The organism is Moorena sp. SIO1G6 (assembly GCF_010672795.1).
GTDB lineage: Bacteria > Cyanobacteriota > Cyanobacteriia > Cyanobacteriales > Coleofasciculaceae > Moorena > Moorena producens.
Genome location: NZ_JAAHFZ010000014.1, coordinates 100,527 through 158,197, shown reverse-complemented (window position 1 = coordinate 158,197; position 57,671 = coordinate 100,527). Strand labels below are relative to the sequence as shown.

Genomic DNA, 57,671 nt, shown 5'->3' with positions numbered 1-57,671 from the left:
TGGGAGATCCACTGTGAAAATTGTCAAAACAATCGGGAGTCGCATTAAGCAAAAACTAGGTAACCGTAGCACTTTTACTCGCAATCTTGGTTGGATGGGAGTGGCACAGGCATTTATTCGGGTTTCCCGTTTAGCTGCAACGTTTATTTTGCCACGCTTCTTAACTCCCCATGACTTTGGATTAGCTGCACTGGTTCTGACGACCTATGAATATTCACAAACAATAACGCGGATCGGTGTTCATGCTAGAATTATACAGGCGGAAGCCGATGAGCTGGAAGACATTTGTAATAGTGCTTATTGGTTAAATTGGGTACTTTTTGCAAGTCTATTCGTTATGCAGTGCCTTGCTGCTTTTCCAGTTGCGTGGTTTTATAAGGATAACCAACTTATTTTACCCATTTGTCTATTAGCATTTAACTTTTTGATTGCTCCCTTAGGAGCAGTACAGTCAGCACTAATTCAAAGGGATAATCGAATTCAGGTAACGGCTACTGCTCGCGCTCTCAGATATGCCACCGCCAATATTTTAACCGCTGTCTTTGCTGTTCTTCATCTGGGAATGTGGGCGATAATACTTCCCATACTAATAGCTAGCCCTATAGAATTCATTACCTATCTGTTCAAACATCCCTGGCGGAGAACTGGCTCTTTCACAACCAAATACTGGGGTAAGATTTTTCGCTTTGGAATCAATTTCCTGGGGATTGAACTTTTAAAGACTCTCAGGGAAACTCTCGACTATCTTATCATTGGTCGCTTTATAGGAATTGACCTATTAGGTGTTTACTACTTTGCTTACAATGCTGGATTGGGAATTAGCTTGACTATCGTCCAATCCATTACTACTGCTTTATACCCTGCCCTATGTGAAGTCCGGACAAACTTATCGAAATTTAAGCAAACATACTTTAGCAGTCTGAAGACGATTGGGAAAGTGATTGTTGGTTTTGTTGCTTTACAAGCAAGTCTAGTTCCGTTTTATATTCCCATTATGGTTGGGGAAAAAATTCATACGGAAGGCTGGAGTATGGTTGTTCCCATCGTCATTTTAGTTTGCTTATCAGCAATTCCTAGACCCTTTGATATTGCTGGATTTCAGCTTTTAGCAGCCATTGATAAACCGCAAATTGGCTTGCTCTGGAATGTCTTATTTACTATCATCTTTTCCTGTAGTCTACTGATAGCAGTGAAATGGGGAATCATCACGGTCGCTGTATCGGTTTTACTGGTTCATGCCCTTTTAATTCCGTTATTTGTGGTTTGGTCTGCTAGGTATGTCTTTGCTAAACCTCAAACGTCTCCTGTAACCTTAGAGCATACTGTACTCCAATCTCATACTGTACTCCAATCTCAAGATGAGACTGATACTGATCAGTTTTATGTCAGCCAATGGACTTTATCATTAGCCAGTAGTGGGACATTCCCTAACACTCAGGGTTCTGAATTTGGTGATTGTGACTTTAATAACAGTAATAATAGTAATAGCAGTGCTGGGTTAAGCGATCGCTTCGATGATCCCAGAAAACAGCTGAAGTTGATAGCTGAAAGTGTGACGGTTTTAGAAGAAGCGGCAAAGCAGCTAAATATATCTCTAGATAGCTTAGATAAGCCTTCGATTCAACTAATCGATAACTCTACAATGATGGTTTTTGAAATTTCAGGAGTCACCCCTGAGGAAGCGCAACGGAGAGCCTTCGCCATTAATCAGGCGTTTAACAAAAGACTGGAACAACTCAGAAAGCAAGAAATTGCTCAACAAGAAAAGACTATCCCAGTGTATATAAAATCAGCCGAAAACGATCTAGAAAAAGCACAGCAACGCCTAGCTGAAAAAACGGCGAACATAGGATTGCCCTTAAACCAGCTCTTAGAGACAATAGAAACACTACGGCGGAAAAAGATTGAATTACGGCGCAAAAAGATTGAATTGCTGGCTGAGCTAGTACCGACTCAGTCTGATCATAGTCATTCTACCAATCCTCAGATTATGAATCCTGTTCACCATCAGCCTCAAGCTAGCTTATTCCAAGATGATCTACCCTTAGAAATGGATGATATTAAACCACAACTACAAGGTAGTGATGACAAGGCCAGGGATCTAGAGTTTCAGATTTCTCAGCTTGAAGTAAAACTTAGCAAAATGTCCCAAGATGCCTTGACTCTGGAAATTCTAGAGCGAGATTTACGGATTGCACAAACCGTCTATTCCTCTGTTTTAAGCCAATGGGAAATAGTTAAGTCAGACTCATCTATTATGTATTATCCCCAACTGCAATTGGTAGCGGGGCCTACCTTAGCTACCAGATCACAAATGCAAAATAGTCTAGTACACTTGGGCAGAAATTTGTGATCAGTTCCTGGGAAGATGATAGTGCTCAGGAGGTAATTTTTAGTCGTCAGTTGTCAGTTTCAAGTATTTATCTATTTTTTTGGAGAAATTTTATTTAAAAAAATAAAATTAAAACTAGTTCTCTTTAAAACCACTGGTCAAACAATGAAACATGTTTCTGTCATTATTCCCGTCTACGGAGTTGAAAACTATATTGCAGCAGCGGTGCAGTCTGTTCTCGACCAGACCTATACCAACTTTGAACTGCTCATTATTGACGATGAATCCCCAGACAGTAGTATAAAAATTTGTCAAGAATTCTCGGATCATCGAATTAAGATTATTCATCAAACTAATCGGGGACTTGCTGGAGCGCGCAATACAGGAATTCGCCATGCCGAAGGAGATTATTTAGCGTTTTTAGATGGGGATGACTTATGGTTGCCTCACAAACTGGAAAGACATATTGAACACCTAGAAAAATTGCCAGAGGTAGGGGTTAGTTTTAGCCGTTCTGCATTGATTGATGAATCTGGAAATTTATTGAACACTTATCTAATGCCTAAGTTAAAGGACATTACCCGATCAGATTTATTCCGGTCTAGTCCTATTGGTAATGGTTCAGCTCCCGTAATTCGACGGGAAGTCTTTGAAGCCCTTAAGTATCAAGATAACCTTTACGGCACTACAGAAGATTTTTACTTTGATGAAAACTTTCGCCGCGCTGAAGATATTGAATGTTGGCTACGTATTGCGATTCAGACAGACTGGAAAATTGAGGGAATCCCTGAAGCACTAACCCTATATCGAGTCAATTCAGCCAGTCTTTCAGCGAACTTAGTCAAACAGTTAGATTCCTGGAAACAAGTACTAGAAAAAACTCGCTCCTACGCTCCTGAATTGATTGAGAAGTGGGGAAATTTAGCCCTGGCCTATCGATTGCGAAACTTTGCTCGTAGTGCAGTACGTCTTAAAGATGGACCAATGTCTGTCAAACTAATTAACGCTGCTTTGGCAACTTACTGGCGTCTTCTCTTGGAAGAACCAAGCCGTACCCTTCGGACTTTGGCTGCTGCCTATTTACTTTGGCTGTTGCCTAAGCCCCTATATTCCCACCTCGAAGTTCTGGCTGTTAAAGTAGTGGGAATGATCCAAAGACGTCAGATTTTGCAAGACCAACTTGGACAATAATTGTCTTAGTCATTCACTATAATATCGGTGATAAAATGAAAAAAGTTTCTGTCATTACTCCAGTCTACAACGTTGAGAAGTATATTGCTGCTACAGTACAGTCAGTTTTGGATCAAACTTACCAAAATTTTGAATATTTGCTCATTGATGATGGTTCTCCTGACCACAGTGTAGAGATTTGCCAGGAGTTCCTAGACCCGAGGATCAAAATTATTCGTCAGGAAAATCAGGGAGCTAATGCAGCAAGGAATGAAGGCATCCGCCAAGCCCAGGGAGAGTATATAGCATTTTTAGATGGCGATGACCTATGGTTGCCTCAAAAGCTAGAAAAACATATTGAACATTTGGAAAACAATCCAAATTTGGGGATTAGCTTTAGCTGTTCTGGGTTTATCGATGAAGCAGGAAATCCCCTAGGAATCTATCAACTTCCCAAGCTGAAGGACATCACCATCGGTGACATAATTTGCCGTAATCCTATTAGTAATGGCTCCTGTGCTGTGTTCCGCAAGCAGGTATTTGAAGCCATTAAGTACCAAGAGACTATCAACGGAAAGACCAAAGACTTTTATTGGGATGAAGGATTGCAAGGGTCACAGGATTTGGATTGTTGGTTTCGCATTGCTATCCAAACCAATTGGCACCTGGAAGGCATTGCTGACTCTTTGACTCTATACCGAGTAAATTCCGGTGGTATATCAGCTAACTTGTTCAAAAAACAAAAGTCTTGGGAACAGGTAATTGAGAAGACTCGTTCCTATGCTCCTGAGGTGGTGGTTGAGTGGGAAAACCGTGCCCGTGCTTACCATTTGAGGTATCTAGCTCGTAGGGCAGTTACCTTGAGAGATGGTGCCATGGCTGTCGAATTCTTCAACCAAGCTCTGGGTACCTACTGGCAGATGCTCTGGGAAGAACCACGTCGTACTGTGTTAACTGGGGCTGCAGCCTATTTGCTCTGGGTTATACCTCAGAATCTTTACAAGCATATAGAAGCTGTAGCTTTAAAAACCACAGGGTCTTCACAAAAGCGCCGGATTTCTCAAGCAATCAGAGGTACATGAAATGTCATCTATTAGCAAATAGCTAAAACCCTGCTACCAATGCATGCTGGTTTTGGGGTAATGGGTAATAGGTCTGCCAATGATCCATTCCCCATTACCCATTCCCCATTACCCATTACCTATTACCTATTACCTATTACCTATTACCTATTACCTATCTCCAAAGTAAAAAACCTACCCTTGTCAGCCACTCCCCACTCCCGATTCCCGACTCCCCACTCCCCACCCAAATGTAAAAAACCTACCCCTGTGAGCACAGCCCCTCTCCATTCGCGACGGCATCAAGACAGTGAAATTGGATATTTTGTGAGTTGTAGCTAATTGTAAAATTTATGTCTACTAATTGTGAAATTTATGTCTAGTTTTGATAAATTATATCTATCGCTAGACATTTTTTTTTGCTATATTTTTTGATTATGATATACTTCTATAAAGTCTGGTTTTATCGCTTTTATATAAGCTTACAGGGATGGCAGATTGAAATCATGATATTGCTTAATTGCCTACTTTTGACGTTCACTGTCTTATCTAGTTGTCGTATATACTACCAATGCTACCGGAAAATATATTATACAATTAAACAAAAATTATTATACAAAACTTGATAACTATAAAACTATAAAACAAAAACTAATAAAATTTATCTGGGGGGCGACCAGCGCCCCAAAGTACTTGCCAGCTTGAGGTTTAAGCTTACAGTGACTTATCAACTATACATAGACAAAACTATACATAGACAAAAGAAGCATAGTTTGAATTATTGAGAACTCAATCCCTGATTAGTTCGTCCAAGTTTAATAAAAATCGGGTTGATAATTTTGGTAAATTAAGTACCTAAAGCTAGACCAGATAATACTTATAGCTAACCGATCACAACCTCATAAATTTTAGCCTATGAAAACTGTTTCGATAATTATCCCAGTATACGGAGTTGAAAAGTATATTGCTAGCGCAGTACAGTCGGTTATCAACCAGAATTATCAAAACTTTGAACTGCTCATTATTGACGATGAATCCCCAGACAGTAGTATAAAAATTTGTCAAGAATTCTCGGATCATCGACTTAAGATTATTCACCAAACTAATCGGGGACTTGCTGGAGCGCGAAATACAGGAATTCGCCATGCCAAAGGAGATTATTTAGCCTTTTTAGATGGAGACGACTTGTGGTTGCCTCAGAAACTGGAAAGACATATTGAACACTTAGAAAAATTTCCAGAGGTAGGGGTTAGTTTTTGCCGTTCTGCTTTGATTGATGAAGCTGGAAATTTTATGGGTGCCTATCTAATGCCTAAGCTCACTAATATTACTATATCTGATTTGTTTCGAGAGAGTCCGATCGGGAACGGTTCGGCTGCTGTAGTTCGTCGCGAAGTCTTTGACAAAATTAAGTATCAGGATAATCTTTACGGCCCTACAGAAGATTATTACTTTGATGAAAACTTCCGTCGTGCTGAAGATATTGAATGTTGGCTTCGCATCGCTATTCAAACTGACTGGAAAATTGAGGGAATACCTGAAGCACTAACCCTGTATCGAATTAATACACAAGGGTTGTCAGCCAATCTCTTCAAACAGTTCGAGTCCTTGGAACAAATGATTGAAAAGACCCGTTCCTATGCTCCCAAAGTGACCAGCCGATGGGAAAACATTTCTAGGGCTTACCAATTGCGGTACTTGGCTAGGAGTGCGGTTCGTCTTAAAGTAGGTTCAGATGCTGTGACATTTATACATCGCTCATTATCCAATCACTGGCTTATCCTACTAGAACAGCCACAGCGAACAATCTTAACCTTAATAGCCGCTTATATGCTTTGGTTATTACCGAAGTCTTTATATGCTCAAATTGAATTGCTTGTCTCTAAGCTGCTCAAAAATGTTAAAAAACAGCCTCTTGTCCAAAACTAGTACCGCTGGGCGGAATTCAAAATTCAAAATTAAAAATTAAAAAACCTTATAGAGTAATATTATTCTATAAGGGTTTACCTAGTTTGGAATCGTATCTTTATTTACTTTGTGCTTTTCTAGCATGATTAACTAATTTCAAGGTTTGAGTCTACTATGAAAAAAGTATCGGTAATTATTCCAGTCTATAAGGTTGAAAAATATATAGCAGCCACAGTAGAATCTGTGCTCGCCCAAACCTATAAAAATTTTGAGTTGCTACTCATTGATGATGGCTCTCCTGACAACAGTATCCAAATATGTCAACAAATTAACGATCCGAGAATTAAAATTATTCGTCAGGATAATCAAGGAGTCTCAGCCGCTAGAAATACTGGTATTCGCCATGCTCAAGGAGAGTATATCGCTTTCTTAGATGGAGATGATCTATGGGTTCCAGAAAAGCTAGAAAAGCATGTTTTACATCTAGAAACATCACCCCATGTAGGAGTCAGTTTTAGCTATTCTGCGTTCATTGATGAAACAGGAAGTCCGTTAGGAATCTATCAAATAGCCAAAACTAAAGATATAACTACAGATTATATCATGTGTCGTAATCCGATTGGGAATGGTTCAACACCAGTGATTCGGCGAGAAGTGTTTGAAGCAATTCGATACCGAAACGATCAAGCTACGGAGGAGGCTTATTTTGATACTGAATTACACAATATCGAAGACGTGGAATGTTGGCTGCGCATGGCTATTAAAACTGATTGGCAGATGGAAGGTTTGCCAGAGGCGCTAACTTTATATCGTATTCATTCACAAGGGCATTCAGCTAGTATACTCAAGCATATAAACTCTCTAGAAAAGGTGATTGATAAAACACGTGCCTATGCTCCAGAGGTAATTGCTGAATGTGAAAACCCAGCCCGCGCCTATTATTTACGGTTTGGTGCTCGACGTGCCCTCAGCATCAACGAAGGCTTGATGGCAACAGAATTGTTTAATAAGGCTTTAGCGACTTACTGGCGTATTTTGCTAGAGGAACCGCTTCGTACTCTGTTGACGGGGGCTGCTGCTTATTTGCTCCGACTTTTACCTAAAACTATTTACCAGCAAATGGAAGCTGTGGCTTTAAAAACGACAGGAGCTTCACAAAAGCGCCGAATTTATCAGGAGCAAGCTTAGTATTTGATACTAAGTCCGGTTGTGAAAGTAGCTTTTCTTACTGATGGGGAGATGGGGTGATAGGGACATGGGGAGAGGGTTTGAGGTTTTGCACGCCTAAGCCACTGTGTGAACAGGATTTAGTATGATATGGTGCTTTACAAACACTTTGTAAAGCTTTTATAAAAATTTGTATATAAAACTCCTCAACCCTCATTATTTTCTGCGATAAAATAAAAGCTGAGGTTTATACGCAGCTAAAAAATGAATCTACCTTTAACCATAAAAACTAATCTGAAAGAGTTATTGATTGGCACACCGTTTGAGCCTGTGGCAAGAAGTATTGTTGATTTGATCAAGCCTCCTAGCCAAAAGATCCTGACCAGCAGGCAAGATGACACCTATGTCTATCAGATTATGAAGCGGATTTTAGACAAATCCTCAAACTGTATCGATGTGGGTAGCAACATGGGGAGTGTGTTGACAAAAATATGCCAACTGGCTCCCCTCGGTCATCACTATGCTTTCGAGCCGCTCCCCCGGCTGGCTACTAGGCTGCAAAAACGGTTCCCAAAGGTTGATGTTAGGCAAATTGCCTTGAGTGATTTAGAGGGAGAAACCACGTTCTGGCATGTTGTTGATGCCCCAGCACTCAGTGGTCTAAAACAAAGAGACTACAGCTATTGGGGTTATAACAATGCTCAAACAGAATCTATTGCTATCAAAACTCAAAAACTTGATGACATCCTTCAACCTGACTTCAAGGTTAATTTCATTAAGGTAGATGTAGAAGGAGCAGAGTTTCAGGTTTTCAAAGGTGCTATCCGAACCTTAAAAACCCACAAGCCTTACCTAGTCTTTGAATTTGGTCATAGTGGCATGGTTGATTATAAAATAACGCCAGGTATGATGTATGATTTGCTAGTCAACCAGTGTGGTTTGAATATTTTTAAACTTAACAGTTGGCTAAAGGGGTTAGCTCCCCTCAGTGAGCCTGAATTTACGATAATCTGTGAAGAAGACTCTGCTTGGAATTTCTTGGCTACGCCTTAGCGGTAGCTAGAAGACACAGCAGCATTCTGTAAGACTTAGAAAAAACTGGGCAACAAACCCTATAAATCGATATAAATAGTAGGGTGAGTTATTAACGTACTCTATTAGTAGAGTTACTGGGTAAGTCTTGTCCAAGTTGCTGATCTATTTTTTTGATGATTGACTTGCTTGCGATCGCACTCAGGGTGCTTTTAGGCTTATTTATTTTTGCGATTGGGCTAACCCTTGCTAAGTGGATTCCCAATCACCGGATTCGAGCTATTACCCAACCAAACCCTTGGTTTAGGCAAAGGGTTACTCTAGGACTGATGATCCTGACTAGTTTGATGATGCTGGGGTCAATTGTATTAGTCACTGATATCGTTAAGGTAAATTCAGGACAGGCTGAGGTAGTTAGCTCTCGGAAATACCAGAACAACATCCGCCTCGGCACAACTAATGTAGCGATCGGAGGTGGTGGTTATGTCACTGGTGTTTACCTCCATCCACTGGAGAAAGACTTAGTTTATATTCGGACTGATGTGGGTGGCTTCTATCGTTGGGATGAGGCGAAACAACGTTGGATTCCCCTGACAGAACACTTTCCCTTCTCTCAGAGAAACTACTATGGAGGAGAAGCACTGGCTGTTGATCCCAATGATCCCACTATTGTCTATATTGCAGCTGGAAAATATCCCTGGGCTGAACCAGGAGCACTATTTAAATCTACCGATAAAGGACAAACTTGGACAAAGTTGAACCTAGAGCTCAAGATGGGGGCTAACCACAAGAAAAAATGGCTAGGAGAGAGACTAGCTGTTGATCCGTTCAATTCCAATATTATCCTGTTCGGCTCTAGAGAAGATGGACTTTGGAAATCATCGGATGCTGGTGCAACCTGGGAAAACGTGACTTCTTTTGCAGGTAAACCAGATAACAAAATTGGTATTACAGCGATTGTCTTTGATACACAGGTACCGGGCTTAGTGTATGCTTCGCCCTATGGAGATGGCATCTACAAATCTACTGACTCTGGGGTCAGCTGGACTCAGGTAGCTGGTAGCCCAAAAACAGTCAATCGCATGGCTGTGGGAAACAATAAAATCCTCTACGTTACCAGTACCAGTAATCCTGGAGTCCACAAGTATGCCAATGGTGTCTGGAAAACCATGAAACCAGGGGGATCTAATCGGATTTTTGGTCCGGTCAGTGTGAATCCTGCTAATCGTGAGGATATCATAGTTGCCCTAAACCGCACACAAAAAACTAAATTCTACCGTTCGTTGGATGGCGGCGCTACCTGGAAACAGCAGCAGTCTTCTGCTAACAACACTATTCCCTGGTGGCCGAAGAAATTTTTTGCCAATCATATGGCAGGGATGGAATTTGACCCGAAAGTACCGGGAAGAGTGTGGTTTACGGATTGGTATGGTGTATGGCGGACAGATGATCTTAATGCTAATCCCGTTGTTTGGACTAACTATGCCGCCGGACACGAGGAAGTTGTTCCGTTCACTCTGGTTTCACCACCCCGTGGTCCCATACTGGTAAGTGGGGTGGCGGATGTGGATGGTTTCTACCATAACCAAGGATTAGATACTTACCCCTCTCAACGACTTGGTCTGGGGGAACCTGGTAAGTCATTCCAGGATACCTATAGTATTGCTTACTGTGAAACTAAACCCTTACAGATGGTTCGGGTTGGTGGTTACCGCTGGAATTCAACCTATACTGGCGCGACTTCCACTGATGGTGGTCTGACATGGCAAGAGTTTGCCTCATTCCCAGACAATACTATGCCGATGCGGGTGGCTATGTCTGCTACTAACCCCAATTTATTTGTTGTGACAGTTAGTCAAGGTCAGCCGTTGCGCACTAAGGATGGAGGGGTGACCTGGCAAAAGGTGTCAGGATTACCCAATGGTCCCGGTGGTCCATGGAATTGGTCTCAATCTTTAGCGGCAGACCCTGTAGATGGCAACAGGTTTTATTACTATGCCAAAGGCAAAGTCTATCGTTCCAATGATGGTGGCTCATCCTTTCAAGTTGTGAATGATTCACTGCGGAATGAAGGTTGGCATTCCCTGAAAACGGTGCCAGGGGTTAAGGGCGAAATTTGGCTGAGTCTAGACCGCAAGGGTTTCTATCGCTCTACCGATGGCGGTAAGTCATTCCTTAAGCTGCCTTCAGTCACCAGAGCTCACCTATTTGCTTTTGGTAAAGCACCCCAGGGGAGTGACACTCCAGCACTGTATATTTATGGAAATATTGATGGAAATGTTCCCAATCTTGAGAATGGGGTTAGGAATCAAGAAGCTACAGGGACTTCAGGAAGCTCAGCCAAAAGCCGTGCCGAAGAACCAGGAATATTCCAGTCTCTTGACATGGGACGCACATGGACACGGATGGGCGATCGCTCCCGACCAATTGGCAATAGACCTGGTGTGATGGAGGCGAGTAAGCAGGAGTTCGGACTTGTCTTTATTGGTACCAATGGTAGGGGAATATACTACGGATCACAATAGGGTCAATGTAAGCATATGCGCTACGCGCACGCTGCTTGAGGTGCCGTCAGCCGTGAGCTAAAAGCTCACGCTACTTGAGGTGCCGTCAGCTTATTTTTCAAGTAACGTGCACTATGGGCATAAACTGTTCCCGTAGCGTGACCACATGCCTTTAGCTGATAGCTGATAGCTGATAGCTGAATGCTTAGCGGTTAATTTTGATTGATTGTTTAAGATTTTTCTAAAATTTTCCTTGTAATTAGGGTACTCCTTATTGAATAGGGAATACACTAGATTACTGACTTGTTTCGTGTTAATCAGGGAATCAAACTATGGCACTCCTGCAATTTTTAATCATTAGCGCCATTTGTATGGTGTTAATCAAGTTTGTTGCCTCTTGGTTTGGGTATGGCAACATACCGATACTGAATAAATTAGTGACAATTATTCTCAGCGTCTTCGTCACCTTTGAAATTATTCAGCTGGTGCAAGCTATGATTATCAAATTTGGTTGAGGGCTGACGGTTGAGGGAGAGTTGAAGGTTGAAGGTTGAAGGTTGAAGGTTGAGGGTTGAGGGTTGAGGGTTGAGGGTTGAGGGTTGAAGGTTGAAGGTTGAAGGTTGAAGGTTGAAGGTTGAAGGTTGAAGGTTGAAGGTTGACCTTCAAGAAGATGCGATCGCTTAAATTCTTAATGTTAACTATTATTTAAGTTAACTATTCCGCAATAGTTTCTAGCAGTGTCTGGAGAATCAAATAGGCTGAGGTAGCACCAGGGTCTTGATGTCCCACACTGCGCTCCCCTAAATAACTGGCTCGTCCCTTCTTGGCCACCAAGGGAATAGTATTTTTCATCCCTTGTTCTGCTGCCTTGACAGCCTGTTGCAAGGCTTCTAGCATACTGTCTCCTTTATCTACAGCTTGTGCGAAGGCATTGGCTGCGGGTGATAGAGCATCTAACATGGTCTTATCTCCCAAGTTGGCTTTGCCTCGCTGGACGACTCCCTCCACTGCTGCTTGGAATAGTTTTACCATATCCTCTTCTGTCAGTTCTTGCTTTCCTGCTACTGCTGCACTTGAGCGCAAGAACAGGGTGCCATAAAGTGGTCCACTGGCACCTCCCACAGTGGAAATTAGAGTCATGCTGACGGTTTTGAGAATACTGCCAATGTCTTTATCTGCCACTTTAGGAAGCTGAGTGATCACCTTTTGAAAGCCACGATTCATATTGATACCGTGGTCAGCATCACCAATAGCAGCATCAAGTTCGGTTAGATAGTCCTTGTTTTGTTCTAGTACAGTAGCTACTGCTTGTAACCACTGTATAATTTGATGTTTAGTTACCATAGTGGCAGAGTTGCTCAGGGGCTCAGGGCGTCAAGGTAGCAATTAGCAATTAGTAATTAGCAATGAGCAATTAGCAATTAGCTAAGCTGTACCATACCAATGCTCCCCGATATGATACCAATCATAGTCCCCAACGCAGGGCTGGTGTCTTGACTGGTGCATCCCAGAATTTAATTAGCTCATCGTTCATTTTGAGTAGGGTAATCGAGCAGCCTTGCATTTCTAGAGACGTAATATAAGGACCAATCAGACTACGCACGATTTCCAGTCCCTTTTGTTCACAGATTTGGGCTAATTTGCGATACACAATGTACAGTTCCGACAAGGGAGTACCACCCATGCTATTTACGAATGCCAGAATGCGATCGCTTTTCTGAAAAGGCGGGTCAGTTATTTCCAACTCTGTCCATTCTGCTTTATCTTCATCCCACTCTCGCACTGTGCGGCTATAGGCAGAATCTTCAATAATCGATAGCGCTAGCATTTCAGTCATCTCATCCGCTGATTTGAGGGACATTCGTTGTCTTCCCGGTTCCCCGTGAATGCCAATCCCAAATTCTATTTCTGCTTCCCCCAAGTCAAACATGGCACTCCCTTTAGCAGGAGGAGTGCAGGATGTCAAGGCCATACCCATGCTGCGTCCATTACTATTAACCTGGCGACAGAGATTAGCCAGTTGTTTGAGGTCATAACCGGCAGCAGCAGCAGCGCCACAGATTTTCTCGGCTAATAATGTTGTCCCTACCCCCCGCCTGCCTTGAGTATAGAGGCTATCTTTAACCGCTACATCATCATCAATTAGGATATTGAGGACTCGGATGCCTTCTGAGATAGCTAATTCGGCAGCTAACTCAAAATTCATGACGTCACCGCTATAGTTTTTGACAATATTAAGAACCCCTGCACCACTGTTGACTATTTTGGCAGCTTCTAGCATTTGGTCGGGGGTGGGAGAGGTAAACACTTCACCGGGACAGGCGGCATCTAACATTCCGGCACCCACAAAGCCCCCGTGCAAGGGTTCATGACCACTACCGCCACCGGAAATAATCGCTACTTTGTTTGATATGGGAGCATCAGCGCGGTAGATCAAGGGGGGGTCAAGATTAATTTTGAGCAGGTCAGGATGGGCTAAAGCCATCCCTTCTAGGCTTTCTCTGACAACATTATCGGGATGGTTGATTAATTTTTTCATGATTGATATCAGTGGTAATGGGTCATGGGTCATGGGTCATGGGTAATTGCCCCAACTTCCCCTTCTACCAATACTGCCATCCGTTACATCCGTTACTCATCCGTTGCCCGATCTTCTATTTGTCACAAGTCTAAAGCTTTGCTTATTCTTACTTCCACAACAAGATAAATAGGCATTGCTTAATGATTCAACGCCCTTTTGTTGAAACCGCAATTTTTTTTGGCTTGGAAATATAGCGCTGCGCTATAGCACTATATTTCAGGAGTGCGATCGCAAAAAAACTATATCGCTAGTTCAGCCATGCCCTGTTCATACAACCTTTAACCAATTATGCCATGGTTCAATCCAAATGGTAGTATAATCCCGATCCCAATTTTCCCAAATAGGTAACAGATAAGGAAATTCAACTATGACCATAACCAAAGCAGTGTCATCTCAACGATATGCAGAATTTGACCAGGTATTCCAGTTGTTTGATGCCAATGGTGATGGATTTATCACTCGTCAGGAAATCATCGATGCTCTAGAGGTTTTGGGACAAGGCATTTCCCTTCAGGACCGAACCAATCTTTTCAATCTGCTCAACAAAGATGATGTTGTGACACGGGATGCCTTTATGGAGTGGATGGTAAACCGCCAAGATCTCGATATTAGGGCTGATCTGCGACAGGTGTTTGAACTGATTGATGTTGATGGTAGTGGCAAATTATCGATTGAGGAGTTCACCCAGATTATCCAGTGCTTAAACACTACCGTAACTGATTCAGAAATTGCTGCCTTAGTGAGAAAAGCTGATCTAGATGGAGATGGTGAAATTGATTTTGAAGAGTTTATTGCCACTCAGACTTATGAATCGGGTCTGAAGATTTCCATCGCAGGCTTACGCAGTTTTAAAAAGATTTTGCTTCAGTACCAGAAAGTCGCAAAGTTTTCCTCCATTGCCCTGATTGAAGTTGATTCTGAATTAGGAGCAGGAACGCGCGGTCAATCCATGGGAACTGCTGCTTTGAGAGAAGCTGCTATCCAAAAACAGGCGGCACGAATGCATGCCGAAAATGGTGTTTTGAGTCTGGATAGTTTACAAGTACAAACGGAAAATTGGGCAGATGCTCTGGGACACAAACATCAGTACGCCAAGTATATTGAGAAGCTATATCAGGTGCTGAGCCGAACTACCGATGTAGTCGCCCAAACCCTACAGGAGGGGCTGTTTCCAGTGGTACTCGGTGGGGATCATTCAACGGCAGCAGGCACAATCGCCGGAATCAAAAAAGCCTTTCCGAATCATCGCTTGGGAGTGGTTTGGATTGATGCCCATGCTGATATTCACTCTCCGTATACAACTCCATCAGGCAATATGCATGGGATGCCTTTGGCGATGGCGACTGCTACTGATAATCTGGCCAAGCAAATCAATGATCTTGACTCAGACACCTTAGAACTGTGGAACCTGTGCCAAAGATTGGGGCTGGCAGATAGCGCGAATTTGAGCATTGAGGATCTGGTGTATGTTGCGGTACGAGATACGGAAGAGGCTGAAGACCACTTGATAGAAACACACCAGATCTTAAACATGACCACTGAGCAAGTTCGTACCTTGGGTGCGGATGTGGTTGCCCAACGGTGTTTAGAGAAGCTAGAGGGGGTGGATCTGATTTACGTTACTTTTGACGTGGACAGTATGGACTCCACAATTTGTATGGGAACGGGAACCCCAGCTCCAAATGGGATTTTTGTCAAGGAAGCCTGTCTGCTCAACGAAACTTTGGTTAAAGATCCACGGGTGTGTTGTTGGGAAATCTGTGAAATTAATCCCCTGCTCGATACCCTCAACACCATGGTGGAAAACTCCCTGGGCATTTTTGAAACCGTAGTGGATGCCATTGCCAATCGCGTAGAAGTAACACCGAAAGCATAAGACTATTGTTCAACGATGATTAAATTTTGTATTCCTCTTTTATTCAAAAGCTGATAGCTGATAGCACCTCAAGTAGCGTGCGCGTAGCGCTAATCGCTGATAGCTGATAGCTGATAGCTGATAGCTGATAGCTTACCTAATCACTATCCACCAAAACAGTAACGGCTGCAACAGCAATCAGCATCTCATCATTTTTATCATTAAGTTCTGGAATCGCCCTGCCTTGAACCACCATTCCACCGGACTCAAGGGATAGAGTTTTCTGACCAAAAGGGAGTACAGCCAGTACTTCATCTTCCCGGACTTGCTCTGGGTAAGGCACGGCGACTTGAACTTCAACAATCATTTGATTGGGATGCTCTAAACCAGCCACTTCCCAAACACCAGGCAAGGCATTGTGAGCAATAGCGTTGCGTACAGCTCTTGCTGCTGCTACGGTTGGGTCTTGACCGTGTTGGTCTACTCCCATTCCCATTTCGATAATTAAGCGTTTAAGAACCATGACGAGTATATTCGCGACTATATTCAATGCGTAACCGTGGAATTGGGTCATCCTCCGATTCTGGGACAGTATCACGACGGATTTCCCGTAAGCCCAATTCCTGAAAGTAAGCTAGTTCTGTATCGGACAACGGCCAAGGAGGACCATCCGGTTCAGTGTCGCTATCCCGAAATCGAGTCATAACTAACAGGGTTCCCCCTGGGGCAACTAAGGATGCGATCGCATTGATAACAGTTGACCGCACCTTGAGGGGTAAGGCTTGGATATTACGGCATTCAAATACAAAATCAAATTTCTGATGCCATGCTGGATCTAAGGCAAATAAATCCGCCACTTGGTACTTGACCTGGGAATCGGGAAATCGTTTTTGGCACCATGCGATCGCAGTCGGGGAAATATCAAAGGCAGTGACTTGGAAACCCTGCTGCGCCAACGCTTCAGCATCATCCCCTAACCCACAACCAACCACTAGGGCAGAGCGACCCGACCCTTGGGGTGTATTACGCTCTAACCAATCCTGTAGATAGGGATGGGGTGTTAAACGCGCCCAAGGTATTTGCCCTGAATCCCCATTAGCTTCGGCATATAAAACCTCAAACCATTGAGATGGATTATCTTGGCGGATTGATTCCAATGCCAAAAGTTTGACCTTTTGCTGTAGTGTTTGGGGTTGTTGCTCGAACATAGATCTGGGGTTGGTAATGGTTCCTAATTTTATAGCACTACCGATTAAGCTGTTTTAGTTAACTTTTGCCTCTTGCCTTGCGCGTAGCGCTATAACTGTTCCAATCTCAATCCCTGTCTTGTGAGGGAGATCAGGTTATAGCAGTGGCCAGGGCAGTTAGGACATGACAAAAGTCTCAAACCTAAGTAAGCGCAAGAGTGTTACTTCTGACTTCTGACTTCTGACTTCTGACTTCTGCTATAGCAGTACCACATTACAAACTAAGCCATTTGGCTGATTTTTGCCATGAGGGGTGACACCCCTCATTTGCTCAGGTATATTTGAAATATAAGATGCACCCTGATGATCGAGAGAGTCAGTAACACGGCTCTCTTTTTTTTTTGCCTCTAGCATGCATGCCTCTTGCCTTTTGCCTAAAGCCCTTGCTCGTAGCGCTATATCAACCCTGCCAAGACTCAAACGGACCTGTCCAGTTGGTTGATAATATATTCTCTAACCCCAACAGCGGAATCTAGCTGCAACGCCTCACCAGCAAGCATCTCGGCCTGGTTGATAGTCAACTGTGAAATAACTGACATCACAGTAGCGATCGCAGGTGGATTCACACTCAACTCATCCACCCCCAACCCTAATAAAATCGGTATCCCTACTGGATTCGATGCCAACTGACCACAGACACTAACTGGAATCCCTGCTTGATGAGCAACAGTTACCGTTTGTTGAATCATCCGTAGCACAGCTGGTTCAAGGGCATCAGCTAGCTTCGCAACTTTGGGATTAGTACGGTCAGCGGCCATTACATATTGACTCAAATCATTAGTACCAATGCTGAAAAAGTCCACTTCAGCTGCTAACTGATCAGCCATGGTTACTGCTGCGGGGACTTCTACCATAATCCCTACTGGCATCTGTTCATTAAAACCATACCCTTCTTGGCGCAACTCAGCTTTAGCCTCTGCTAGGATTTCCTTAGCAGCCCGTACCTCTTCTACTGAGGAAACCATGGGAAACATCACCTTAATGTTGTCTCCATAACTCCCTCGTAGAATCGCCCGCAGTTGGATTTTGAGCATCTCTGGACAATCCAAACTCTGACGAATTCCCCGCCATCCTAGGAAAGGGTTAGGCTCTGGGGTGTGCCGAGCAGAGGAAGGATCACAAGAAGGATCACAAGAAGGATCACAAGAAGGATCACAAGAAGGATCACAAGAAGCTAGATTCAGGAAGGGAATGGGCTTGTCACCGCCAATATCCAAAGTACGAATCGTTAGGGGATGGGTACCCATAATTTCCGCAATGGCTTGATAGGTTGCTAACTGCTCTTCTTCCATCGGAATAGTTAAGCGTTCCAGATAAAGAAACTCAGTCCTAAGTAAACCTATCCCTTGAGCACCACAATCGAGAGCCAATTTAGCATCACCCTCTCCCAAAACATTTGCCATCAAGGAAATTTTGTGTCCATCTTTAGTAATTACCTCCCTAGGTAATTCATCCTTACTGTTGCTCTGTAGCTGTAATTCTTGCTTCTGTTCCTCAGAAGGCTCTACCGAAATTTCACCGGTTGTCCCATCCATGGCCAACTCCTTACCAGCTGGCAACGACAACAGATCCTGACCAACACCAACCACCATCGGTATACCCAGCATATTGGCGATTAGGGCACTATGGGCTGTAGCACTGCCACTAGCGCAACAGATACCTAAGACTTGGCTCGGATTTAGTTGCGCGACTTCAGAGGGAGTTAAATCACCAGCAACCAGAATCCCAGGCTCAGTCACATCTAGACAGGTTTCTTTCCTATTGGTCAGTAATCGCAACACTCGCCAGCCGACATCGATCACATCATTTCCGCGAGCTTGCATGTAGGAATCTTCCAAAGTTTGGTAATTTGCTACCGTTTCATCGATTACAGTTTTCCAAGCCGCCCCTGCCCATAGATGCTGGTCAACTATAATCTGATAAGCTCTATTAACTAGCGCTGGATCGTCTAAATAGAGCAAGTGAGCCTGAAAAATATCTGCCTGATCTTTAGTAACAGTATTGATCAGGTGTTGAAGTTGCTGTTGTGCTGTTTTAATAGCAAGTTGTAGGGTTTCCCACTCCGCTTGAGGATTATCTGTTTGCTCTTCAATAATCTCTGGAAGTTTGGGTTGGTAGACAATAACCGCTCCGATAGCAATACCAGCAGCAGCGGGAATTCCAACTAACCTATCAAGTGTTACGGATGACGGGTGAAGGGATTGGTTACTGGCAGGGTTAGAGTCTTGGTTGATGTCTTCTTTTGGTTTATTTACTGTTTCGCCAATTGTTTCGCCAAAATTGTTATCGACTAGCTGCTGTAACGCTATCAAGGCTAATTCCGCATCTTCTCCTACTGCTTTGATGACTATTTCATCTCCCTGCTGGATACCTAAAAGCATGACATTATTAATGCTTTTTCCATTAACTATATTGCTAGTTTTGGTTAGGTTTTGTAGGGTAATTTCCGAGTTAAATCGATTAGCTGTAGCAACAAATTGGGCGGCAGGACGAGCATGAATTCCCTGTTGATTCTGGACAGTAAGATGGATTTCTTTGGTTGTAGTTGCGTAACGCACGGGCAAGATGCCCGTTCCACCCACGGGCAAGATGCCCGTTCCACCCACCGGGTCTGATAACTGAGAGGCTTTAGCGGTTAAGGCTGATCTAGCTTCAGCAATCACTTGGTCGATATCACCACCAGCAGCAGCTTGGACAACGGCTGCGATCGCACCTTCCACTAATGGAGCTTCGCACAATCTTACCTTGGGTTTCTGGTCTTCATCCAGAAACTCCAGTGCCATTTCCGCACTCAGCACGGCACTGCCTAAATCCATCAATACTACTACCCCAGCATCGGAGTAAACCGACTCAATGGCGGCTTGGACTTGCAGCACATCGGTACCAAAGGGATTTTCTGGGTCATCAATACCAGCTGCGATCGCAATCGGTACGGAGGTCTGAACCATCTGTTGGGCTAATTCCTTGACCCCAGCCGCTAGCTTAGCACTGTGGGAGATAATCACAATTCCAATCATAAGGTATATAAACACCTTTGTATTTGAGTTGTGAACATACTCCCAAAGGCAAGAGGCAAGAGGCAAGAGGCAAAAGGGAAGAGAGGAAACAGATCCCGAGTTTTATTGGACAATAAAAAAAAACCTCCTAGGTTTACACCTCATTTATAAACGCTATAGAAAAAAACCCCGACAAGATTTACATTGGTAGAATCTCGCGGGACTTTGATTTTTTAGGCTATTACTTCTTCTGGTTAGACCCTAAAGGGTATGGATCAAATCAGAAAAAAGCTACCACACAACTGACTCGTTCGCACTAAGGCAGTTTTTTACCGCTAATCAAACCTTTGTAAACGCTTTGTGGTTGAGCGTTATTCTTCAAATAGCAGCGTGGTATTGGACCACGCTGCTCGAATGTGAGTATACCTGCAGGCACAAAAGTATAGGCTTTGCATGCACTGTCTTGTGCACAGAGCACTTGACATCCTAAAGGATCATTACTTGTCATTTCAATACTTTTGTAGTCAGCTCCCCCTCGGTCTGCACCAAATTCCATGGTTATAGAATGAAACTGATCAGCATAAGCTGGGCTGGCAGTGAACAATTGCAACATTAATGTAAGGCCAATTAGTATGGCTGTGACCAGGTTCCTTTTACACATCATGATTTTTTTCATTGTTGTTTTTGGCTTCCTTAGTGGTTGTTTTTTTTTGACCAGTCGGTTTTTTCTTTGGTCTACTTATATAACAGTTGATCACTTTTTATTGTGACATCTTTTCGGCGCGGTTCTTCTCCTCTAAATCAACTTGCTGGAAAGGCTCGCTCCCAGTCAATAGTTGGAGGTAAACCAAATAAGAACCCACGGCAGCACCTTCTCGAACGTCTATATAACGGTATCTCTCTTGGTTCTGTGACATTTTTTAGGGCTGGCTATTTTTTATCCTTGGGCTGAACTCTTTTTCCTCCTTGGTATTTTTATTGCTGCTGTGCCTCAATTGGGTTGTGCCAGAATATCCTCTACTCACAACTGAGGAAAAACTTTCCTTTGTCTCGACTCTAAGATTGCTATTTAATCTCCAGCTATTGAGCATCTAGGGGGAGGCACGCAGTGACGACAAGTCTACTCTACAATGGCGGCCCTCTATCCCTTGTATCTGACCTCTGGTTGCAGCTTGGCTCTACTTTATTGTTGAGTAGTTCTGTATCCTGTAGGGTTGGCAATTTATGCGATCGCAGATCAACTCCAGGAAAGAATATATGACTTTTTGCCCACCCTACTTAACTTCAATCTTCGACCTTCAACACACTTGTACCCATTATGGTAGGGGCGACCCGTTTCCTTGAAGCTTTGCCCATAACCAATCAATCCAATTGGGTTGCCCTGCAGAATTTTAGTGAAGGACTTTCAACATAAATATCCAAAAATTGCTTAGCAATTCCTGAATATTTCTATTTACCAAGGAAGATAACAATCGGAGTTTATCCCTCTACTACTAATTAAATAGTGCCACCCATTAGACAATTGCAGTAGGTGGCACTATTGATGCATTAGCAGCTACTTCATATTGTTATATTGAGCCACGGTAGGAACCACACAGCCAACCAGTTCGATTGCCAGGTTGTCCACCTCCATACAAGTTGGCGACAGTTTCTTGCGACAGCCCAAGGTCGAAAAAGTTGGGATCAGCACCTATTCCGCCGTTGCCGCAGTAACCCTCGCAGTAGCAGCCTTCAGGACCTCCGCTGCCACGGATTGCCGCCGGGATTACGCATGTCCATCCTGTATTAGGATTAGTTGTAAATAATGTCTCCACTGTATTAGCAGAGAGATTGTCGAAGATGTCACCTTGGTCACCACCAATAGCATTGTTGCCGCATGCAAAACCGGTGCATGAGCAGGCATAGTCGCCTTGAGCCAAGGCTACTCCACCAGAAAACAACATTATCACTGTTAGAACACAGCTCAAAAGTAGTGTGTAGATTTTTTTCATAATCTGTTCCTTTGTTTTTGTTGATTTTTTATCGACAGCCAATTAGTTAATCGGTATCAAAAGCATTGTTTTTACTCTTTAACCTCACCTTTCGGCTTCATCTATAAGACTATGTCATAGACTATTTGTGACAATTTTGGTAACCACTCTTTATTAAGATCGCTTTGTGACTTTACAAACCGACTCTTTCCTCCTTCCTGGTTCTTCAATTTCTCCGTTTCCTTGCAAAATACCGTCGTTTAAGTATGTACTTCTTTTCTGACCCTAGACTAAAAATTTAGTTTCATAGGAATATTAGCTGGTTGTTAAAAAAAACTACCAGCCTCTCTAATAGCTGTTTAACCTCTAGCCATTGAGCCTCTTTGGGGAGGTACGCAGTGACGACAACTCAATGCTCTTATGGCGGCCCTCTATCCCCTGTATCTAACCTCTGATTCCAGCTTAACTCTACTTTCGTTTTGAGAGTGCCCCACCAAGACACAATTCTCGCCAAAATCGGGATGGGAAATTGGGAAATATCCTTTGCTATTGGTGCTTCAATGCTCCCATGCCCTAGGAATGGTGGAGAAATTGCTATGTCTTGGGGCGTAAGCAGTTTAACGCCATGACTCTGGATAGTATTGCGATCGCTCCCGTGATTTGATTGGGGATTTGGAGTACTTTCCAATCGTAATTTTCCAGCCAAGGCGAGTAATGCCTGGGAGCTTCTTTGCCTGCTCAAAATTTGCTGGCTTTTGGTATCCCTAATTCTGGGCTCTTGTTTAATTGGGATTACTTTTGGTACTTCAGATAGTGGCTCAACTGTCAATGCTGGCTCTACCTGTGAAGTTATCTCTACTCCTGTTGTCTCTAAATCCTTGGAGCATCCCTCCACCGGAGCCGAGTCGGACACTACCATCGGCCTTAAAGACTCCAACTTCTCAGTTTTCTCCTGCTCCCCTTTTCCTATTTCTTTGTCTGAGGGAGTTACATAGCTTTCTCTGTCTTTTTCTTCCTTACTCTCCTGCTCTTTTACTCCCCTAATCTGCTGCAAAAAGGCAATCTCCCCATAAGCCTTCTCATCCAACCCAGCCAGATACTTAGTTAACCGCTTTTGCAGTCTTTCCCTAGCTCGTTGGATACGTTTACGAACGCTATCGTTAGAAATTGCCAGTCGTTGAGCTATCTCTTGGTGAGACAACTCCTGCTCAAAGCGCAAGAGACATACCTGGCGCTGATTCTCGGGCAAATCCTCTAGAGCAGTAAGGATTACCTCTAATAGTTCCCTCTTTTCTACAACTAAATCTGGGCTATCGAATTCGGTAACCAACCCATTCCCCTCTGGCACTGCCATCCCTTCCAGGTTTTCTACTCCGATTGCCCCAGAGTTGTTTTCTCGATGTCGGTCTATACAGAAGTTACGGGCAAATTTGGTCAGCCATCCTTTGAGATTGGTAATCTTTGCGGCAAATTTGGGCAATTTTTCCCAAGCCTTGACCATCATCTCAGAAAGAGTATCTTGTGCTTCAGTGGTATTACCCCCCATCCAGCTCAAGCAGCGATGGTAAAGATAGTCTTTATAGTGTTCCCACAGGGGCCAAAAGGCGCTGCTATCTCCATCAGACAGTTTTTCCAGGAGGGACTCGACCCAAGAAGCGGTATCCTTTTCGGCATTCTCGCCCCTAAAGCTATGAAAACTTTGGATTGTTGCCTGCATACGTCCTGTAGAAGCACAAAAGTTAAGTCGGATGCATTTCAAAGTTGCAAATCAATGTCTTGATGCAGTGGCGCTATGGGGGAAACCCCCTCATGAAGGCGCTGCATCCCGCTGGTTATAGATTTACCAATTGGAAATGCACCCGTATAAGTCTGGCCTATGCAGCCGAGTAAGACAAGTTACGGAAGTAAACTTAAGCCTTCAAGTCCAGTCATAGCTTGGCTTGGGATTTTTGTGAATTTTTTTTTACGCCTTTTTTTTATCATTTTCTTCCTGTTTTCCTTCTCATTTTCTTCCTGTTTTCCTTCTCATTTTCTTCCTGTTTTCCTTCTCATTTTCTTCCTGTTTTCCTTCTTTTAAACTTAACTTGAGCACCTAATACATATTAACTTATGCCCTTAAAATTTTTACCATAAACACACTAACTTCGTCAATTACAAATCACGTTTTTATTAGCTCAATCTTGGGCAAAATGCAATGCCGTGATCAATTCAACCGAAGAGTCTATGACTTTTTGCCCACCAAAGAGCTAGGCTTACCACAGTTAATGCTGGTGGTCAAGGTTAGTATAACCTGTTGTGCATTATTGGACAGCAGCAAGGTAGAAGCAATGCAGCAAGGAAGGTAGCCAGTGCCTTAATAATGTCTAAGAGCCTTAACAGGATTAGACCTGTCAACAAATGAAGCCGAAGAACTAATCTTAGATTTCCGGTATTTGAACAAAAACACAAATTATCTTTCAGCACTAAAATTTTATGAAGATAAATATGCTAATGATAGTGAATTTAGAATAAACTGTCTCGAAACGTCTAAGCAGGTAGTGGAAACACGAACAAATCTTAGTGATTACCGGCTAGAAATTGCTGTTAAGTATCTATTAGCAGAATTGCCTTTGTATTTTAACAGTGTCAGGATTTTGGGTAAAAAATAAGTAGTGTTTTGTTACCGGAATTGCCCCTTGTTCATTCAAACTATTTTTGAAAAAAAGGATGGGATTGTATCGAATAATCCAGGTTACCTTGTTATAGATATTGAATCTAATTAAATAGAGCTTACTGAATCAGATCATGTCCGGTTGAATACTTACACTCTAATCGAATCGAAGGCAGAAGGCAGAAGGCAGAAGTAAAGGAGTAAAGTTTCATCGGAGATGGTTTTTTATAACTAATTATCCGGAGATAATATCAAGCCGTTGGCCGTAGGCCACGCTACTTCAGGTGCTGTCAGGCGTCAGCTGAATGCTTACATGAATACTTACAATTTTATCCTGCAATTATCCCAATTCCAGATACTAGCTAAAATTGTTACCATTCTAATCGTTAGATTGTAACTAATTATTACAAATTTTATAGATTGCCTTGATTTTTTTATTTTAGGTTGACAACAACCCTAGCCAATTGTTATACTATACTCATAACAAAAAGAGCCGCGCTCTTCGGCGAGCAACCAGGAAGCGCGGCTCTCCCCCCAAAGTAAACTTTAGGTAACTCTATCATGCCAGAAAAGCGATGCAGCGCGGTCTTGGGGGTTTCCCCCATGAGCGACTGCATCAAGACGCGATTAGTTGATCATCCCATCGATTACCACGAAGCGATGGAGCGCCTTGAGCAGCTTGCCCAGAGGGATTCCAAGCCCGAAAATTCCTATCCCTATCCCATCACCGAGCGATGCAGCGCGGTCTTGGGGGTTTCCCCCATGAGCGACTGCATCAAGAAGCGAGAGCAAATCCTAATTCGACTGTACAGTTACTGGGAATCGGGTATGACACCGCAACGGTTTTCTCAAAAGTGGGACATAACTCCAGAAGATATGGCTTTAATCTGCTCCTGTTCCACTCAAACCGTCAACGGCTGGTTTAACACCAGTCGTCGCTGTTACCCTCCCACTCCTGGTCACTTGCGCCATCTCGCCATTATGGATTTCTTGCTGGAAGATTTTGAGACAATTCCGAAAGAGTTATTGGAGCGATTGTTCTCGAAGGAGGTCAGAATGTAGAATTTAGAATGAAGAATTTAGAATGAAGAATTTAGAATGAAGAATGAAGAATGAAGAATGTAGAATGCATAATTTAGAATGGTGAAGGTAGAATGGTGAAGGTAGAATGGTGAAGGTAGAATGGTGAAGGTAGAATGGTGAAGGTAGAATGGTGAAGGCAGAAGGCAGAAGGCAGAAGGCAGGATTTCCAATTCTAAATTCCCAATTCCCAATTCCCAATTCCCAATTCTAAATTCTATTGAATTCTAAATTATGCATTATTAATTCCCAATTCTAAATTCTAAATTCTACATTCTAAATTCTAAATTCTACATTCTACATTCTCTGCGCCACTCTGCTGCTTTTCGATCCATCTCTTTGATGAACCCATCTTTTCCATCCATATAGGCTTCAATATTGTCTGGATATTTCTTAGCAAGTTCTCGCTTAAGTTCACCGTATTTTTGGGCATCCTTAGGATGGGCAATCAGATAATCTCGAAAGGCTAAGTGGCGCTCTACCTCTACCGAATTAACCTCAAACATATGAACATGATGTGTTCTGATTCCTATTTGATTATGTTTCCGGAAATAACGACGACCTGGTATGCCGTATTCACCCATTCCTTCATAGCCTATTGTCTCCATTGCTGAACTATTTTCATCTACTTTGGTAATGTCTTTGACTTCAACCAAAATATCAATAATTGGTTTAGCATCTAGTTCTGGAATAGATGTACTCCCAATATGGTGTACAGCAACTAAGTTTTCGGCGACGGCAAGGGCAATCTGCTTTGATTCACGCTCAAATTCATCTCGCCACTTGGGGTCATGGGGAACAACTTCTACTTTTATTGACATAACTACAGCATTTTTATTGTAAGTATATGCGCTACGCGAACAGCGGTCAGCCGTCAGCCGTCAGCCGTCAGCCGTCAGCCGTCAGTGATCAGCAGAGGTAACTTAGATGAAACAAATGGTTACCTGTTTTATTCCAAAGCTGAAAGCTGAAAGCTGAAAGCTGATAGCTGATAGCTGAAAGCTGAAAGCTGAAAGCTGAAAGCTGATAGCTGAAAGCTGAAAGCTGATAGCTGAAAGCTGATAGCTGAAAGCTGATAGCTGATAGCTGAAAGCTGAAAGTTGATAGCTTACGACTATACCTGCTAAAGAAGTAGAGAGCTGAGCGATTATTAAGCAGAAATTAAAGAAAGAAATCTAACGATTTGCCCAACTGGGTAACCTGTTAAGTATGGTTTTAGTGAATTCTCCCTCCGCTAACATGCGCGGGTATAGCGGGGGCTTCAAAGACGAGCGCCCTGATGTGGGTGTTCGTTTTTGAATTTCCTGGTTATGCTTCGTTACCGAAGTTTGCACCACTTACCTAGCGTTCACACGCCCCGGCAGATCGATTGCTCAGGCAGTTTCCAGTTCCCGATGTTCCACGGGTAAAGTTTGATGTTTTGCGATTCCCCGGTTGCAAATTACTTGAGCGCTAGCTACGTCTCTAGGCTTGACAGAACAGCAGTTATCGCAACGGTGAATCCGATCAGCGAGTGTTTTTTTAACAGTTACACCGCAATCGGGGCATTCTTGAGAAGTTCCACGGTGATCAACCGTGTCGAAAAACTTCCCAAGTTTCAACGCGACAGTCTTAGTAATCTGACGCAATTCACCTAAACCAGCGTCTAAGGTATGTTTACCCAACATCCCCTTAGCCATTGTCCGAAAATCAATGTCTTCAAAGAAAATACTGTCACACTCAGCTAGCAGCTGATGAGCCAGTTTGTAATGGTGATCTCTTCTTTGAGCCGCTACAGTTCGGTGAAGTCTCGCTACTTTCAACTGAGCTTTACGGTAGTTAGCTGATCCCTTTTGTTTCCTGTTTAAGCGACGTTGCAGCAATTTAAGCTTGCGTTCTGCTTTGACTTTGAACCGGGGACGCTTTACCTGTAAGCTATCTGAAGTGGCGACAAGGTAATCAAGTCCAAGATCAACACCAATAGCGTGACCGTGGAACCCAACTGACGGAACATTAACATCACACTGGATGCAAATATTGCAATACCAGTGATCCGCTTTTTTGATGACCCGAACATTTTTAATTTTGAAACCATCCGGGATCGGACGATGAAGATTAATTGTCACTTTTCCCAGTTTGGGAAGCTTGATCACGTTGTTTTGAGCATCTAATGGTGAAGTTTTGAACTGAGGAAATAATGTTGATCTCAGCTTCCCTGGTTTCTTAAACCGTGGATATCCAAAACCACGTTCACGCATAAAATCAAACCCTTTGTGAAGCTGTTTGATAGTGCATTGCAGGTTTTGGGCAGGCACCGCTTTCAGTCGTGGGTTTGTCTTTTTAGCTTTAGCTAATTCAGCATTCTGCTTATATTCGGACGGATACGGTTCATCGGGTGGAATTACATATTCACTAACGATTGAACACCGATCAATCGGACACTTCCGGCTGTTTGACCAGTCTTTAATCTGCCTCAAAGCGTAGTTGTAAACCCTTCGAGACGTTTCGAGCCAGTCACACAGGGTGATCGCCTGTTCAGCATCGGGATAAATACGATATTGGTAGTTCAATCTCAGCATACCCATAGTATAGCTAGTTCTACTAGCAACCTCACCATCCGTAGACTAAAAAATTGGTAAAGTTAAGGGCAAGTGGATGAATCCCACTTGCCCTTAACAACCCCCAACCCTAGTTAGACTTAGCCTGGGCTAGGTCTAGACTACCTAAATAGATATCAGTAATTTCCCATAACTATGTCACAACCCACTATAGAATCAATCCTTCAAGAAGAACGGCTGTTCCCGCCACCGACTGACTTTTCTGAGAATGCCCAGATTAAGAGCATGGCGGAGTATCAGCAACTGTATGAACAAGCCAAAGCTGACCCCCAAGGGTTTTGGGCCCAGCTTGCAGACCAAGAACTAGACTGGTTTCAAAAGTGGGATACGGTATTAGATTGGCAACCCCCCTTTGCCAAGTGGTTTGTTGGTGGAAAGATTAATATTTCTTACAACTGTCTTGACAGACACCTCACTACCTGGCGTCGGAATAAAGCTGCCCTGATTTGGGAAGGGGAACCGGGAGACTCCCGCACCCTAACCTATGCCCAGTTACACCGGGAAGTTTGCCAGATGGCAAATGTGATCAAACAACTGGGAGTGAAAAAAGGCGATCGCGTTGGCATTTATATGCCCATGATTCCGGAAGCTGCCATTGCCATGCTGGCCTGTGCTAGAATTGGTGCTCCCCACACGGTTGTTTTTGGTGGCTTTAGTGCTGAAGCCCTAAAAGACCGACTGGTAGATGCTCAAGCTAAATTAGTAATTACTGCTGATGGGGGCTGGCGCAAAGACAAGATTGTTCCTCTCAAGATCCAAGTTGATCAAGCCCTAGAGAATAATGGCGCACCTACTGTAGAAAACGTCCTAGTGGTAGAACGCACCAAGCAAGGGATTGACATGGAACCAGGACGAGACCACTGGTGGCATGACTTGCAACCGGGAGCATCTGCGGATTGTCCAGCGGAACCCATGGATAGTGAAGATATGCTCTTCATTCTCTACACTAGCGGTACCACCGGTAAACCGAAAGGGGTCGTTCACACTACTGGTGGCTATAACCTCTACACCCACATGACTACCAAGTGGACCTTTGACCTCAAAGAGACCGATGTCTACTGGTGTACTGCTGATGTTGGCTGGATTACCGGACACAGTTACATTGTCTATGGTCCATTGTCCAATGGTGCTACTAGCCTGATGTACGAAGGGGCTCCCCGTCCTTCCAATCCCGGTTGCTTGTGGGATGTGGTAGAAAAATATGGAGTCACTATCTTCTACACTGCGCCCACTGCGATTCGTGCCTTTATTAAGATGGGAGACCAGCATCCCAACGCCCGTGATTTATCGTCCCTACGTATCCTAGGAACTGTCGGTGAACCGATTAACCCAGAAGCCTGGATGTGGTATCATCGAGTGATTGGGGGAGAACGTTGTCCCATTGTCGATACTTGGTGGCAAACTGAAACCGGAGGCTTTATGCTCACCCCCTTACCCGGTGCTACTCCCACTAAACCCGGTTCCGCTACCTTCCCCTTCCCAGGCATTATTGCTGATATTGTGGATTTAGACGGCAATCCAGTTGGGGACAATGATGGTGGTTATTTAGTTATCAAACATCCTTGGCCAAGTATGATCCGTACTGTCTATGGCAATGATGACCGTTTCCGCCGCACCTATTGGGAACATATCCAGCCAAAAGATGGCCAATACTTCTATTTTGCTGGAGATGGTGCCAGAAAAGACCCCGATGGCTATTTCTGGGTTATGGGTCGTGTCGATGATGTGTTGAATATCTCTGGTCACCGCTTAGGAACCATGGAAGTGGAGTCAGCACTAGTTTCTCATCCTTCTGTAGCTGAAGCGGCTGTAGTCGGTAAACCTGATGAGCTAAAAGGGGAAGATGTGTTTGCCTTTGTGACCTTAGAAGGCAGTTATAGGGCTAGTGACGAACTCAAGCAAGAACTAAAGCAGCACGTAGTCAAAGAAATTGGTGCGATCGCACGTCCTGGTGACATTCGCTTTACTGATGCTTTGCCCAAGACTCGTTCCGGAAAGATTATGCGACGGCTATTGCGATCGCTAGCTGCAGGTCAAGAGGTAGCTGGAGATACCTCCACTCTAGAAGACCGCAGTGTTTTGGATAAGTTACGGGAAGGGTCTTGATTTTGGTCTCTCCTCCTTCTCTGGAGGAGAGTTTAAAAGAGCGCGAATTTGAAATTAATCAACCATACAGGACTTACGCAGGCAATCTATATGTAGGCTGTCTAAGTCCTGTTCAAATCGGAAAGATTAATCAGGAAATTTGTCTTTTAAAGCTTGATAAAATCCTTGATCAAACCTTTGTCTGTCTACTAGATCTAAAGAAGCCAAAATCCCAAACTATTCTCCAAAATCGTTTCTTGTTGCCTGTTACCTGTTGCTTGTTATTTATTTCTCCAAAACTTTTATTTCTAGACAGAGGAGCTGCAATCCGTAACACTTTCTCCAGTAATGAAGGAAAGAAACGCTGACACCATACAGCTAAATGACTTTGCCATCCGACTAAAATTTCCGATGAGTTCTTCTCCAGTTTGGCGACTAACACCTTAGCGACTTGTTGGGGAGTCATCGGCAACACCCAGCGAAACAACTGTAATCCCCGCGCCATATCAGTATCTGTCAACGATGGCAGTAAAGCGATTACTCGAATATTTTGTGGCGCTAACTCTCCTCGTAAGGCTTGGGTAAAACCAACAATTCCAAACTTGGTAGCGGAATAGCTTGCCATCGTCGGTGCTGCTACTTTACCCATTAAACTAGAAACATTGACAATAGTCCCTTCTCGTCGTGCTGCCATGCGTCTCCCAATCAGACGAGTCATGGTGTACATACCCATTAAATTTGTAGCGATTTCTTCTTCTAAATTTTGCAGTTTGGATTCTAGAAAAGGAGCTTGATGAGCAACGCCAGCACAGTTAACCAACAAATCAATTGGTCCGTAACTTCGCCAAGCTCGTGCGATCGCCTTTGGCGCGGCAAAGCCGATTGCAATATTGACTCCTACTATTTGGGTCATACCAAATCCTGTTTCCACACCCCCCTTATCCGCATAGCAATAGATTCATGGCCTACAAAGATTTGATCGATTTTTATAAAGGGGTTTTGACAAACGGATTTGGTATCAGATCTAAAACGAGTGTCACAACTAGTACACCTTGTCGTTCAATCTCAGCCGCCACTTCTGCTAAACTTGCGATTTCGCGCCACCAACAGTAAGCGTCTTATTCCTTGTTGGGCTAACTCCAGAGCGATCGCTCTGCCAATACCACGAGAGGCTCCGGTAACCAGAGCAGTTTTCCCCTGAATCTTCATGTGCTACAATACCTATAGTTGAAAATAAGTAAAAGTTAAAAACCAGCAAGCATCCGATGCTAAGATGCTTCGCTAAAGCCACTGAGAGTGAAATTAGTCACCGTAAAGTTAGCCAGCGTGAAGTTAGTCACCGTCAAGTGTTGCTCCCACGCAACCGTTATCCGTAGGCAGTTCAAAATTGGTAAAGACTACCTACAAATAATTGATAATTGATGGCAACAGCCTTATCCCCGACCCTAGCTATCGGACTATTGGCTAAGGGAGTCAGAAAAGCGGCAATTTGCCATTCAGTCTGGTGGATAACTGGTTAAGATATTTCTCGCCGGTTTGTTGCGGAAACTTGGTAAGAATCAGTGGTCGAAATATCCTTTAAATCATTCTGGCATCACTTAATCGATCCGTAGCCAGAATCTGTGTTGATGTAGAGCATGGTTGGTACCCTCCTTGAAATGAGTATTAACCAGAAACTAAGCCATAAGCCTACAGTAACAACAGCAACTCTCAACTGCAACATATATTAACATAAAACTATTGTTTTTTACATTTATATACGAAAAATTCATACATCAATTAGGATGAAGCAGTTAGTCAATATTGGTTAAAACCATTACCAAATATAGGTTTGAGTCGTTTTATTCCTGAATTTTGTTTTTTTGTTCAATAAGAAAAAATATGAGAAAATTAACAAAGTGTTCAGGTAGATAGAAAAAATCCGCTCATCCTAGACCTGGCTAGTCGTGGGATCAGCGGGTCATTTTATTCAAGTAGATTAAAAATTTCCGCTCATCCTAGACCTGGCTAGTCGTGGGATGAGCGGTTCATTGTCAGATAAGTGTTAAATAACTAGTAAGTACACAAGTACAACAATTACACACAACTGTGAATGCCGATAGAGGGAAGAGTTGCCAAAATGAACTCACCCCCCACCAAGAATAGCATTACACAGTAGCATTACATAGTAGCATTACACAGTCATGATGTCTTTTTCTTTAGCCGCGAACACTTCATCAACTTTTTTTGTGTATTTATTCGTCAACTTCTGAATCTCGTCCTGCAAATCCCGTGACTCATCCTCAGAGATTTCCTTATTTTTGTCCTGTTTTCGGACAGAGTCAACGGCATCACGACGGATATTGCGAATCGAGACTCGACCTTCCTCCGCAAACTTACTTGCCATTTTGACAAATTCTTTACGGCGCTCACTAGTGAGTGGAGGAATATTTAACCGCACAACTTCACCATTGTTGTTTGGAGGCAAATCCAGATCCGAAAGAGTAATTGCTTTCTCGATCTGGCTCAGCATACTTTTGTCGTAAGGTTGGATGGTGATTGTACTAGCGTCTGGCGTGTTGATATTAGCCAAAGATTTCAGGGGGGTTGGGGTACCATAGTACTCAACCATCACCCGATCCAATAGACTAGTACTGGCACGACCAGTCCTAATGGTATTGAACGCTCGTTGAGTTGCCTCAACAGCTTTCTGCATACTGGTTTCGACATCAGCTAATTTCACAGGAACCTCCCACAATTGTTCCAACAGTTTCTCCCATAACAGCGCGGTGAATATTACCCCGCACCCTTAGATCAAATACCATAATTGGGAGGTCATTCTCTTTACATAATGCGATCGCAGTACTATCCATCACCCGCAAATCCTGACTTAGGACATGGCTGTAGGTCAGGCTCTGATACCGTCGGGCCTTAGGATTCAGCTTAGGATCACAATCATAAATACCATCGACTTTAGTTGCCTTAAATATTACCTCAGCATCGATTTCTGCCGCTCGTAAAGCAGCGGTGGTGTCAGTGGTAAAAAAGGGATTACCACTACCTGCACCAAAAATAACCACTCGTCCCTTTTCCAGGTGGCGAATGGCACGACGCCTGATATACGGTTCTGCCACTTCCTGCATTTCGATTGCAGTTTGCACCCGTGTCGGGATATCGTTTCGTTCTAGAGCATCTTGCAAAGTCAAGGCATTCATCACTGTGGCAATCATACCGATATAGTCAGCAGTTGCCCGATCCATCCCCCCTGCTGCAGCTTTAAGTCCGCGAAAGATATTGCCACCACCAACAACGATTGCCATTTGAACACCTTCATTCAAAACGGCAGCGACTTCAGCTGCGATTTCCTGAACCACTTCCGGTGAGATGCCGTAGCCCAAATTGCCCATCAAGGCTTCACCGCTCAATTTTAGTAAAACCCTTCGGTATTTTATCCCCATGCCACGACTCTTTGTTATGAAATTGTTATCCACATCAAGATAACAGTCAAATTTGCCATTCGTCATGGGTCATAGCTGATCGCTGATCGCTGATCGCTGATTTTTAATCCCAGCTTAAGGATTATTAGAGGTCTAACCGCTGGAAACCCCGTCTCTTTAAAGCGGGTATCAAAGTGAACAGCGCGCTTTTAGCCGTGAAAAGATTTCCTAGAAGATTCCGGAATCATCGTCAAAACCAATGTATAATAAATTATAGAGTACAGGCGGCAAAACCGTTGGCTCAACCGGGGTAGAGACCCGCAATTGATTGACCATAAAGTAGTAATGCTCGGAGGGTAGGGAATCTCCTCCTTAAAAACCCAATCATCAATTAACAGTTGGTGTGTGAACCCAGAAAAATCACTATGCACGAGAAAACGGTACGGTGGGGTTAGAAGTTACCGTAATCAGAGGGTCGCCTTTATAGTTAGTCGGCTATGAGTAAAAAGTTTTAACCTTTGTGATTAAGGCGACCCTCTGATAAGGTTTCGTTTCCGGCACACCGGAACCAAGTGAAAAGGAAGAGAAACGGACTTTTTAAGGCACTTCCTATTAAGTAGCTAAACCCTTAAGGAGAATCGCCCTCTGGGTCTGTCGTGAATTGACTAGGAACTTGGTTTTGACGGGTTTTTGGTTAAGTATTGTCCTATTTTTGGCGGCGTCATAGATAGGAACACGGCGGTTTAAGGCGGCTCGTTGATCTAGGAATCCCCGCGCCTTTAGATCGGGGAGTGTCAACGCCACTGAATAGGACTACCAGTTACTTTAGTTGATTGTGTTGAAATCTCTTGCCCTGCTAAAAGAGACGCGATCGCACTGTGTAAGTAATGGGCTTGTACTGCGTCACCATCTTGGGGATTATCATCAATTGACCCATTATAGCATACAATTCCCTTATGGTCAATTAAAAATGCCTCAGTGGTTTTCTGGGCACCAAAGCTGTGAGCTACATCTTGAGTTGGATCCCAAAGGTAAGGAAAATTCAATTGCTGATCTTGGCAGAACTGCTTCATCTCCTCAAAACTCTCTGCGGGGTACTGATAAACATCATTGGCATTAATGCCCACTAGGGTAAAACCTTGATGTTCAAACTCGTCTTGAATGTGTTTGAGTCTTGGGATGTAGGAATTGACATAGGGGCAGTTGTTGCCTAAGAAAATAACTCCCACTCCTGAAAAACGTTCTAAGTAACGGCAGAGATGGTGAACCTGCTCATCAGTTCCCGGCAATTCAAAATCCGGAGCATAACTGCCAATGGTGATGATGATTTTTTCTATAGTCATGGGTGATGGGTGATGGGTGATGGATCATGGGTCAACCCCCTTTACAATGCAAGCTTTGGTTAAGGGGAGATGATGCGATCGCTAATTAGCTCATAGACGAATTTAGCATCAAGGGTAAATTTCCCGACCCAATTCTTAATCGAGCCTATTCCACCTGCTCAGAATCTAAAAGAGCTTCTGGAGCATTTTGCCAACCTTCACCATAGGTTGTCGCGGCTCAATAGGCAATCCGTAAAATCACCACTCCTGCAGCTGACTATTTACTAGAAAACTAAACACTGAAAGCCCGGCATCTTTAGATTAGATCGGGGATGAAAGTGACCAGCGAGTTTAGTCGCCGTAAAAAAACTTCTATCAAGAGGTTGTCGCTACATTAGCGCCATAGTATAATTGAAGTATAGGGTACAGGCTGAAAAACCGCAGGCTGAGCCGGGAGAGAGACCCGTAACTTACCGACCTGAAAGTAGTAATGCCCGGAGGGTAGGGAAAATCCTCCTTAAAAACCCAACCATTGGCCTATGGCCACGCTACGCGAACGACTACCAATCGGTGTGTGAACCCAGCAAGACAAAACTTGAGAAAACAACGGTACGGCGGGGCACGCCGAAACCAGGTGAAACAGGGAAGCAACGGACTTGATAAGGCACTTCTCAATAAGTAACTAAACGCCCAAGGAGATTAGCCCGCTGGGTCTTTTGTGAGCTAAACTCAAACCTTGGTTTTGACGGGGCTTTGGTTTAGATATTGCTTAGTTTTTGGCAGCTTCAAAGATTAAGACACAAAGGTTTAAGGCCGATCGTAGATCTGGGAATCCCCGTCTCTTTAGAGCGGGGAGTGTCAAAAAATGTAAAGGTAACGCTATGGCATAACTTGGGATTTTTTGATCATGTCCTCCTCTTTCACAGCCCCAATCAGGGATCAGATTGAAACAAAAACCTGGATTTGGCAGGGCTTTTCTATTGGGTATAAAGCTTACGGTCATTCTGGACCAGCTGTGGTTATGGTCCATGGCTTTGGGGCATCTTCCGGACATTGGCGCAAGACCTTGCCAGTGTTGGGGGAAACCTGCCGATGTTATGCCATTGATTTGATTGGCTTTGGGGCTTCAGCTAAACCGACTCCTGGTATAGAAATAGACTACACCTTTGAAACCTGGGGGCAACAAATTGCCGATTTCTGTCGGGAGGTGGTTGGTGGTCCGGCGTTTTTAGTCGGAAACTCTATTGGTTGTATTGCGCTGATGCAAACCGCTGTAGATAATCCAGAGCTAGCCAAAGGAGTCGCCCTGCTCAACTTTTCTCTACGACTACTCCATGAGCGTAAACGGGCTGAACTGCCTTGGTATCAGCGTCTTGGCGCACCACTACTTCAACGATTCTTAAAGATTAAGTGGGTTGGCCAGTATTTTTTTAGTCAGCTGGCTAAGCCTAAAGTAGTGCGTAATATTCTGTTGCAAGCCTACTGTCGTCCAGAAGCCGTCACTGATGAACTGGTTGATCTAATCATGGCACCAGCAGCTGATCCCGGTGCAGCTGATGTTTTTATTGCCTTTACTAGCTATTCTATTGGACCACTACCAGAAGACCTGATCCCAATTTTGCCTTGTCCTGCGATCATACTATGGGGCAGCAAAGACCCCTGGGAACCCATTGACTTGGGACGAGAATTAGCGAAATTCCCCACTGTAGAAAAGTTTATTCCTTTAGAAGGTTTGGGTCATTGTCCCCAAGATGAAGCACCAGAGATAGTCAACCCGATTTTGCTCAATTGGATTGGGGAAAATCCGGTTTAAGGTTACCCAGTTGAAGGTTTAAGGTTACCCAGTTGAAGGTTGAAGGTTGAAGGTTAGCTGGTTGAAGGTTGAAGGTTAGCTAGTTGAAGGTTTAAGGTTTAGTAAGCATTCAGCTATCAGCTATCAGCGTGTCGCGTATCAGCTATCAGCTCACAGCTCACAGCTATCAGCTATCAGCGTGTCGCGTATCAGCTCTCAGCTCTCAGCTCTCAGCTTTTGAATAAAATAAGCTGACGGCTGACAGCTGACTGCTGACAGGTAGTAGGGTGGGCAAATACCAAGCCAATGACCATTTAATCTGGAATTCTGTCATTTGCCCACCCTACAATAACTATAGCTTTTGAATAAAATAAGCTGACGGCTGACCGCTGACGGCTGACCGCTGACGGCTGAATGCTTACAAGGTTTAATGTTGAAGGTTACCCAGTTGAAGGTTTAAGGTTTAATGTTGAAGGTTACCCAGTTGAAGGTTTAAGGTTTAATGTTGAAGGTTACCCAGTTGAAGGTTGAGTTAACAACAATCGCGATCGCAAATCCGCCAACACCCCCCCAACTAACCTAACATTCAACCTTGGCCTTTCGGCCACGCTACGCGAACAACCCTTTAACAACCTTCAACCCTTTAACAACCTTCAACCTTCAACTATCCTTAACTGGTACCAGCTCTAATTGATAGCGATAGAGAGCCACAGGTTTTTCCAATGCTTTAAAGTAATCGGGGTCTTGTGGTGAAAGGTAAACCGCTGTGACTTGGTCAGCTTTAATGATCGGAGTAGGTGATTTATGGAACTGATATGCTGTTGTGGTTTCTACTTCGTTGAAAAAAGGTCGGCGAGTACCGCGAAAGACTTGGTTGACAACTTCTGTAGCATTGAACTGATCCGGAGCTGGTATTTCAGAAGCACGTCCAGTAATCACCGAAACTAGTTGGCTCCCGGTGCGCAGAATGGTAATCTGACGATTAGGGGAATTGGGGTCTACTTTGACGGCTCTAATTATGCGATCGCCTAAGTAAGCCCTAGCAATATTCAACCCATTGAACGCTCGGTCAGCAACCACCTCTTCAGCAACCACCTCTGAGGTAGGTTTTAATACTGATCGATTTTTTCTAGAACGTCGAGTTCTAAACGGAATAAACCAATCCCCAAGCCCTGAGCTTGATTTCCCAACTTGTTGAAACCGCACCAGAAAACTAATTGGCTCTTGTAGATGATTGCGATTACCTTCAAATCCTGGTGTCACTATTTCTGGTGCTAGAGGTGCTATCTGCTCGATCAGGGTGCTGGTAACTTTCCAAGTCCCCTTCATCCAAGTGGGATATACCAAATCCCCGGTCGCCGCTGTGACTGGCGGTTTGCTTTTCCAATCGGGAAACTGACCTAAACGCTCAGCTAACTCTCCTGCCTGAGCCTCACCACCAGCCAGGAGCAAGGTTAACACCAGACATAATCCCAGAATTCTTCTCACACCAACATTCCTCTCACCTTAGACTGGTCAGCTATCTTGCCCGTAAGGCAGGTCGCCCCATCTAATCAAGAATCAACGCCAGAGGGGAGTGCTGACCATTACCATTTTAACTTTGGGTGTATGCGCTATCGGTGTTTCCACTGAGATATCCTTTTAGATATTCCTTAGCCTAATCTAGGGCTAAATGTCAAGTATAGTTCACTCTCGCGAGAACTGTCCAAAATTTGTAGAGTTCTTCCTAATCAATAGATTTTACTTACTTTTATTTCAATTCCTGGTAATTAAAAATTAGTCTAATCGGCTTACCATAAGATAGCTTTAAACTATGTGGCTATATCAAAAATATTTAGTGAAGTTAATATAAATTAACCGGAACAAAGTTAATCAGTAATGTTCATAATAAAAGAGTATATGTAATACTAGTGTATATACTGATATCTTCATAAAGGCTTCAAAATTTCAGTTAAGCTAACCAGCCTGATGTTTACCAAACCCTGACTCAGAGTACTATTCCCCTCAGTATTGTGATTCAGTGTGATTCAGTGTGATTCAGTGTGATTCACTCCTAAGCAGCTGATACCCCAGGGTGCATCTGACCTCAGCTTAAAAACAGACGTATTAGGAAATTGCTAATCTCATCCTGTAGTTGACTAATGCATTTTTGAATTCAGGATAGCCAATTCAAAACGATATTACCCATGAGCCAAATCAAATTAGCTGTGAGTCAAATCAGCCAGTCCCTGGCAGCCGTATCTTTGTTGGTAGCCCATATTGGTGTGATGCCAACTCAAGCACAGATTAAAGCCGATGATAGCACTCCGACCCAAGTCACCTCCGATGGCAATCAATTTGATATTGATGGTGGCATCCGCTCTGGAGATAATATCTTTCACAGCTTTGAGGAGTTTGGTCTAGACCAAGACCAAATCGCTAACTTCCTATCTCAACCGGGTATAAAAAACATTCTGAGTCGGGTCACCAGTCGTAATGCTTCTGTGATCAACGGTCTGATAAAAATCACAGGGGAGGGCAACCCTAACCTGTTTTTAATGAACCCAGCAGGCATAATTTTTGGTGCTAATAGCCAGCTGGATGTCCCCGGTTCATTCACCGCAACTACCGCAACCAGCATTGGCTTTGGTGATGAGAATTGGTTTAATGCCTTTGGTGACAATGACTACTCTACCTTAGACGGTACACCCAGTGCCTTTGCGTTTGGAACATCCGAGACACCGGGACTAATTTTTAATGAGGGTAAGCTAGAAGTCGCAGCAGGCAATAACCTGACTTTAATCGGTGGTACTGTCATCAACACCACTGAACTGGAGCTTCCAGAAGGAACAATTACTATAGCTACGGTGCCTGGGGGAAGTTTGGTAAAAATTAGCCAGGAAGGAAGTTTGCTGAATTTGGAAGTTGAACCCCTACCCTCAGATCCTTCCAGACCAGAACAATCTTTTACACCGCTCTCTTTACCGAAGCTATTAACCGGGGATGGTGTCAGTCATGGCACAGAATTCACGGATAATGGTGATAATACGGTGACCTTGACTAGTTCTGGCATTACTGTAGCGCCTGGGGATGTAACTGTTAAGGACCTAAAAGCACAAACTGCCTTCCTGTCTGCCAACAACAACCTGACTCTCAGGGAAAGCCAGCTATCTAGCACGGGGGACTTAACCTTATTAGCAAAAGAGACCGTACTGATCAGGGACACACCAGAGAATTCCTTCCAAGCGGTAGCAGGAGGAAACCTCAAGATTCAGGGAGATGGGGGCATTAAGATTAACCAGGATGGAACCATTGAGCGGTATGGGGGCATTGATATCCAAGCACTGAAGAATCCCAACACCCGCTTCCAGAGTGGTGGCAACTTGACATTAGTCAGCGATGGCAAGATCTCTACAGATGCTCACTTTGCCAGTGGCGGTAATTTCTCAATTGAGAATTTAGCTGGTGAACCAGGCGACTTTGTTAGCCTCCAAGACCCAATTATCACTGCTGACGGGGATGTTACGTTTGGGGATTACACAGGGTCTTCTCTTAAAGTAGAGTCCACAGGAAATATTGAAGGTGGGAATATCAAAATCACCGCACCAGATACTGGGCTAGCTGATTTAGATCCAGATTCAGCTTCAGATATTGGCCAATCAGATATTAACACTTTAAGAAGTAGTCGTGCCGTGATTTTGAGGGCGGGCTTGACTCAAGATGAATTGACCAATCAAGTTACCGACAATTCTGGAGATGCTTCATCCAATCAAGTTCCAGGAAATTCTGGAGATGCTTCATCCAATCAAGTTACCGACAATAAGGCTGGAGATTCTTCATTAGGCAGTATCACTATTGGTAATATCGACACCAGTAATCCAAATAATGGTCGTGATAATAATGCTGCTGGAATTGAAAATAATAATGCTGGTCCTGTGATCTTATCGGCTCAAGGTGACATTATTTTTCGCAATAGTGATCCTTCCAATTTGTTTACCCAAATAAGAACCACAGAAAGAAATGGTAATAATTCTGGTAATGTATTTTTGGAAACCAAAAATGGCTCTATTAAGATAGAGGCAGCAAGACTCGATATCATCACCGAGGTTTCAGGGGGTGGGAATGCTGGTAAAGTAACGTTTCAGGTTCCAAATTTAAAGAATATCCTAGATAATATCGACTCTGAGAAGTTGCAGATCAACACTTCTGGTCGGGATGGTGGTAATGCTGGTGATATAGAGTTTGTTAGTCAGGAACAGTTCACCTCAGAGCAGCAACAAAACATAGAAAAAGGAATCCAGGCAGTTTTAGATGTTTCCGGTGGAGGGAAGGCAGGTAAGTTGAGGTTTAGCCGTTCCCCCGAATCTGAGACGAACCCTGACCCTGGCCCTGAGCTGATCGACCCTGACCCTGAGCTGATCGACCCTGGCCCTGAGCTGATCGACCCTGGCCCTGAGCTGATCGACCCTGGCCCTGAGCTGATCGACCCTGGCCCTGAGCTGATCGACCCTGACCCTGGCCCTGACCCGATAGAGCCTGGCCCTGACCCGATAGAGCCTGAGCCTGACCCGATAGAGCCTGAGCCTGACCCGATAGAGCCTGAGACTGACCCGATAGAGCCTGGCCCTGACACTAAGACTATCTTGGACACAGATAGTGAAACATCCCCTGAAACAAGTGAGTCCAACGGTGGAAAAAGTGGTAACGATACTCCCGTTTCCCCCTCTGACAAGACGGCTATCAGTGACATCCAAGAGTCCTCTAGTGAAGAAGTTTCACCTGAAAGTGACCCAGTTTATTTAATTGAAGAAGCCTTCACCAAAGAGTATGAGTCACACTTTAAGCGACCGTTCAAGACCAAAATCAACACTCAGAATGATGTCCGCAATCGGACTCGGGAGCTTGAGAGGGAGACAGGGTTAAAGACTGCGGTGATTTACGTCAGTTTTGTCGAAAATTCCAGTACCTTACCAGGCACTCGATGTCAAACTCCCTCAATCCCTGTTGCCAAAATCGACCGACGGTTTGGTTACCGACTCTCTGAGGTGCCTCAAGCACCAGAGCGTTGCTTACCACAAGCAAACGACCAGCTGGAACTTTTGGTAATCACCGCTGAAGGTAATCCAATTCTGCGGCGAATCAATGGTGCCAGTCGTGATCAAGTCCTAGCTGTGACCAATAGATTTCAGCGATCGCTTAGCAATCCCCACAGCTTGGATGCCAAAGGCCACCTAAACCAAGCTGAGCAACTTTATCAATGGATCATAGCGCCCTTACAGAAGGAATTAAATGACCGCAAGATTCAGAGCCTAATATTTGCTATGGATCAGGGTTTGCGCTCCCTACCTATAGCAGCTATCTACGATGGGCAACAATATCTGGTTGAGAAGTATGGTGTTAATTTGGTGCCTAGTCTGAGCTTAACCTATTCTCGTCACACAGATGTTAGACCATTCCGGGTTCTGGCAATGGGAGCATCGAAATTTCCTTATCAACAGCCTTTGCCTGGGGTAGAAGTGGAGTTAACCACCATCACTGAAACACTGTGGAAAGGTCGCTCTTTTCTCAACGAAGCCTTTACTCTGGAAAATTTAATGGCTCAACGACAACAGAGGCAATATGGCATCATTCACCTAGCCACCCATGCAGAGTTCAACTCGGGAACTCCTAACAATTCCTACATTCAGATGTGGAACCGCAAACTAAGGCTGTATGAAATGAAAAATCTACTTTATGAGCCATCGGTAGAGTTGTTGGTACTCAGCGCTTGCCGAACCGCTTTGGGCAATCGAGAAGCGGAGTTGGGTTTTGCTGGGTCAGCCTTTCAGGCAGGAGTTGACTCGACTTTGGCAACCCTTTGGTATGTCAGTGATCAAGGTGCTCTGGGGCTGACTACTGAGTTTTACCGTCAGTTGAGAAAGACATCGAGTAAAAGCGAAGCCTTGCGACAGGCACAGTTAGCAATGATTCAAGGCAATGTGCGTATCGAGAATAATCAGTTATATGGCTCGGGCAAGAATATCTCGTTACCGCCAGAATTGTCAGGACCAGGAAAACAAAGCTTTTCTCATCCCTACTATTGGGCTGCTTTCACTCTGGTTGGGGATCCGTAGTTAATAGCAATTCTTCACTGTTCATAATTTTGATAAGCAGTAACAATCCTCTGAACGAGGGGATTACGGACAACATCCTTATTAGTTAGTTCGCAGAAAGCAATGCCTTCTACAGATTTTAATATTTTTAGGGTGATCGCTAATCCTGAGGGTTGGTTGCTAGATAAATCGGTCTGGGTGAGATCACCAGTCACTACCATCCGAGAACGTGAACCCAAACGAGTCAGAACCATCTTCATCTGGGCTGGTGTGGTATTCTGAGCTTCATCAATAATCACGAAGGCATTATTGAGGGTGCGACCTCGCATATACGCTAGGGGAGCCACTTCAATAATGCCCCGTTCCATTAAATTGGCGGTCTTCTCTGTATCAATCAGTTCATGGAGAGCATCATAGAGGGGGCGCAAATAGGGATTAATTTTCTGCTGCAAGTCTCCTGGTAAAAAGCCAAGTTTTTCACCAGCTTCTACCGCTGGTCGTGTCAGAATCAGTCGTTCATATTGATTATTTAGTAACGCCTGAGCGGCTATTACCACAGCTAGGAAGGTTTTGCCAGTGCCTGCTGGTCCCACGCAGAAGGTGAGGTCATGGGTTAGTACAGCTTTGATATACTGCCGTTGCCGGAAGGTTTTAGCTCGGATCACCTCACCCCGGCGAGTATGAGCCAGCACATCTTGATGTAAATCTTGTAATTCATCCTGTCGCTTGGTATCTAAGGCATGAATTGCGGTTTGGATGTCTACTCCTGTAATTCTCTTACCTTCGAGCCAATAGATTTTAAGCGATCGCACTAGGGATGATACCCGCTCGACCTGTTTCTCGGTGCCAGAAATCAATAACTCTTGCCCTCGCAGCACCAGATGCGCACCGGTTTGCCGTGATAGGGTTTTCAGGTTTTCTTCCTGGTCTCCAACCAAAGCGATTGCACTTTCTGGGCTGGGTAGCTCAATTGTTTTGGATACTTCACTCAAGGTTTATCAACTACAGGCTTCAGTCTCAACTATCAAAGTTAACTGGTAACTTAAGTAACTTAATATACAACTCAATCTACCAATCTTGACCAATCTTCAAGGTTTCCTGCCATTGGTAATGAGAGGTACAGCAGCAGGATGTTTTTTACTCCCTTTTCTCCATGGTCCTCTCATTACCGAAACCTTCAAAACTAGAGCACTAGGAGGGAAATCTTGGAATTACTCTAGGTCTGGACACTCGGCGAGGTAAACTTCTTCTGACAATGGATCTACGACTAGGGCCATTGTCTCGACGAGGGCTACTACCTGAGCCTGAGCCTTCATAGATATCCAAATAAACAGTTTGACCAGCAGCTTGGGCTGCTGCTTTAATTACTGTCCGAATCGCTTGAATATTGCGACCACCACGACCGAAAACTCGCCCTTTATCTTCTCCATTAAAAGCTAGTCGAATCCACACACGCTCTTTCCCATTTGATTTCTCACAGTCTACGCTGAGGGAGTCTGGTGATTCCAAGAACGGCTCGATTAAAAATCTCACTAGTGCTGAATAATCTGGGTCATCATCTCGAACAGAAGCAGATAGGATTTCAGGTACTGATTTGTTCAAAAACATTGGCTTTTTGCAAAATATTACGCACGGTTTGTGTTGGCTGAGCTCCATTTTTGAGCCACTTCACTATTGCTGGTACATTCAGCCTCGTTTCATCATTTCTTGGATTATAGAATCCCAGTTCTTCTAGAGGACGTCCATCACGGCGGGCACTGCTGGGTATGGCCACTATGCGATAGCTGACTTCACGCTTTTTACCGAATCGTTTTAATCTGATTTTGATCATTGTACCTAATTAATTCACCTGTTTGATTTTAAGCGATCTTTGGGGGTTTGAAAGTGAACAGGTTGAATGTTGAAGATTTTAACTGAATCAGCAGGCAAGCCGCTACCGGTTTACAATCTTCTAAGCTACCCTACTCCGGATGCCTCAGGGAACGGGCTAACCTTCAGGCTAACCTTCTACTGGCTAACCTTCTACCAGATAACCTACCCTAAACCGAATCGCCAAAGGCGAACAACAGGCTAACCTTCAGCGTAACCTTGACCTTTCGGTCACGCTACGCGAACAACCTTCTAACCTTGACCTTTCGGTCACGCTACGCGAACAACCTTCTAACCTTTTACTAGCTGACCTTCTACTATAATTCCCCAAATCCCTTCTTCTTCTTGGCTTTTTTCTTTTTCTTGCCAGAGCCACTACCACGCCAACCAGGTTGATTACGAGGATTTCCACCACCCATACCACCTAACATACCACCTAACCCCCCCATGGCTGGCATCTGACCTTGACCCATTTGCTGCATAAGCGATCGCATTCTGGTAAATTCACTCACCAGACCCCTGACGTCTTTTTCCGTATGACCAGAACCTTGGGCAATGCGGCGGCGGCGGCTCGGAGAGCTAGCTAATAAATCTGGGTTACGACGCTCCTCGGAGGTCATGGAACTAATCATAGCTTCGGACTGCTTGAGCTTGGTTTCCCCTTGTTGAAGTTGAGAAGAACTGAGTTTGCCCATGCCTGGAACCAGTTTCATCAAGCCACCAAGAGACCCCATGTTCTTTAACAGGCGCATCTGCTTCAAGAAATCGCTGAAGTCAAATTTTGCTTCCAGCATTTTCTGTTGCATCTGTTCAGCATCAGCGATGTCAATCTCTTCCTGGGCTTTCTCAACCAAGGTGAGTACATCCCCCATACCCAGAATCCGGGATGCCATCCGGTCAGGATAAAATGGTTGTAGTGCCTCGACCTTTTCCCCAACCCCGACAAATTTAATCGGCTGACCTGAAATTTGCCTGACTGAAAGGGCAGCACCACCACGACTATCCCCATCAAGCTTGGAAAGAATTGCCCCAGTAATGCCGATTTGCTCATGGAAGGTGCGGGTCAGGGTTGCTGCTTCCTGACCAGTCATGGCATCCACAACTAGTAGGGTATCGTGGGGTTGGACGGTTTCTTTGATGCGGGAGAGTTCTCCCATCATCTCTTGGTCAATTTGCAGTCGTCCCGCTGTATCAATAATTACCGTATCGATAGCCATTGCTTTTGCCCGTTCTACCCCTTGACGAGCAATGTCTACTGGGTCAGCTTCTGTACCTAACTCAAACACCGGTACATCAATTTGTTGACCGAGGGTGACTAATTGATCAATGGCTGCGGGTCGATACACGTCTGTAGCCACTAACAGACAGCTACGTTCTTGCTTACGCAGATGTAAAGCGAGTTTGGCACTAGCCGTAGTTTTACCAGTACCTTGTAGACCAGCCATTAGCACAACGGTTGGTGGGGTGTCTGCTTGGGCTAGGGGAACATTGGTTTCCCCCATCACTTGCACCAGTTCGTCGTAGACTATTTTTATGAACTGCTGGTCAGGGCGAACACCTGATGTGACTTCACTGCCTTGTGCTTTCGCTTCTACTTCAGCAACGAAATCTTTGACTACTTGTAGGTTGACGTCTGCCGATAAGAGGGCGCGACGCACTTCTTTTAGGGCGTCTTGGATGTTAGAACTAGAGATCTTGTCCTGACCCCGTAGTTTTTTCCAAGCATCTTCTAAGCGTTCGGCGAGAGCATCAAACATACGTCAATTGTCAATTGTGATGGTTTTGTTATTATGGTTACTTTACTAGGTCGCCAGAGTTTTGATAGTCTATACATCTTAGCTACACACCTTACTAGGATAGCGCTTTTGGGGATTTTAGTTCAATATTTCGGTAAGGTGAGTATTCAGCCCTAGGCTATTCGTAACATTTATTTAAGCGGTTAACTAATGGGGGGTTCGGGAGGCTATAAGTCCCGCGCTGTACCTGAAAGGTTAGCGTCGGGATACATGGACACCCCGGGTCGATTGAGGGGTTTCTCCTTTGGAGACGCGGGGCGCGTTCGATGCCCCGAAAATCGACATACTATCTATCGGTTCTAACAGAAGATGTAAATCTGTTAGAATACACGGATGTTGAACTTGACCTACAGCTACCGAATCTATCCAGGACTTGACCAGGAAGCTAAAATGCTTGGCTGGTTGGAGCAATGCCGTCGCGTATATAACTATGCTTTGGCAGAGCGTAAGGACTGGATCAATTCGCGTAAATGCTTGGTCAATGCTTGCAGCATCAGACTCGAATACATCATCCCTGCTGACACGCCATACCCTGACTACTACAAACAGCAGAACGCTCTTACCAAAGCCAAAAAGTTGATTCGACAACTGAAGGCAGTTCACTCCCAAGTTTGGCAAGATGCCTTGAAGCGACTGGATAAGTCGTTCAAGGCATCTTGCAACACAGAGGGTTTGGATTTCCTCGATTCAAAAAGTCGGGCCAGTATCGTTCGTTTGTGTTTCCGCAGTTCAAGTCGAATCCTGTCAACGGATTTGAGATCAAACTGCCGAAAATTGGAACCGTGCCGATCCACTTGCATCGACCTATTCCTGAAGGATTTGAGATCAAGCAAGTTCGGGTCGTGTTGAAATCGTCGGGCTGGTACGCTCAGCTGATTCTGCAAGCCGATGTTTCTGTTCCTGAACCAATGCCTGATGGTGATCCGATCGGAATTGATTTGGGACTCGAAAAGTTCTTGGCTGTATCGACAGGTGAACTGGTAGAACGCCCTCGCTTTTTCGTGGATTTGCAAAGCAAGCAACGATTGCTGCAACGCAAATTGAGAAACAAGAAAAAGGGTTAGTAAACAGCTAGATAAAATGTCGCAGAGTCTACCAAAAACTCTTATTATTTGTTAGACTTAAATTAGGGTAACACCGACAGTGATTATTATGTAACTTAAATTAAAGCCGAAAACCAAGGCTTTAATAGTTGCGGTTAAATCCCGGTGTTAAACTTTTTTGACATTTTTATGGCGCTCGCGGGATATTCCCGAGAGCTTTGGGAGATACCCCCTGGATGCTATGGCATCTTGCATTGGCGAGCCTTGGTCTATCTTGGTAGACTTTGGTAGCTAAAAAGTATCGGAGCGCGTGAATCAACTTTATGTGCAACAGATGATGGCTGGTTTTTCTTTATGCCAGCTACCACCACCATTAAAACCGCCAGATGTATTGCGAGTAATTGTGCCAAGTGGAACCTTGCGTGAGGTTGATGCTTTCAATCGGGGGATTGAGATTTGGCGATCCCGTGGCTACCATGTCCAATTACCACAGAACTGGAACGCTAGGGAAGGTTACCTAGCTGGGACTGATAGTCAGCGACGCCAACAGTTGCTCGAAGCCTGTCTTGACCCCCAATGTCGGGGCATTCTCTGTGGTCGAGGAGGTTATGGTAGCGCTAGACTTCTGGAAGACTGGACATGGCCAGAACAATGGCCAGAACAGTTGAAGTGGTTGATTGGTTTTTCTGATATTACTGCTTTACTGTGGAGTCTTGGTCAGATAGGGGTTTCCGGTGTTCATGGTCCGTTATTGACTACTATTGCTGGTGAACCGGAATGGTCACTCAATCGGTTGTTTGATTGGGTGGAAGGACGACCCATAGCTCCCTTGAAAGGGGTTGGTTGGGGAGATGGGAAAGTTTCTGGTGTGTTGCTACCGGCTAATCTTACGGTCGCTACTCATCTGCTCGGTACACCCCTACAACCTTCCTTATCAGGAGTTATTCTTGCTCTCGAAGATGTAACTGAGGCTCCCTACCGCATTGACCGGATGTTGACTCAGTGGCGCATGATTGGTGCAATGGCCGGGGTGAAAGGTATTGCGTTAGGGCGGTTTAGCCGTTGTGCTCCTCCCAAGGATGTTCCTAGCTGGACTGTGGAGGAAGTGTTGCGCGATCGCATTTGGGATCTCGGTATACCGGTTGTCTCTGACTTGCCTTTCGGTCACGATGGGGTTAACGCTGCCCTTCCTGTCGGACAGCTGGTTGAACTAGATGCTGAGGTCGGGACCTTGAGTTGGGTTGGAGGTTAGCAGGTTAGCAGGTTAGCAGGTTGAAAGTTGGCAGGTTAGCAGTTCATGTAGGGTGGGCAGTGCACCAGACAGATAATGAAGCTTGCAAAGCGCGTTGGTAGGCACTGCCCACCCTACTGCCCACCGTACGATTAATGACAATGGTGCAAGATCTCAGTTTAACGAAGGCACCGTCTTAGAATGTAACTTATTATTAACACTTTTTTAATCTTCTCAAATCAGGAGAGTAAAGGGAATACCACCATGATAAGCTGACAAATACACTTAAAAAAGTATAATAGGATAGATACCATATGGCTGGGTCAACCCAGGTTCCTTATTTGTTGAGGGCGGCTCGTGGTGAGGTGTTAGACCGTCCCCCTGTGTGGATGATGCGACAGGCAGGTCGTTATATGAAGGTTTATCGCGATTTGCGGGATAAGTATCCGAGTTTTCGCGAGCGCTCCGAAAATCCAGACATCGCGATTGAGATTTCTCTACAACCCTGGAAAGCGTTTCAACCAGATGGAGTGATTTTGTTCTCTGATATTCTAACTCCATTACCAGGGATTGGTATCGAGTTTGAGATTGTCGAAAGTAAAGGGCCAATCATTAACCAACCGATTCGTACCCAGGAACAAATTGACCAGCTACATCTGTTGGATTTAGATAGATTTGGGTTTATCCGGGAAATTTTGAAGGCGCTACGGCAAGAAGTGGGCAATGAGGCAGCAGTGCTGGGTTTTGTCGGTGCTCCCTGGACTTTGGGCGCTTATGCGATTGAGGGTAAAAGTTCTAAAAATTACTCCATCATTAAAGGGATGGCCTTCTCACAACCAGCTATGCTACACCAATTCTTGGGTAAGCTAGCGGATGCGATCGCTATCTATGTCCGTTATCAAATCAATAGCGGTGCTCAGGTAATACAAATGTTTGACTCTTGGGCAGGTGAACTGAGTCCCCAAGACTACGAAACCTTTGCCTTACCCTATCAGCAGCGAGTAGTACAGCAGGTTAAAGCCACTCACCCAGATACCCCCTTCATTCTCTATATCAGTGGTAGCGCTGGAGTGCTTGAACGCATGGGACAGTCGGGGGTTGATATGGTCAGCGTAGACTGGACCGTAGACATGGCAGAAGCTAGAACAAGATTGGGTGATAAGATGAAAGTTCAGGGCAATATCGACCCAGGAGTGCTGTTTGGGTCACAAGCTTTTATTCGCGATCGCATTGTCGATACTATTCGCAAAGCTGGCAACAAAGGTCATATCTTAAATCTCGGTCATGGTGTTTTACCCGGAACTCCAGAAGATAATGTTAGATTCTTCTTTGAAACTGCCAAACAGGCAGATCAATTAATGGCTGTTCATGCATAATAGTTAATAACACAAGAGAGAGTAGAGAATCGATAATCAGATTCTGTCCCATTTTCTCCCTTTAGCAGTCATAGGTTCGGGGAGCGCTAGTCCTCCCTAGGGTATCCTTCGGTCAGAGTAGGACAGGGCTTTCAAGGTGCAGACGTTTACTTGTCCACGTAGCCCCTCCGCTAAATGGAATCCTCGCTTCAGTCTCATCCCCTTCAAGGGGATGAGATTAACAACCTTATAGAAATATCTTGAGAGTGCAGATACTTGATTAGACGACTAAGGATAGAATCCTTCAAGATGCATCACCACAACAATCAAGGAAGTGTTCTTCACTCGATCAAAACCTTCTTGTACCCCTAGAAGTAGTTGACCTAGTTGTTTGTTAGTGTTAGGTCAGGATCGGGAGTACATAATTGAATTGAAAATCCAAAATCCCATGACCTCCAAGCGGATTTTTATAACTGGTGCTAGTGGCTGCATTGGTCACTACATCACTGAAGCCTTAAGTCTCGAAACTGACCATGAGTTGTATTTGTTAGTCAGAAACCCTGACAAATTAAAGTTTGACGACTTGAAGTGTGGCGACAAGAGGCGTGCTGGCATTACCATCCTAGAAGGTGACCTGCAGCAGATTGAAGACTTTGGTGACTTGCTCAAGACAATGGATGCGGCAATTCTGGCAGCAACTGCTTGGGGAGGGCAACAGGAAACATTTGATATTAACGTTGTCAAAACTATCCAGTTAATCAACTTGCTTGACCCTACTGTTTGTGAGCAAGTGATTTATTTCTCTACTGCTAGTGTACTGGATAGGAATAACCAATTACTGAAAGAAGCCGGTGAACTTGGAACAGAATATATCTATTCCAAATACACTTGTCTCAAGCGCTTATCCCAATTAGCGTCCGCTCCTAAGATTACTACCCTCTTTCCTACCTTGGTACTGGGGGGAGACGAAACTAAACCCTACTCCCATCTGTCATCGGGACTCCCAGATATTGTCAAATGGATTAACTTGATTCGTTGGTTTAGAGCTGATGGCAGTTTCCACTTCATCCACGCCCAAGATATTGCTCAGGTGGTGCGATACCTGATTGATCATCCTCCTTCTCAAGCATTGAGTGCAGAACCAGAGTGGATGTCTAGCGGTAGATTGGTTTTGGGTTGTCAGCCGTTGAGTGTTAACCAAGCCGTAGAAGAAGTTTGTAGGTATCTTGGTAAACAAATTTATTTTCGCCTACCATTGTTTATCTGGCTTGCCAATATCTTTATTGTGCTGTTCCGGATTCAGATGGATCCTTGGAGTCGGTTTTCCTTGAATTACCGACATTTTATTTATCACAACCCCGTTAATCCAACCACCTTTGGTTTACCGACTTACTGTCCTACACTTACTGACGTTCTCAAAGTTAGTGGCATTAGCAGAGATTAGATTTTTAAAATCGTGACACTTTAAACTAGAAACAGGACTCCTAGTTAAGTTGTCTTTAAGTTTTCCATTGCTGAAATATAAATTATGCTTAATTTTAACATAACACCATCAAATGATCCATAACTCGGCTCAAGTACCCTAGCTTAATTCGTTGATAGTCTTAGGATAAACGACGGGATTAACCGAGCTTGATCTAACCCACAAATTTCTCTGAATAAAATAATACTATAGCGTTTGGATCTAGGTTGTAAACACACGTATTGCAGAAAAAGGCAAAAGGCAAGAGGAATCCCCCCTAACCCCCCTTAGTAAGGGGGGCAGGCAAGAGGGGCAAGAGATCCGGAGTTTTATTTTCCAATAAAAAAAGACCTTCTAGGTTTACATCTCAAATACAAACGCGCTTATCATCTCCGGTTGACTAATTATTATAATCGGTAATTGCTCTGGGGGGGAGACAAGCGTCCCAAAATCATTACCAGCTCTAGGTTTAAGGTCGCTATGCTCCACAACTATACCTAGACAATCATGAGCATAGTTTTAATTACTGAGAACTAAATTACTGAAAAATAAATCCCTGATTATTCCCTCCAAGTTGGATAAAAATCAGGTTAATAAATTGCGTAAACTAATTGGCTAAATCCAGACTATCTCAGGATTATAGCCGACATGTAATCTTTTAATTTAATTGGCAATTATTAGTTGATTTACGATTACATATTAATTATTATCCATTATGAAACACAAGCTATTCAAAGCTGTTTAAGCATCCAATCAAAGCTTTTGATAAATTATTTAACTGCCGTAAATTAAGTTCACAAAATCTTTAAATAATCTATACTTAGAATTACGCTGACTTTATAATTAATAGCGAATTTTAGATTATTCTTAATCTATAAATGGAAGTATTTAGCCGTCAGCTAACGCCCTACGCGCATGCTACGCTTACCAGCTATCAGCCATTGCCTGATCTGAATACTTACCTATAAATAGGGATTTTTTCCGGCTAAAGAATGATATGAAGTAAAAATTTTACCATTCTTTATAATCATTTTCCGGATTTTGTGTTGGCACCAATCAATATCTGTGCTTACTGTTGATTACAACAATTACAACACTAGTATCAGAACAATTATTGTGCCTTAAATTTCCCAAATTGAACCGCAAATTTAGGCAGTTAAAAAAAACTTCGCTGCTTGAAATTTATTCCACAACACCCAGAAAATTATGAAAATGAACAAAACCATTGCTAAAAAATTCTTACTGTTCGCTACAGTAACCGGTTCCGTTCTCGCTGCTGCACCAAGTTTGGCTGCTACTTTCGCTTTGTCTAAAGGATCCTTTGACTTCAGAAACTTTAGTACTGATCCTCTGGAAGTGGTTACCCTGTCTGAAGCCGACACTTTTGTGATTTCAACTGGGGGTGAGGTGATTGTTGAGGCGAACGCGGAGTCAAATTTTAACCCTGATTCACCCGATCCACTAAAACGAGCTCGTAATAAATCTTTGAGTACCGCTGAGGGTGAAGGAAGCAACTACCGTGGTATTGCGGAAAGTTTTGCTGGACTTATCGGTTACAACTTCTTTGTCGATGCAGGGGAAACCTTTTCTTTCGATTTCAATGGTTTTCTCGATCTAATCACCATGATCGACAATCCACCTGCTGAAAGTGCAAGTGCCGAGGGCACCGTAGTTTTCGAGTTATATGACACCAATGACTTGAGTACTCCCATCGACTTCTTCGCTCTCTCTGGTAATTTAGAGACTCTAGGATATGATGATTTCCTTGTGTCTGCTCACAGTGACAATGTGTTTGCTTATAACGACTTTACTAAGTTGTTTGGAGGAACAGAGGAATTTGCTCTGGCTGATGTTCAGGGTTATTATGAGCGCACTTTCGAAACAGCAACTTATTTGACCTTAGTCGAAGCTAAAACGAATAAGGTAACCGTTAAAGCTCCTGAATCGTCAAACTTGCTAGGCTTACTTTTCTTCGGTTTACTGAGCATTGGATACCGAGTAAAAACTAAAAGTTTTACCGATAAGTCAAAATTATTAAGGGATTAATCATACTAATAATCAAGTCCGGTTAATCACTTATCAACTCCTGGATTGTTGGTCATAAGCAATCGGTAATGAGTAATCGTTAACTACCCATTAATACTTACCAAATTACCAATTACTAATTCCCCGATCAGGAATATGATAATTAGTCAACCGGATTTGATATAATTAGTCATTAGTTGACAAAAATACCGCTAGTGGGAGCATTTTGCTCCCTTATTTTTTTACTGATTTTGCTCCCTTATTTTTTCCCGTAGAAGAAGCAAAGCTAGAGCTGGAACTTCTACTATAACTCCTGCCAGACTCTCTGGTCACAGTAACCTCTTGACTGGTGTTTACTTGATCACCAGATGCAAATGCCCTACTTTCGGCTTGGACTACTACCTTTCCATCTGGTGAAACTATCCATTTTCTGATTATCCCGGAGCGAATCATAATTTAATGTCTCCATGGCTTTGTTGATTGAGGTTTACCTACTTTAAAGGGTAAGCTATCAGCTGAGAGCTGATAGCTGAGAGCTGAGAGCTGATAGCTGAGAGCTGATAGCTGAGAGCTGAGAGCTGAGAGCTGACGACTGATAGCTGACGACTGATAGCTGACTTACCCATTACCCATTACCCTAAATCATTCCACTACTGACCCAACGCCTCCGCAGTTTGACTCTCAACCTTATCAACCATAGTGTCACTATGAAGCATATAGTTGAGTTCACGATTGAGCCAATCCTGAAACAGTCTATCCAATATCTCGTCGTACCTTTCCGGTGTTAATTCAGCAGGGATAAACCTTTCTACCATCAAGATATGATAACCCTGAGGAGTTTTGACCGGATTGACCACTTGTCCAATAGGTACACCAAAGACAATCGCTGCTATATCTGGACGTAAATTCCAACGGTAAAGCTTTCCTTCAAAACCGCACTTCTGTCGGCGTTCCTCATCAATGTCGTAGATATGAGCTGCTTGATAAAAGCTAATTTCTTTTTCTTCAATTTGATAGAAGAGTTCTTGGGCAAGTTTCTCGTTAGCTACAATAATTTGATAAAGCAAGATTTGGTCAAAATCTAGTCGGTTTTGACCAAAAAACTTTTCCACGTCTTTATCAAATAGACACTTGGATAACTTTTTAGCTAGCAATTGCTGGCGAATTCCGGCTTCCCAGTCATCGGAAGTAATCATATTATCGGCTAGCCAAGCTAGAGTGTCTGAAGCCTTCTCCAAGCGATTTTGGTGACGGAATTTATCTGCTTCTTCCTGAATTTCTTCGGCGGTGACGGTTAGGTTTCTTTCCGCAGCAGCTCGATTAATGACTTTTTGATACAAAATTTTTTCAGAGACGTCTTTTAGCTGGATTTCTCGTTTCAGAAACTCAGTAATTTCCTGTGGTTCAAGGGATGCTCTAGAAAGAATAGTCATGCTTAGCTTTTCCTTGTTCAGATTTTAGCTGATCGGGTAATGGGGCAATATATGGAGCAACGGATGAGTTAACAAATGTAAGGGATGGGGTGATTCCGAATACTTATCAATATTATGCTTAAATTGCATCAGATACTGTGATGAAATCAGCATTAGTTAGGGTGGTTGCACCCTGTCCATCCACGGTTCCTTGGACTACAGCTAGAATATCGTTATTGAATTTCACCAAAGTGGCATCAGCAATGCCATTACCAGTGCTATCAAATACCTCTAGTTAAGCGATCGCTACTGCTTGAACTCCAGCGATTAGTCCATGAACTGCTATTTGTGCTATTTGTTCGTGAGTCGTTAGTTACTATCCTACTACCATCGTTACCATTGATAGTGAGGCTATTGTTTCTGATTATACTGGAAAAATTGTTTGAAAAATTGTTTGTAGTCGCAGTTGAACTAGTAGTTAAACTATGGTTCTGTTCGATGCTGTCTGTGATGGGCTTTGTCAACCTCTGTGTGAGACTCTTTCCGAGACTCTTTCTAATCAGACTCACACGAGGAAGAATTGTCAATGTTCTGCTGAAATTAACCATGGCTATTAATCGGCTATCAGCCTTGTGTTACCCTTGAGCTGCACCTGCTGAATCGGCATTCTTGACCGTTAACCGTTGAGTGTTGACCGTTAACTGTTTTACTGCCGCTCCTACACGCCTTATCTCTACCAAGCATCAAATATTAACTATCAACAAAAATCCCTCCATTCCAAAACTATGCCAATGAGTTTAGGAAATTTAGGCTCAAGCTAAAAAAGGAATGAAAATCTTTTCCCCTTCATTCCTAATTCGATGCCCTCCTCATTATCAAGCTAGGGGCTGGGTGGTAAACTATAGAAACTTTAGTTTCCGTCGCCCATCCCCTAGTCTCCCTTACCTATTACCGAAAATTACCGAAAACCCTTATTGATTTATAGCCGGATTTACTAAAATCGGTATTATCTATAATCTACCGAAAAACAAAGATATACTGTCAGACTTAGCTCGGAAAAGTCCTTTCCTAGTCCTAGCCTCAGCATCAGCACTGGCCTTGGCGATGCTCTTCTTAGAAAACTTGCTATTTATTACTCTTGAACTAGTATCAGTCCCTGCTGAGGTTTGATCGCCATCAGCAAATGCATCAGCATCGGCTATTGCCAGGTCAGCTGTAGCAATTGTTCTGGTATTTGCCTGAGCAATTGCACCGCCTATAATCCAGTTTTCTTGAACATGTTCCCGAGCAAAATCTAGGTTATTAATAATCATTAATCAACCTCTACCTGTATAGCTGTGCCTATTAGATTGATGATAAGGATGGATAAGCCTCACCTTCATTTCTGTATCAGGACTTACCCATTGCCCCCTAAATCACCCAAACTTGGGGGACTTCCTGATTAGTACCCCCCAGATTTCTTGGGTTAGGGGGGCAAAACCAACTAAACTTCGTAAGTCCTGTGTATAAAAAGGTTGTTTCTATCCCAAAATCCCTAATTAAAACTACATTTTAAACTACCTGGGCATGACTAGTTTCTGTTAACTGATAATTTCCAGTCAACTAACGTTACGCAAACCCTTCCTTTCTGTTCCAGGTTCTCCGTTCCCTTTTCCTTGTATCCACCCAGTTAATTGGAATTTTTGACAAATTTCGTCTTTCTATTGGCCTTAATTAAGGGGAAAGCATTGGTCACTAAATCTAGAGATGAATTTATCCTAGATAGAAATGCTTCCCCCTAGCCATCTAATCAGGTACTACGATTAGTCCCTACTAAGATTAGTTGACAAAAGCCACAGAAAGAGAAATTGCGGAAGAGCCGTGGGAATTGGCTTGAGCGTCAGTAATGGTTTCAGCCAGACTATCCTTACCTTTGGCATCAGCGGTAGCTTCAGCAACAGCCGCGTTGCCCTTAACCTTCACAATAGACTCAAAGCGCTCTTTGATATTGACCCTTTTCTTGATATCAATGTCCTTGTCATCGCGGAAGTATACACTTCCGGAGAATCCGGCGCCAATGATGTTAGTTTCTTCCTTAACAACTTCGAGGTGATTTAGGTCAGAAATATTCATGGTTGGTCTGCTCTTTTGTTAGTTTTTTTGTTACTCAACAACTTGGTTGTTGTTACTTTTATCCTACCGCTATTAAGTCAATTTGTTTCACTTTTCACGCCAATTTGACGGAAACTTGATTCAGTTAGGTAGGTGGCTAAACAAATGCTTACTCCCAGCAATCTTAGTAGGGAATACGATTTAGTACCTACTAAGAAGTCCCTACTAAGATTAGTTGACAAAAGCCACAGAAAGAGAAATTGCGGAAGAGCCGTGGGAATTGGCTTGAGCGTCAGTAATGGTTTCAGCCAGACTATCCTTACCTTTGGCATCAGCGGTAGCTTCAGCAACAGCCGCGTTGCCCTTAACCTTCACAATAGACTCAAAGCGCTCTTTGATATTGACCCTTTTCTTGATATCAATGTCCTTGTCATCGCGGAAGTATACACTTCCGGAGAATCCGGCGCCAATGATGTTAGTTTCTTCCTTAACAACTTCGAGGTGATTTAGGTCAGAAATATTCATGGTTGGTCTGCTCTTTTGTTAGTTTT

Annotated in this window: 45 protein-coding genes and 2 pseudogenes; 20 read left to right on the top strand and 27 right to left on the bottom strand. The window is 43.8% G+C overall.

Annotation, left to right across the window (positions count from 1 at the left end; all coding sequences use genetic code 11):
* Positions 1–13 precede the first annotated feature (13 nt).
* From F6K63_RS16155 to F6K63_RS16115, 9 genes are all read left to right on the top strand, one after another.
* The gene (locus F6K63_RS16155) at positions 14–2,353 is read left to right on the top strand and encodes an oligosaccharide flippase family protein (RefSeq protein WP_287248835.1); all 2,340 of its coding nucleotides are present in this window, start codon (positions 14–16) and stop codon (positions 2,351–2,353) included.
* Positions 2,354–2,455: 102 nt separating this feature from the next.
* The gene (locus F6K63_RS16150; RefSeq protein WP_502708320.1) at positions 2,456–3,523 is read left to right on the top strand and encodes a glycosyltransferase family 2 protein; all 1,068 of its coding nucleotides are present in this window, start codon (positions 2,456–2,458) and stop codon (positions 3,521–3,523) included.
* 35 nt (positions 3,524–3,558) lie between these two features.
* The gene (locus F6K63_RS16145) at positions 3,559–4,584 is read left to right on the top strand and encodes a glycosyltransferase family 2 protein (protein WP_008179026.1); all 1,026 of its coding nucleotides are present in this window, start codon (positions 3,559–3,561) and stop codon (positions 4,582–4,584) included.
* A 60-nt stretch (positions 4,585–4,644) separates the two neighbouring features.
* On the top strand, positions 4,645–4,905 hold the full coding sequence (locus F6K63_RS16140) for a hypothetical protein (RefSeq protein WP_287294951.1): 261 nt from the start codon (positions 4,645–4,647) through the stop codon (positions 4,903–4,905).
* A gap of 573 nt (positions 4,906–5,478) precedes the next feature.
* Positions 5,479–6,492 carry a glycosyltransferase family 2 protein gene (locus F6K63_RS16135; RefSeq protein WP_008179022.1) on the top strand — a complete coding sequence of 338 codons (1,014 nt, stop codon included), beginning with the start codon at positions 5,479–5,481 and terminating at the stop codon, positions 6,490–6,492.
* Between the two features lie 153 nt (positions 6,493–6,645).
* The gene (locus F6K63_RS16130; protein WP_008179020.1) at positions 6,646–7,659 is read left to right on the top strand and encodes a glycosyltransferase family 2 protein; all 1,014 of its coding nucleotides are present in this window, start codon (positions 6,646–6,648) and stop codon (positions 7,657–7,659) included.
* A 243-nt stretch (positions 7,660–7,902) separates the two neighbouring features.
* Complete coding sequence (locus F6K63_RS16125; RefSeq protein WP_008179019.1) at positions 7,903–8,691, top strand: FkbM family methyltransferase; 789 nt, start codon at positions 7,903–7,905, stop codon at positions 8,689–8,691.
* A gap of 155 nt (positions 8,692–8,846) precedes the next feature.
* The gene (locus F6K63_RS16120) at positions 8,847–11,195 is read left to right on the top strand and encodes a beta propeller repeat protein (RefSeq protein WP_287267065.1); all 2,349 of its coding nucleotides are present in this window, start codon (positions 8,847–8,849) and stop codon (positions 11,193–11,195) included.
* 311 nt (positions 11,196–11,506) lie between these two features.
* Positions 11,507–11,689 (top strand): hypothetical protein, encoded by a 183-nt coding sequence (locus F6K63_RS16115; RefSeq protein WP_008179017.1) that lies wholly within the window; start codon positions 11,507–11,509, stop codon positions 11,687–11,689.
* Here F6K63_RS16115 and F6K63_RS16110 read toward each other — a convergent pair.
* The 3 genes from F6K63_RS16110 to dhaK all read right to left on the bottom strand — a co-directional run bounded on the left by F6K63_RS16110 (position 11,676) and on the right by dhaK (position 13,713).
* Positions 11,676–11,840, bottom strand: coding sequence for a hypothetical protein (locus F6K63_RS16110; protein WP_287312685.1), 165 nt, complete (start codon positions 11,838–11,840; stop codon positions 11,676–11,678). The genes F6K63_RS16115 and F6K63_RS16110 overlap by 14 nt on opposite strands.
* Before the next feature lie 48 nt (positions 11,841–11,888).
* Entirely contained in the window at positions 11,889–12,518 is a 630-nt protein-coding gene (gene dhaL / locus F6K63_RS16105) for a dihydroxyacetone kinase subunit DhaL (protein WP_287312684.1), read from the bottom strand.
* Between the two features lie 121 nt (positions 12,519–12,639).
* Positions 12,640–13,713: a dihydroxyacetone kinase subunit DhaK gene (gene dhaK / locus F6K63_RS16100; protein WP_287248861.1), complete on the bottom strand. Its 1,074-nt coding sequence runs from the start codon at positions 13,711–13,713 to the stop codon at positions 12,640–12,642.
* A gap of 409 nt (positions 13,714–14,122) precedes the next feature.
* Here dhaK and F6K63_RS16095 point away from each other — a divergent pair, with 409 nt between their 5' ends.
* Positions 14,123–15,631, top strand: a complete 1,509-nt coding sequence (locus F6K63_RS16095) for an arginase family protein (RefSeq protein ID WP_287267061.1) — start codon at positions 14,123–14,125, stop codon at positions 15,629–15,631.
* 136 nt (positions 15,632–15,767) lie between these two features.
* Here the strand turns inward: F6K63_RS16095 and F6K63_RS16090 are convergent, their stop codons facing one another.
* The 7 genes from F6K63_RS16090 to F6K63_RS16060 all read right to left on the bottom strand — a co-directional run bounded on the left by F6K63_RS16090 (position 15,768) and on the right by F6K63_RS16060 (position 23,582).
* The gene (locus tag F6K63_RS16090; RefSeq protein WP_287312683.1) at positions 15,768–16,133 is read right to left on the bottom strand and encodes a Lin0512 family protein; all 366 of its coding nucleotides are present in this window, start codon (positions 16,131–16,133) and stop codon (positions 15,768–15,770) included.
* Positions 16,123–16,818: a class I SAM-dependent methyltransferase gene (locus F6K63_RS16085; RefSeq protein ID WP_287312682.1), complete on the bottom strand. Its 696-nt coding sequence runs from the start codon at positions 16,816–16,818 to the stop codon at positions 16,123–16,125. The genes F6K63_RS16090 and F6K63_RS16085 overlap by 11 nt, the downstream gene beginning before the upstream one ends.
* 455 nt (positions 16,819–17,273) lie before the next feature.
* The gene (gene dhaM, locus F6K63_RS16080) at positions 17,274–19,874 is read right to left on the bottom strand and encodes a dihydroxyacetone kinase phosphoryl donor subunit DhaM (protein WP_502708319.1); all 2,601 of its coding nucleotides are present in this window, start codon (positions 19,872–19,874) and stop codon (positions 17,274–17,276) included.
* A gap of 295 nt (positions 19,875–20,169) precedes the next feature.
* On the bottom strand, positions 20,170–20,529 hold the full coding sequence (locus F6K63_RS16075) for a PAN domain-containing protein (protein WP_287312680.1): 360 nt from the start codon (positions 20,527–20,529) through the stop codon (positions 20,170–20,172).
* 85 nt (positions 20,530–20,614) lie between these two features.
* Positions 20,615–20,770: a hypothetical protein gene (locus F6K63_RS16070; RefSeq protein WP_287312679.1), complete on the bottom strand. Its 156-nt coding sequence runs from the start codon at positions 20,768–20,770 to the stop codon at positions 20,615–20,617.
* 651 nt (positions 20,771–21,421) lie between these two features.
* A complete protein-coding gene (locus F6K63_RS16065) occupies positions 21,422–21,886 on the bottom strand; it encodes a hypothetical protein (protein WP_287312678.1) in 465 nt (154 codons plus the stop codon).
* 355 nt (positions 21,887–22,241) lie between these two features.
* Positions 22,242–23,582: an RNA polymerase sigma factor gene (locus F6K63_RS16060; RefSeq protein WP_287312677.1), complete on the bottom strand. Its 1,341-nt coding sequence runs from the start codon at positions 23,580–23,582 to the stop codon at positions 22,242–22,244.
* A gap of 628 nt (positions 23,583–24,210) precedes the next feature.
* Between F6K63_RS16060 and F6K63_RS37275 the strand changes: the two genes are divergently transcribed.
* Together F6K63_RS37275 and F6K63_RS16055 are read left to right on the top strand one after the other, a co-directional pair.
* A complete protein-coding gene (locus F6K63_RS37275) occupies positions 24,211–24,471 on the top strand; it encodes a tRNA-dependent cyclodipeptide synthase (protein ID WP_353813033.1) in 261 nt (86 codons plus the stop codon).
* A gap of 563 nt (positions 24,472–25,034) precedes the next feature.
* Complete coding sequence (locus tag F6K63_RS16055; RefSeq protein WP_287312675.1) at positions 25,035–25,535, top strand: hypothetical protein; 501 nt, start codon at positions 25,035–25,037, stop codon at positions 25,533–25,535.
* 308 nt (positions 25,536–25,843) lie between these two features.
* On the opposite strand, the gene F6K63_RS16050 is transcribed toward F6K63_RS16055, so the two are convergent.
* Positions 25,844–26,374, bottom strand: coding sequence for a GrpB family protein (locus F6K63_RS16050; protein ID WP_287312674.1), 531 nt, complete (start codon positions 26,372–26,374; stop codon positions 25,844–25,846).
* A 552-nt stretch (positions 26,375–26,926) separates the two neighbouring features.
* Positions 26,927–28,111 carry an RNA-guided endonuclease InsQ/TnpB family protein gene (locus tag F6K63_RS16045; RefSeq protein WP_044492212.1) on the bottom strand — a complete coding sequence of 395 codons (1,185 nt, stop codon included), beginning with the start codon at positions 28,109–28,111 and terminating at the stop codon, positions 26,927–26,929.
* A 174-nt stretch (positions 28,112–28,285) separates the two neighbouring features.
* On the opposite strand from F6K63_RS16045, the gene acs reads away from it, so the two are divergent.
* Entirely contained in the window at positions 28,286–30,256 is a 1,971-nt protein-coding gene (acs, locus tag F6K63_RS16040) for an acetate--CoA ligase (protein ID WP_287312673.1), read from the top strand.
* A 169-nt stretch (positions 30,257–30,425) separates the two neighbouring features.
* On the opposite strand, the gene F6K63_RS16035 is transcribed toward acs, so the two are convergent.
* The 5 genes and pseudogenes from F6K63_RS16035 to F6K63_RS16015 all read right to left on the bottom strand — a co-directional run bounded on the left by F6K63_RS16035 (position 30,426) and on the right by F6K63_RS16015 (position 34,994).
* Entirely contained in the window at positions 30,426–31,148 is a 723-nt protein-coding gene (locus tag F6K63_RS16035; RefSeq protein ID WP_287312671.1) for an SDR family NAD(P)-dependent oxidoreductase, read from the bottom strand.
* Between the two features lie 106 nt (positions 31,149–31,254).
* A pseudogene (locus tag F6K63_RS16030) lies at positions 31,255–31,444 on the bottom strand (SDR family NAD(P)-dependent oxidoreductase); the annotation flags it as partial.
* Between the two features lie 964 nt (positions 31,445–32,408).
* A complete protein-coding gene (gene frr, locus F6K63_RS16025) occupies positions 32,409–32,957 on the bottom strand; it encodes a ribosome recycling factor (protein ID WP_008178977.1) in 549 nt (182 codons plus the stop codon).
* Entirely contained in the window at positions 32,944–33,672 is a 729-nt protein-coding gene (pyrH, locus tag F6K63_RS16020) for a UMP kinase (protein WP_044492210.1), read from the bottom strand. The genes frr and pyrH overlap by 14 nt, the downstream gene beginning before the upstream one ends.
* A gap of 773 nt (positions 33,673–34,445) precedes the next feature.
* Positions 34,446–34,994 (bottom strand): thioredoxin family protein, encoded by a 549-nt coding sequence (locus tag F6K63_RS16015; protein ID WP_287265065.1) that lies wholly within the window; start codon positions 34,992–34,994, stop codon positions 34,446–34,448.
* 886 nt (positions 34,995–35,880) lie between these two features.
* Between F6K63_RS16015 and F6K63_RS16010 the strand changes: the two genes are divergently transcribed.
* Positions 35,881–36,786: an alpha/beta fold hydrolase gene (locus F6K63_RS16010; protein ID WP_287312670.1), complete on the top strand. Its 906-nt coding sequence runs from the start codon at positions 35,881–35,883 to the stop codon at positions 36,784–36,786.
* Between the two features lie 639 nt (positions 36,787–37,425).
* Here the strand turns inward: F6K63_RS16010 and F6K63_RS16005 are convergent.
* On the bottom strand, positions 37,426–38,253 hold the full coding sequence (locus F6K63_RS16005) for a DUF6816 family protein (RefSeq protein ID WP_287312668.1): 828 nt from the start codon (positions 38,251–38,253) through the stop codon (positions 37,426–37,428).
* 698 nt (positions 38,254–38,951) lie between these two features.
* Between F6K63_RS16005 and F6K63_RS16000 the strand changes: the two genes are divergently transcribed.
* Positions 38,952–42,857 (top strand): CHAT domain-containing protein, encoded by a 3,906-nt coding sequence (locus tag F6K63_RS16000; protein ID WP_287312667.1) that lies wholly within the window; start codon positions 38,952–38,954, stop codon positions 42,855–42,857.
* 14 nt (positions 42,858–42,871) lie between these two features.
* Here F6K63_RS16000 and F6K63_RS15995 read toward each other — a convergent pair whose 3' ends face one another.
* The 4 genes from F6K63_RS15995 to ffh all read right to left on the bottom strand — a co-directional run bounded on the left by F6K63_RS15995 (position 42,872) and on the right by ffh (position 46,462).
* A complete protein-coding gene (locus F6K63_RS15995) occupies positions 42,872–43,828 on the bottom strand; it encodes a PhoH family protein (protein WP_008178949.1) in 957 nt (318 codons plus the stop codon).
* A 199-nt stretch (positions 43,829–44,027) separates the two neighbouring features.
* A complete protein-coding gene (locus F6K63_RS15990) occupies positions 44,028–44,444 on the bottom strand; it encodes a KH domain-containing protein (RefSeq protein ID WP_008178947.1) in 417 nt (138 codons plus the stop codon).
* Positions 44,419–44,667, bottom strand: coding sequence for a 30S ribosomal protein S16 (rpsP, locus tag F6K63_RS15985; RefSeq protein WP_287252380.1), 249 nt, complete (start codon positions 44,665–44,667; stop codon positions 44,419–44,421). Before rpsP ends, F6K63_RS15990 begins: the two co-directional genes overlap by 26 nt.
* A gap of 355 nt (positions 44,668–45,022) precedes the next feature.
* Positions 45,023–46,462 carry a signal recognition particle protein gene (ffh, locus tag F6K63_RS15980; RefSeq protein WP_287252382.1) on the bottom strand — a complete coding sequence of 480 codons (1,440 nt, stop codon included), beginning with the start codon at positions 46,460–46,462 and terminating at the stop codon, positions 45,023–45,025.
* Positions 46,463–46,834: 372 nt separating this feature from the next.
* Here ffh and F6K63_RS37855 point away from each other — a divergent pair.
* The 5 genes and pseudogenes from F6K63_RS37855 to F6K63_RS15950 form a co-directional block, all read left to right on the top strand.
* Positions 46,835–47,562: pseudogene (locus F6K63_RS37855) on the top strand (RNA-guided endonuclease InsQ/TnpB family protein); the annotation flags it as partial.
* Positions 47,563–47,878: 316 nt separating this feature from the next.
* On the top strand, positions 47,879–48,796 hold the full coding sequence (locus F6K63_RS15965; RefSeq protein ID WP_287312702.1) for a S66 peptidase family protein: 918 nt from the start codon (positions 47,879–47,881) through the stop codon (positions 48,794–48,796).
* A 293-nt stretch (positions 48,797–49,089) separates the two neighbouring features.
* Complete coding sequence (gene hemE / locus F6K63_RS15960; protein ID WP_287312666.1) at positions 49,090–50,151, top strand: uroporphyrinogen decarboxylase; 1,062 nt, start codon at positions 49,090–49,092, stop codon at positions 50,149–50,151.
* A 427-nt stretch (positions 50,152–50,578) separates the two neighbouring features.
* Positions 50,579–51,574 (top strand): NAD-dependent epimerase/dehydratase family protein, encoded by a 996-nt coding sequence (locus F6K63_RS15955; protein WP_287312665.1) that lies wholly within the window; start codon positions 50,579–50,581, stop codon positions 51,572–51,574.
* 1,224 nt (positions 51,575–52,798) lie between these two features.
* Positions 52,799–53,638: a hypothetical protein gene (locus tag F6K63_RS15950; protein WP_287312664.1), complete on the top strand. Its 840-nt coding sequence runs from the start codon at positions 52,799–52,801 to the stop codon at positions 53,636–53,638.
* Between the two features lie 213 nt (positions 53,639–53,851).
* On the opposite strand, the gene F6K63_RS15945 is transcribed toward F6K63_RS15950, so the two are convergent.
* The 5 genes from F6K63_RS15945 to F6K63_RS15925 all read right to left on the bottom strand — a co-directional run bounded on the left by F6K63_RS15945 (position 53,852) and on the right by F6K63_RS15925 (position 57,645).
* Complete coding sequence (locus F6K63_RS15945; protein WP_287312663.1) at positions 53,852–54,070, bottom strand: hypothetical protein; 219 nt, start codon at positions 54,068–54,070, stop codon at positions 53,852–53,854.
* Positions 54,071–54,267: 197 nt separating this feature from the next.
* Positions 54,268–55,050 (bottom strand): peptidylprolyl isomerase, encoded by a 783-nt coding sequence (locus F6K63_RS15940; RefSeq protein ID WP_287312662.1) that lies wholly within the window; start codon positions 55,048–55,050, stop codon positions 54,268–54,270.
* Positions 55,051–56,039: 989 nt separating this feature from the next.
* Positions 56,040–56,342, bottom strand: a complete 303-nt coding sequence (locus F6K63_RS15935) for a hypothetical protein (RefSeq protein ID WP_287312661.1) — start codon at positions 56,340–56,342, stop codon at positions 56,040–56,042.
* A 505-nt stretch (positions 56,343–56,847) separates the two neighbouring features.
* Positions 56,848–57,141, bottom strand: a complete 294-nt coding sequence (locus tag F6K63_RS15930; RefSeq protein ID WP_287312660.1) for a hypothetical protein — start codon at positions 57,139–57,141, stop codon at positions 56,848–56,850.
* A gap of 210 nt (positions 57,142–57,351) precedes the next feature.
* Positions 57,352–57,645 carry a hypothetical protein gene (locus tag F6K63_RS15925; RefSeq protein ID WP_287312660.1) on the bottom strand — a complete coding sequence of 98 codons (294 nt, stop codon included), beginning with the start codon at positions 57,643–57,645 and terminating at the stop codon, positions 57,352–57,354.
* Between the last annotated feature and the right edge of the window lie 26 nt (positions 57,646–57,671).

Coding starts and splice junctions, on each gene's coding strand:
- F6K63_RS16145 (WP_008179026.1), top strand. CDS start 3,559: ATGAAAAAAGTTTCTGTCATTACTCCAGTCTACAACGTTGAGAAGTAT.
- F6K63_RS16140 (WP_287294951.1), top strand. CDS start 4,645: ATGGGTAATAGGTCTGCCAATGATCCATTCCCCATTACCCATTCCCCA.
- F6K63_RS16135 (WP_008179022.1), top strand. CDS start 5,479: ATGAAAACTGTTTCGATAATTATCCCAGTATACGGAGTTGAAAAGTAT.
- F6K63_RS16130 (WP_008179020.1), top strand. CDS start 6,646: ATGAAAAAAGTATCGGTAATTATTCCAGTCTATAAGGTTGAAAAATAT.
- F6K63_RS16125 (WP_008179019.1), top strand. CDS start 7,903: ATGAATCTACCTTTAACCATAAAAACTAATCTGAAAGAGTTATTGATT.
- F6K63_RS16120 (WP_287267065.1), top strand. CDS start 8,847: ATGATTGACTTGCTTGCGATCGCACTCAGGGTGCTTTTAGGCTTATTT.
- F6K63_RS16115 (WP_008179017.1), top strand. CDS start 11,507: ATGGCACTCCTGCAATTTTTAATCATTAGCGCCATTTGTATGGTGTTA.
- dhaL (WP_287312684.1), bottom strand. CDS start 12,518: ATGGTAACTAAACATCAAATTATACAGTGGTTACAAGCAGTAGCTACT.
- dhaK (WP_287248861.1), bottom strand. CDS start 13,713: ATGAAAAAATTAATCAACCATCCCGATAATGTTGTCAGAGAAAGCCTA.
- F6K63_RS16095 (WP_287267061.1), top strand. CDS start 14,123: ATGACCATAACCAAAGCAGTGTCATCTCAACGATATGCAGAATTTGAC.
- F6K63_RS16090 (WP_287312683.1), bottom strand. CDS start 16,133: ATGGTTCTTAAACGCTTAATTATCGAAATGGGAATGGGAGTAGACCAA.
- F6K63_RS16085 (WP_287312682.1), bottom strand. CDS start 16,818: ATGTTCGAGCAACAACCCCAAACACTACAGCAAAAGGTCAAACTTTTG.
- dhaM (WP_502708319.1), bottom strand. CDS start 19,874: ATGATTGGAATTGTGATTATCTCCCACAGTGCTAAGCTAGCGGCTGGG.
- F6K63_RS16075 (WP_287312680.1), bottom strand. CDS start 20,529: ATGAAAAAAATCATGATGTGTAAAAGGAACCTGGTCACAGCCATACTA.
- F6K63_RS16070 (WP_287312679.1), bottom strand. CDS start 20,770: ATGTCACAGAACCAAGAGAGATACCGTTATATAGACGTTCGAGAAGGT.
- F6K63_RS16055 (WP_287312675.1), top strand. CDS start 25,035: ATGCCAGAAAAGCGATGCAGCGCGGTCTTGGGGGTTTCCCCCATGAGC.
- F6K63_RS16050 (WP_287312674.1), bottom strand. CDS start 26,374: ATGTCAATAAAAGTAGAAGTTGTTCCCCATGACCCCAAGTGGCGAGAT.
- F6K63_RS16045 (WP_044492212.1), bottom strand. CDS start 28,111: ATGCTGAGATTGAACTACCAATATCGTATTTATCCCGATGCTGAACAG.
- acs (WP_287312673.1), top strand. CDS start 28,286: ATGTCACAACCCACTATAGAATCAATCCTTCAAGAAGAACGGCTGTTC.
- F6K63_RS16035 (WP_287312671.1), bottom strand. CDS start 31,148: ATGACCCAAATAGTAGGAGTCAATATTGCAATCGGCTTTGCCGCGCCA.
- pyrH (WP_044492210.1), bottom strand. CDS start 33,672: ATGGGGATAAAATACCGAAGGGTTTTACTAAAATTGAGCGGTGAAGCC.
- F6K63_RS16015 (WP_287265065.1), bottom strand. CDS start 34,994: ATGACTATAGAAAAAATCATCATCACCATTGGCAGTTATGCTCCGGAT.
- F6K63_RS16010 (WP_287312670.1), top strand. CDS start 35,881: ATGTCCTCCTCTTTCACAGCCCCAATCAGGGATCAGATTGAAACAAAA.
- F6K63_RS16000 (WP_287312667.1), top strand. CDS start 38,952: ATGAGCCAAATCAAATTAGCTGTGAGTCAAATCAGCCAGTCCCTGGCA.
- F6K63_RS15990 (WP_008178947.1), bottom strand. CDS start 44,444: ATGTTTTTGAACAAATCAGTACCTGAAATCCTATCTGCTTCTGTTCGA.
- rpsP (WP_287252380.1), bottom strand. CDS start 44,667: ATGATCAAAATCAGATTAAAACGATTCGGTAAAAAGCGTGAAGTCAGC.
- ffh (WP_287252382.1), bottom strand. CDS start 46,462: ATGTTTGATGCTCTCGCCGAACGCTTAGAAGATGCTTGGAAAAAACTA.
- F6K63_RS15965 (WP_287312702.1), top strand. CDS start 47,879: ATGATGGCTGGTTTTTCTTTATGCCAGCTACCACCACCATTAAAACCG.
- hemE (WP_287312666.1), top strand. CDS start 49,090: ATGGCTGGGTCAACCCAGGTTCCTTATTTGTTGAGGGCGGCTCGTGGT.
- F6K63_RS15955 (WP_287312665.1), top strand. CDS start 50,579: ATGACCTCCAAGCGGATTTTTATAACTGGTGCTAGTGGCTGCATTGGT.
- F6K63_RS15950 (WP_287312664.1), top strand. CDS start 52,799: ATGAAAATGAACAAAACCATTGCTAAAAAATTCTTACTGTTCGCTACA.
- F6K63_RS15945 (WP_287312663.1), bottom strand. CDS start 54,070: ATGATTCGCTCCGGGATAATCAGAAAATGGATAGTTTCACCAGATGGA.
- F6K63_RS15940 (WP_287312662.1), bottom strand. CDS start 55,050: ATGACTATTCTTTCTAGAGCATCCCTTGAACCACAGGAAATTACTGAG.
- F6K63_RS15935 (WP_287312661.1), bottom strand. CDS start 56,342: ATGATTATTAATAACCTAGATTTTGCTCGGGAACATGTTCAAGAAAAC.
- F6K63_RS15930 (WP_287312660.1), bottom strand. CDS start 57,141: ATGAATATTTCTGACCTAAATCACCTCGAAGTTGTTAAGGAAGAAACT.
- F6K63_RS15925 (WP_287312660.1), bottom strand. CDS start 57,645: ATGAATATTTCTGACCTAAATCACCTCGAAGTTGTTAAGGAAGAAACT.